This is a genomic window from Halomonas caseinilytica (assembly GCF_001662305.1).
Taxonomy (GTDB): domain Bacteria; phylum Pseudomonadota; class Gammaproteobacteria; order Pseudomonadales; family Halomonadaceae; genus Halomonas; species Halomonas caseinilytica.
On record NZ_BDEP01000004.1, the window covers coordinates 57,672 to 114,100 of the forward strand.

General features: G+C 64.8%; 53 protein-coding genes and 3 tRNA genes (2 of these 56 cut by a window edge). 29 read left to right on the top strand and 27 right to left on the bottom strand.

Features of this window, described 5'->3' with window-relative positions; all coding sequences use genetic code 11:
- The 3 genes from A9O65_RS02145 to A9O65_RS02155 form a co-directional block, all read right to left on the bottom strand.
- Positions 1-22, bottom strand: a tRNA-His gene (locus A9O65_RS02145); it reaches 53 nt to the left of the window's first position.
- Positions 23-74: 52 nt separating this feature from the next.
- Positions 75-151 (bottom strand) — tRNA-Arg (locus A9O65_RS02150).
- A 68-nt stretch (positions 152-219) separates the two neighbouring features.
- Positions 220-296: transfer RNA gene (locus tag A9O65_RS02155), tRNA-Pro, on the bottom strand.
- A 171-nt stretch (positions 297-467) separates the two neighbouring features.
- On the opposite strand from A9O65_RS02155, the gene folD reads away from it, so the two are divergent.
- From folD to mtnN, 3 genes are all read left to right on the top strand, one after another.
- Entirely contained in the window at positions 468-1,328 is an 861-nt protein-coding gene (gene folD / locus A9O65_RS02160) for a bifunctional methylenetetrahydrofolate dehydrogenase/methenyltetrahydrofolate cyclohydrolase FolD (RefSeq protein WP_064701233.1), read from the top strand.
- Between the two features lie 70 nt (positions 1,329-1,398).
- Complete coding sequence (locus A9O65_RS02165) at positions 1,399-1,872, top strand: S-ribosylhomocysteine lyase (protein ID WP_064698233.1); 474 nt, start codon at positions 1,399-1,401, stop codon at positions 1,870-1,872.
- A gap of 73 nt (positions 1,873-1,945) precedes the next feature.
- Entirely contained in the window at positions 1,946-2,686 is a 741-nt protein-coding gene (gene mtnN, locus A9O65_RS02170; protein ID WP_064698232.1) for a 5'-methylthioadenosine/S-adenosylhomocysteine nucleosidase, read from the top strand.
- Between the two features lie 59 nt (positions 2,687-2,745).
- Here mtnN and pyrC read toward each other — a convergent pair whose 3' ends face one another.
- Positions 2,746-3,780, bottom strand: a complete 1,035-nt coding sequence (gene pyrC / locus A9O65_RS02175) for a dihydroorotase (protein ID WP_064698231.1) — start codon at positions 3,778-3,780, stop codon at positions 2,746-2,748.
- Positions 3,781-3,940: 160 nt separating this feature from the next.
- Here pyrC and A9O65_RS02180 point away from each other — a divergent pair, with 160 nt between their 5' ends.
- On the top strand, positions 3,941-4,366 hold the full coding sequence (locus A9O65_RS02180; protein WP_064698230.1) for a hypothetical protein: 426 nt from the start codon (positions 3,941-3,943) through the stop codon (positions 4,364-4,366).
- A gap of 53 nt (positions 4,367-4,419) precedes the next feature.
- On the opposite strand, the gene A9O65_RS02185 is transcribed toward A9O65_RS02180, so the two are convergent.
- The 4 genes from A9O65_RS02185 to A9O65_RS02200 form a co-directional block, all read right to left on the bottom strand.
- Positions 4,420-5,661 carry an NAD(P)/FAD-dependent oxidoreductase gene (locus A9O65_RS02185; protein ID WP_064701234.1) on the bottom strand — a complete coding sequence of 414 codons (1,242 nt, stop codon included), beginning with the start codon at positions 5,659-5,661 and terminating at the stop codon, positions 4,420-4,422.
- Positions 5,662-5,761: 100 nt separating this feature from the next.
- Positions 5,762-6,229 carry a tellurite resistance TerB family protein gene (locus tag A9O65_RS02190; RefSeq protein ID WP_064698228.1) on the bottom strand — a complete coding sequence of 156 codons (468 nt, stop codon included), beginning with the start codon at positions 6,227-6,229 and terminating at the stop codon, positions 5,762-5,764.
- Positions 6,230-6,406: 177 nt separating this feature from the next.
- Positions 6,407-6,820 (bottom strand): nuclear transport factor 2 family protein, encoded by a 414-nt coding sequence (locus tag A9O65_RS02195; protein WP_064698227.1) that lies wholly within the window; start codon positions 6,818-6,820, stop codon positions 6,407-6,409.
- Positions 6,817-7,557, bottom strand: coding sequence for an SDR family NAD(P)-dependent oxidoreductase (locus A9O65_RS02200; RefSeq protein WP_064698226.1), 741 nt, complete (start codon positions 7,555-7,557; stop codon positions 6,817-6,819). Before A9O65_RS02200 ends, A9O65_RS02195 begins: the two co-directional genes overlap by 4 nt.
- A gap of 137 nt (positions 7,558-7,694) precedes the next feature.
- On the opposite strand from A9O65_RS02200, the gene A9O65_RS02205 reads away from it, so the two are divergent.
- The 3 genes from A9O65_RS02205 to A9O65_RS02215 all read left to right on the top strand — a co-directional run bounded on the left by A9O65_RS02205 (position 7,695) and on the right by A9O65_RS02215 (position 11,073).
- Positions 7,695-8,303, top strand: a complete 609-nt coding sequence (locus tag A9O65_RS02205; RefSeq protein ID WP_064698225.1) for a TetR/AcrR family transcriptional regulator — start codon at positions 7,695-7,697, stop codon at positions 8,301-8,303.
- A 183-nt stretch (positions 8,304-8,486) separates the two neighbouring features.
- Positions 8,487-9,923 carry an FAD-binding oxidoreductase gene (locus A9O65_RS02210; protein WP_064698224.1) on the top strand — a complete coding sequence of 479 codons (1,437 nt, stop codon included), beginning with the start codon at positions 8,487-8,489 and terminating at the stop codon, positions 9,921-9,923.
- 40 nt (positions 9,924-9,963) lie between these two features.
- Positions 9,964-11,073, top strand: a complete 1,110-nt coding sequence (locus tag A9O65_RS02215; RefSeq protein WP_064698223.1) for a pyridoxal phosphate-dependent aminotransferase — start codon at positions 9,964-9,966, stop codon at positions 11,071-11,073.
- Between the two features lie 130 nt (positions 11,074-11,203).
- On the opposite strand, the gene A9O65_RS02220 is transcribed toward A9O65_RS02215, so the two are convergent.
- Positions 11,204-12,544: a UDP-glucose dehydrogenase family protein gene (locus A9O65_RS02220; protein ID WP_064701235.1), complete on the bottom strand. Its 1,341-nt coding sequence runs from the start codon at positions 12,542-12,544 to the stop codon at positions 11,204-11,206.
- Between the two features lie 165 nt (positions 12,545-12,709).
- On the opposite strand from A9O65_RS02220, the gene A9O65_RS02225 reads away from it, so the two are divergent.
- Positions 12,710-13,264, top strand: a complete 555-nt coding sequence (locus A9O65_RS02225) for an aminoacyl-tRNA deacylase (RefSeq protein WP_254783100.1) — start codon at positions 12,710-12,712, stop codon at positions 13,262-13,264.
- 45 nt (positions 13,265-13,309) lie between these two features.
- Here the strand turns inward: A9O65_RS02225 and A9O65_RS02230 are convergent, their stop codons facing one another.
- Positions 13,310-14,506, bottom strand: coding sequence for a methyltransferase (locus tag A9O65_RS02230; RefSeq protein WP_064701236.1), 1,197 nt, complete (start codon positions 14,504-14,506; stop codon positions 13,310-13,312).
- A 9-nt stretch (positions 14,507-14,515) separates the two neighbouring features.
- Positions 14,516-15,487 carry a YbgA family protein gene (locus A9O65_RS02235; protein ID WP_064701237.1) on the bottom strand — a complete coding sequence of 324 codons (972 nt, stop codon included), beginning with the start codon at positions 15,485-15,487 and terminating at the stop codon, positions 14,516-14,518.
- Between the two features lie 173 nt (positions 15,488-15,660).
- Between A9O65_RS02235 and A9O65_RS02240 the strand changes: the two genes are divergently transcribed.
- Complete coding sequence (locus tag A9O65_RS02240; RefSeq protein WP_082920098.1) at positions 15,661-16,569, top strand: ChaN family lipoprotein; 909 nt, start codon at positions 15,661-15,663, stop codon at positions 16,567-16,569.
- A gap of 8 nt (positions 16,570-16,577) precedes the next feature.
- Here the strand turns inward: A9O65_RS02240 and A9O65_RS02245 are convergent, their stop codons facing one another.
- Together A9O65_RS02245 and A9O65_RS02250 are read right to left on the bottom strand one after the other, a co-directional pair.
- Positions 16,578-17,036 (bottom strand): carboxymuconolactone decarboxylase family protein, encoded by a 459-nt coding sequence (locus tag A9O65_RS02245; RefSeq protein WP_064698219.1) that lies wholly within the window; start codon positions 17,034-17,036, stop codon positions 16,578-16,580.
- Positions 17,037-17,088: 52 nt separating this feature from the next.
- Entirely contained in the window at positions 17,089-17,910 is an 822-nt protein-coding gene (locus A9O65_RS02250) for a helix-turn-helix transcriptional regulator (protein ID WP_064701238.1), read from the bottom strand.
- Positions 17,911-18,125: 215 nt separating this feature from the next.
- Here A9O65_RS02250 and nhaD point away from each other — a divergent pair, with 215 nt between their 5' ends.
- The gene (nhaD, locus tag A9O65_RS02255) at positions 18,126-19,613 is read left to right on the top strand and encodes a sodium:proton antiporter NhaD (RefSeq protein ID WP_064698217.1); all 1,488 of its coding nucleotides are present in this window, start codon (positions 18,126-18,128) and stop codon (positions 19,611-19,613) included.
- A 37-nt stretch (positions 19,614-19,650) separates the two neighbouring features.
- On the opposite strand, the gene A9O65_RS02260 is transcribed toward nhaD, so the two are convergent.
- Positions 19,651-20,124 (bottom strand): GFA family protein, encoded by a 474-nt coding sequence (locus tag A9O65_RS02260; RefSeq protein ID WP_064701239.1) that lies wholly within the window; start codon positions 20,122-20,124, stop codon positions 19,651-19,653.
- Between the two features lie 239 nt (positions 20,125-20,363).
- Here A9O65_RS02260 and A9O65_RS02265 point away from each other — a divergent pair, with 239 nt between their 5' ends.
- The 4 genes from A9O65_RS02265 (at position 20,364) to yejK (ending at position 23,961) form a co-directional block, all read left to right on the top strand.
- Positions 20,364-21,314 (top strand): ABC transporter ATP-binding protein, encoded by a 951-nt coding sequence (locus A9O65_RS02265; RefSeq protein ID WP_064698215.1) that lies wholly within the window; start codon positions 20,364-20,366, stop codon positions 21,312-21,314.
- Complete coding sequence (locus A9O65_RS02270) at positions 21,311-22,072, top strand: ABC transporter permease (protein WP_064701240.1); 762 nt, start codon at positions 21,311-21,313, stop codon at positions 22,070-22,072. The genes A9O65_RS02265 and A9O65_RS02270 overlap by 4 nt, the downstream gene beginning before the upstream one ends.
- 166 nt (positions 22,073-22,238) lie before the next feature.
- Positions 22,239-22,877, top strand: coding sequence for a hypothetical protein (locus tag A9O65_RS02275; RefSeq protein ID WP_064698213.1), 639 nt, complete (start codon positions 22,239-22,241; stop codon positions 22,875-22,877).
- An 88-nt stretch (positions 22,878-22,965) separates the two neighbouring features.
- Entirely contained in the window at positions 22,966-23,961 is a 996-nt protein-coding gene (yejK, locus tag A9O65_RS02280) for a nucleoid-associated protein YejK (RefSeq protein ID WP_064698212.1), read from the top strand.
- A gap of 317 nt (positions 23,962-24,278) precedes the next feature.
- Here the strand turns inward: yejK and A9O65_RS02285 are convergent, their stop codons facing one another.
- The gene (locus A9O65_RS02285; protein WP_064701241.1) at positions 24,279-24,917 is read right to left on the bottom strand and encodes a LysE family translocator; all 639 of its coding nucleotides are present in this window, start codon (positions 24,915-24,917) and stop codon (positions 24,279-24,281) included.
- A 489-nt stretch (positions 24,918-25,406) separates the two neighbouring features.
- Here A9O65_RS02285 and A9O65_RS02290 point away from each other — a divergent pair, with 489 nt between their 5' ends.
- The 6 genes from A9O65_RS02290 (at position 25,407) to A9O65_RS02315 (ending at position 30,880) form a co-directional block, all read left to right on the top strand.
- Positions 25,407-26,288: an NAD(P)-dependent oxidoreductase gene (locus A9O65_RS02290; protein WP_064701242.1), complete on the top strand. Its 882-nt coding sequence runs from the start codon at positions 25,407-25,409 to the stop codon at positions 26,286-26,288.
- A 138-nt stretch (positions 26,289-26,426) separates the two neighbouring features.
- Positions 26,427-27,272: an AAA family ATPase gene (locus A9O65_RS02295; RefSeq protein WP_064701243.1), complete on the top strand. Its 846-nt coding sequence runs from the start codon at positions 26,427-26,429 to the stop codon at positions 27,270-27,272.
- Between the two features lie 6 nt (positions 27,273-27,278).
- Positions 27,279-28,457, top strand: a complete 1,179-nt coding sequence (locus A9O65_RS02300; protein WP_064701244.1) for a vWA domain-containing protein — start codon at positions 27,279-27,281, stop codon at positions 28,455-28,457.
- 110 nt (positions 28,458-28,567) lie between these two features.
- A complete protein-coding gene (locus A9O65_RS02305) occupies positions 28,568-29,209 on the top strand; it encodes a hypothetical protein (RefSeq protein WP_064701245.1) in 642 nt (213 codons plus the stop codon).
- A complete protein-coding gene (locus tag A9O65_RS02310; protein WP_064698206.1) occupies positions 29,206-29,949 on the top strand; it encodes a DUF3307 domain-containing protein in 744 nt (247 codons plus the stop codon). Before A9O65_RS02305 ends, A9O65_RS02310 begins: the two co-directional genes overlap by 4 nt.
- Positions 29,950-29,953: 4 nt before the next feature.
- Complete coding sequence (locus tag A9O65_RS02315; protein ID WP_064701246.1) at positions 29,954-30,880, top strand: N-acetylmuramoyl-L-alanine amidase; 927 nt, start codon at positions 29,954-29,956, stop codon at positions 30,878-30,880.
- On the opposite strand, the gene A9O65_RS02320 is transcribed toward A9O65_RS02315, so the two are convergent.
- A complete protein-coding gene (locus A9O65_RS02320; protein WP_064701247.1) occupies positions 30,870-31,445 on the bottom strand; it encodes a helix-turn-helix domain-containing protein in 576 nt (191 codons plus the stop codon). The two genes, A9O65_RS02315 and A9O65_RS02320, sit on opposite strands and share 11 nt — an antisense overlap.
- Before the next feature lie 308 nt (positions 31,446-31,753).
- On the opposite strand from A9O65_RS02320, the gene A9O65_RS02325 reads away from it, so the two are divergent.
- The 4 genes from A9O65_RS02325 to A9O65_RS02340 all read left to right on the top strand — a co-directional run bounded on the left by A9O65_RS02325 (position 31,754) and on the right by A9O65_RS02340 (position 36,409).
- Positions 31,754-32,944, top strand: a complete 1,191-nt coding sequence (locus tag A9O65_RS02325) for a benzoate/H(+) symporter BenE family transporter (RefSeq protein WP_064701248.1) — start codon at positions 31,754-31,756, stop codon at positions 32,942-32,944.
- A gap of 134 nt (positions 32,945-33,078) precedes the next feature.
- Positions 33,079-33,675, top strand: a complete 597-nt coding sequence (locus tag A9O65_RS02330; RefSeq protein ID WP_064698202.1) for a GNAT family N-acetyltransferase — start codon at positions 33,079-33,081, stop codon at positions 33,673-33,675.
- Positions 33,672-34,574 (top strand): carbon-nitrogen hydrolase family protein, encoded by a 903-nt coding sequence (locus A9O65_RS02335; protein WP_064701249.1) that lies wholly within the window; start codon positions 33,672-33,674, stop codon positions 34,572-34,574. Before A9O65_RS02330 ends, A9O65_RS02335 begins: the two co-directional genes overlap by 4 nt.
- A 113-nt stretch (positions 34,575-34,687) precedes the next feature.
- On the top strand, positions 34,688-36,409 hold the full coding sequence (locus A9O65_RS02340) for a proline--tRNA ligase (protein WP_064701250.1): 1,722 nt from the start codon (positions 34,688-34,690) through the stop codon (positions 36,407-36,409).
- 94 nt (positions 36,410-36,503) lie between these two features.
- Here A9O65_RS02340 and A9O65_RS02345 read toward each other — a convergent pair whose 3' ends face one another.
- The 4 genes from A9O65_RS02345 to rfaH form a co-directional block, all read right to left on the bottom strand.
- Positions 36,504-36,839 carry a zinc ribbon domain-containing protein YjdM gene (locus A9O65_RS02345; protein ID WP_064698199.1) on the bottom strand — a complete coding sequence of 112 codons (336 nt, stop codon included), beginning with the start codon at positions 36,837-36,839 and terminating at the stop codon, positions 36,504-36,506.
- Between the two features lie 111 nt (positions 36,840-36,950).
- Positions 36,951-37,871 carry an alpha/beta fold hydrolase gene (locus A9O65_RS16860; protein ID WP_073292064.1) on the bottom strand — a complete coding sequence of 307 codons (921 nt, stop codon included), beginning with the start codon at positions 37,869-37,871 and terminating at the stop codon, positions 36,951-36,953.
- A gap of 297 nt (positions 37,872-38,168) precedes the next feature.
- Complete coding sequence (locus A9O65_RS02350) at positions 38,169-38,675, bottom strand: FKBP-type peptidyl-prolyl cis-trans isomerase (protein WP_064701251.1); 507 nt, start codon at positions 38,673-38,675, stop codon at positions 38,169-38,171.
- 61 nt (positions 38,676-38,736) lie between these two features.
- Positions 38,737-39,282: a transcription/translation regulatory transformer protein RfaH gene (gene rfaH, locus A9O65_RS02355; protein WP_064698197.1), complete on the bottom strand. Its 546-nt coding sequence runs from the start codon at positions 39,280-39,282 to the stop codon at positions 38,737-38,739.
- Between the two features lie 147 nt (positions 39,283-39,429).
- On the opposite strand from rfaH, the gene A9O65_RS02360 reads away from it, so the two are divergent.
- Positions 39,430-40,791, top strand: a complete 1,362-nt coding sequence (locus tag A9O65_RS02360; protein ID WP_064698196.1) for an AmpG family muropeptide MFS transporter — start codon at positions 39,430-39,432, stop codon at positions 40,789-40,791.
- A 2-nt stretch (positions 40,792-40,793) separates the two neighbouring features.
- Here the strand turns inward: A9O65_RS02360 and A9O65_RS02365 are convergent, their stop codons facing one another.
- Both A9O65_RS02365 and A9O65_RS02370 read right to left on the bottom strand, forming a co-directional pair.
- On the bottom strand, positions 40,794-42,644 hold the full coding sequence (locus A9O65_RS02365; RefSeq protein WP_064701252.1) for a YecA family protein: 1,851 nt from the start codon (positions 42,642-42,644) through the stop codon (positions 40,794-40,796).
- Between the two features lie 64 nt (positions 42,645-42,708).
- Positions 42,709-43,953: an ABC1 kinase family protein gene (locus A9O65_RS02370; RefSeq protein ID WP_064701253.1), complete on the bottom strand. Its 1,245-nt coding sequence runs from the start codon at positions 43,951-43,953 to the stop codon at positions 42,709-42,711.
- A 123-nt stretch (positions 43,954-44,076) separates the two neighbouring features.
- Here A9O65_RS02370 and A9O65_RS02375 point away from each other — a divergent pair, with 123 nt between their 5' ends.
- The 3 genes from A9O65_RS02375 (at position 44,077) to A9O65_RS02385 (ending at position 47,583) form a co-directional block, all read left to right on the top strand.
- Positions 44,077-46,011, top strand: a complete 1,935-nt coding sequence (locus A9O65_RS02375) for a DNA topoisomerase III (protein ID WP_064701254.1) — start codon at positions 44,077-44,079, stop codon at positions 46,009-46,011.
- On the top strand, positions 46,008-46,916 hold the full coding sequence (locus tag A9O65_RS02380; protein ID WP_064701255.1) for a ketopantoate reductase family protein: 909 nt from the start codon (positions 46,008-46,010) through the stop codon (positions 46,914-46,916). The genes A9O65_RS02375 and A9O65_RS02380 overlap by 4 nt, the downstream gene beginning before the upstream one ends.
- Before the next feature lie 94 nt (positions 46,917-47,010).
- The gene (locus tag A9O65_RS02385) at positions 47,011-47,583 is read left to right on the top strand and encodes a hypothetical protein (RefSeq protein ID WP_064701256.1); all 573 of its coding nucleotides are present in this window, start codon (positions 47,011-47,013) and stop codon (positions 47,581-47,583) included.
- A gap of 148 nt (positions 47,584-47,731) precedes the next feature.
- Here the strand turns inward: A9O65_RS02385 and ppc are convergent, their stop codons facing one another.
- Genes ppc through cysM form a run of 5 tightly spaced genes read right to left on the bottom strand, consistent with a single transcriptional unit; the run spans position 47,732 to position 55,840 of the window.
- Positions 47,732-50,380 (bottom strand): phosphoenolpyruvate carboxylase, encoded by a 2,649-nt coding sequence (gene ppc / locus A9O65_RS02390; RefSeq protein WP_064701257.1) that lies wholly within the window; start codon positions 50,378-50,380, stop codon positions 47,732-47,734.
- Positions 50,377-51,237, bottom strand: coding sequence for a nucleoside triphosphate pyrophosphohydrolase (gene mazG / locus A9O65_RS02395; RefSeq protein WP_064698189.1), 861 nt, complete (start codon positions 51,235-51,237; stop codon positions 50,377-50,379). The genes ppc and mazG overlap by 4 nt, the downstream gene beginning before the upstream one ends.
- Positions 51,234-53,510: a GTP diphosphokinase gene (gene relA, locus A9O65_RS02400; RefSeq protein WP_064698188.1), complete on the bottom strand. Its 2,277-nt coding sequence runs from the start codon at positions 53,508-53,510 to the stop codon at positions 51,234-51,236. The genes mazG and relA overlap by 4 nt, the downstream gene beginning before the upstream one ends.
- Entirely contained in the window at positions 53,503-54,942 is a 1,440-nt protein-coding gene (locus A9O65_RS02405; protein ID WP_064701258.1) for a methyltransferase domain-containing protein, read from the bottom strand. Before A9O65_RS02405 ends, relA begins: the two co-directional genes overlap by 8 nt.
- Position 54,943: 1 nt before the next feature.
- A complete protein-coding gene (gene cysM / locus A9O65_RS02410) occupies positions 54,944-55,840 on the bottom strand; it encodes a cysteine synthase CysM (protein WP_064698186.1) in 897 nt (298 codons plus the stop codon).
- Between the two features lie 118 nt (positions 55,841-55,958).
- Here cysM and A9O65_RS02415 point away from each other — a divergent pair, with 118 nt between their 5' ends.
- A protein-coding gene (locus A9O65_RS02415) for an ATP-binding protein (RefSeq protein WP_064701259.1) crosses the window boundary here: on the top strand, positions 55,959-56,429 show its 5' portion. The gene runs 2,256 nt beyond the window's last position; only the first 471 of its 2,727 coding nucleotides appear in the window; it begins with the start codon at positions 55,959-55,961; its stop codon lies beyond the right edge, outside the window.

The window sequence follows — 56,429 nt, forward strand, 5'->3', positions numbered from 1 at the left end:
TCTACCACTGAGCTACATCCACCATGGACGACACTGCTCGACCGGCCCGTTCCGCCAGACGGGAACCACTGACATGGCACGCCCAGCAGGACTCGAACCTGCAACCTACGGCTTAGAAGGCCGTTGCTCTATCCGGTTGAGCTATGGGCGCATTCTACGTTCCCAAGCGCCTTCCCGCAAGCCACTGACGAAAAATCTTGCTTTTCAATCAACAGCTTGTGGTCGGGGTGGAGGGATTTGAACCCCCGACATCCTGCTCCCAAAGCAGGCGCGCTACCAAACTGCGCTACACCCCGCCGGCTCTTGCACGGCCCTGACGTCGCCGCAGAGGCCTCGCCAAGCGCTGCGTATTCTACGGAACTTTCCCCCACCGTCAAGTCGATAGCCTCACCACCTTCGCTTTGCCTGGACGTCCGGTCATGCGAAAATCGCCTTTTCCACCCATCCGACCACCAGAGGGAAGCTCGATGACCGCCCAACTGATCGATGGCAAGTCCATTGCCGCCCGCGTTCGCCAGCAGGTTGCACGCCAGGTGCAGGTACGCCGCGAGGCCGGCGCGCGCACTCCCGGACTCGCCGTCGTGCTAGTGGGCGAAGACCCTGCCTCGCACGTCTATGTCCGCAACAAGCAGCGTGCCTGCGAGGAAGCCGGCATCGATTCGGTCAAGCACCGGCTGCCCGCCGACACCTCCCAGGAGGACCTCGAGGCACTGGTGGATGAACTGAACGCCGACACCAGCATTGATGGTATTCTGGTCCAGCTTCCCCTTCCCGAGCACCTCGACCCTCGCCCCATTCTCGAGCGCATCCACCCGCACAAGGACGTCGATGGCTTTCATCCCTACAATCTCGGCCGCCTCGCCCAGCGTCTGCCCCTGCTTCGCCCCTGCACACCCAAGGGCGTGATCACCCTGCTGCAGGAGAGCAATCTCAAGGTGCGCGGCATGGATGCCACCGTGGTCGGAGCCTCCAACATCGTCGGCCGCCCCATGGCCCTCGAGTTGATGCTGGCCGGCTGCACCACCACCGTCTGCCATCGCTTCACCCGCGATCTCGAGGCGCATGTGCGCCGCGCCGAACTACTGGTGGTGGCCGTGGGCATGCCTGGCCTGGTCAAGGGCGAATGGGTCCGCGACGACGCCATCGTCATCGACGTGGGGATCAATCGTCAGGAAGATGGCCGCTTGATCGGCGATGTGGAATTCGAACCTGCCGCCGCCAGGGCCAGCCACATCACGCCGGTGCCCGGCGGAGTCGGCCCCATGACCGTCGCCTCCCTGCTCGAGAACACTCTGCTAGCTGCCGAGATGCACGACGCCATGGCGTGAGTGCCGTGCAAGACCCACGAATCTCGGTTAAAATATGCCGCCTAATTTTTCCGACTCGCGAGGTGCCGCGATGAGCGACAAGATGAATGTGGAGAGCTTCAACCTCGACCACACCAAGGTGAAGGCGCCCTATGTTCGCCTGGCCGACATCAAGACCGGCCGGCACGGCGACACCATTCACAAGTACGACCTGCGCATCTGTCAGCCGAACAAGGCGCACATGGAGATGCCCGCGCTGCATTCCCTCGAGCACCTGATGGCCGAGCTGTCTCGCAACCACTCCGAGCAGGTCGTCGACATCAGCCCGATGGGATGCCAGACGGGCTTCTACATCGCCATGATCAACCATGACGACTACGACGGCGTGCTCGCGCTGATCGAAGGCACCCTGAAGGACGTGCTCGAGGCCGAGGAAGTGCCGGCCTGCAACGAGATGCAATGCGGCTGGGCCGCCAGTCACAGCCTGGAAGGCGCCAAGGATCTTGCCCGCGACCTGCTGGCACGCCGCGACGAATGGACCCAGGTCTTCGCGGAAGCCGGCTGACGGCCTGCCCCGCTCGGTATCCTGACCATCGGCCGCGCTTGCCATCCACCTTTCACAGCGGAGACCCGGATAGATGAAACGCATCGGCATCATCGGCGCCATGTCCCAGGAGGTCGCTCAACTGGCGGCGATGCTGGAGCATCGCGAGACACGCCACCATGTGGGCAGCACCTTCCATAGCGGCCGCCTCCACGGTGTCGAGGTCGTGATCCTGCAATCGGGCATCGGCAAGGTGAACGCCGCCGTCGGCACCACCCTGCTGCTCGACATGTATCAGCCCGAAGCGATCATCAACACCGGCTCCGCCGGAGGTTTCGGCGAAGGACTCGAGATAGGGGACGTGGTGGTATCCAGCGAAGTGCGCCACCACGACGTGGATGCCGTGGTCTTCGGCTACGAGCATGGCCAGGTGCCGCAGATGCCGGCTGCCTACCTGCCCGACGAACGCCTGGTACGAGTGGCGCGTGAAAGCGTCGAAACCATGAACGAGGTCAAGGTGGTCGAGGGGCTGATCGCCACCGGCGACGTCTTCATGGCCTGCCCGGAGCTGGTCGAGCAGACACGCTCTCGCTTTCCCACCATGCTGGCCGCCGAGATGGAAGCCGCAGCCATTGCCCAGACCTGCCACCTCTATGGCTGCCCCTTCGTGGTGATCCGCGCGCTCTCCGATATCGCCGGCGGCGGCGACAATCACCTGTCCTTCGAGGAATTCCTGGTGCGGGCCGCCGATCACTCGACACGCATGGTCAGCGCCATGGTCGGGCGTCTGGCAAGCGAGACGGTCGCCGTGGAAGACGCCACGACCGAGTCGTGATCCCGGATATCACGCCCCTCGCCTGAACCCGCCCGACCTGCGTGCCGGGCGGTGTCGTTTCAACGCATCCGCCACGCCAGGGTTTCGCCTCCCCGCAACGGCACGATGTCCTGCCCGTCCAGGTAAGGCAGCGTCTCCGGTATCGTCCAGGGTTCACGCACCAGGGTGACGGTCTCGGTGTTGCGTGGCAGGCCATAGAAATCCGGCCCGGCATGGCTGGCGAAGGTTTCCAGTCGCTCCAGGGCCCCGGCCTGCTCGAAGGCGGTGGCATAAAGCTCGAGAGCCACCGGCGCGGTGTAAGCACCGGCACAGCCACAGTCGCTCTCCTTGTCGCCCTTGGCGTGGGGCGCGCTGTCCGTGCCCAGGAAGAACTTGCCGCTACCGGAGGTCGCCGCTTCCACCAGCGCCTCACGATGCCGCTCGCGCTTGAGGATCGGCAGGCAGTAGTAGTGAGGGCGAATCCCGCCGACCAGCATGTGGTTACGATTGAACAGCAGGTGATGAGCGGTGATGGTGGCGGCCACGTTGTCCGGCGCGGCGGTGACGAAGGCCGCGGCATCGGCGGTGGTGATATGCTCGAACACCACGCGCAATGTCGGATGCCGATCCAGCAGAGGCTTCATGACCCGCTCGATGAACACCGCTTCGCGATCGAAGATATCAATATCAGCGTCGGTCACCTCGCCATGCACCAGCAGCGGCATGCCGAGACGGGCCATGGCAGCAATGGCACCATCGCAATGCGCAAGATCGGTCACGCCGGCATCGGAATTGGTCGTGGCACCGGCCGGATAAAGCTTGACGGCATGCACCCGCCCACTGGCATGAGCGCGCTCGATTTCCTCGGCGCTGGTGCGGTCGGTCAGGTAGAGCGTCATCAAGGGATCGAAACTCTCGCCATCCGGGACCGCCGCCAGGATGCGCTGCCGATAGTCGAGGGCCTGCTCGGTGGTCGTCACCGGCGGCTTCAGGTTGGGCATGATGATGGCACGGCCCATCTGGCGGGCACTGGCGGGCACCACCGCGGGCAGCACCGCCCCGTCACGCAGGTGAAGGTGCCAGTCATCCGGGCGGGTCAGGGTCATCGAGTTCACGGCGTATCCTGTATTGGCATGGGTGGGTGGCATGAGTCCGCGGTGCTTCAGTATACCGCAATGTCGCGCCCGCCTCAGTGGCTCCCCGAATCCCAGAAAGTCCTTCACGTCGCGAAAATTTGACGTATCATCCCCGGCTGAGCACTGCCACGAGGACATCATGCCGAAGGTACGCTATTACGCCGATCTCGTCGCCATCCTGGCCGGCCTCATGTGGCTGATGGTCTACTGGTCGGTGAGCTACTCGGTGCATATCGGCAATATCGAGCCCTTTCTCGCCGCCATGCTGCTGACCGGCAGCCTGATCCTGATCAGCTTCATGCACCGCCCCACCCGGGTGATGCTCAGGCGCTATCATGTGCGCAAGCGACGAACCGAGATGTGGATGCACATCCTCGCCCTGCCGCTGACCCTGGCCTTCCTCCTGGCCATCGGCATCGATTACCTGATCACGCCCCTGAACGGCGAACAGAAGATGCTGTTGTTCAACATCATGGCCACCGCCGGCTGGCTGGTCTTCATCTTCACGCTCGCCGTCAAGCTGCTGATTCACACCTTCATCGAACGACGCAAGGCCAAGCGTTGAGCCCGGCTCCAGATCGCCAAGGCCATCTGAAAGGACTCGGTTTCGTACAGAGCCTAGAAACGATCGAAGCGATACGGCGCCATCTCGATCTCCGTCGTCTCGCCATCCATCATCTGCGAGAGCAACCGCCCGGTGGCAGGACCGAGCGTAAAGCCCTGATGGCCATGGCCGAAGGCGCACCATAGTCCGCGTCGTCCCGGCGCAGGCCCGATGACCGGCTTCATGTCAGGCAGGCATGGCCGGGCGCCCTTCCAGGGCTTCGCCTCGAGCCGCTCGCCCAGCGGAAAGAGTTCCCGGGCACGCGTCTCGGCGGCCGCCAGCTGCTGATGATGAGGTGGCGCTTCGAGACGCTCCAGCTCGGCGCCGGTAGTCAAGCGTATGCCGGCTCGCATCGGTGCCAGCAGATAGCCGACCTCGGCATCCATCACCCAGTGATTCAGGCTCACCCCTTCGCGGCTGGCATAATGCATGTGATAGCCACGCTTGACGAACATGGGGACCGAAAGCCCCAGACGCTCGAGCCAGACGCGCGACCAGGGCCCCATGGCCAGGACCACGTCTTCAGCATGCCGGGCCTGGCCGTCGACCTCGACCCGCCATCCCTCGCCGTTTCCGGTCACGTCATTCACCTCACCGCGCAACAGACGGCCTCCCTCGGCCTCGAAGGCGCGCGCATAGGCCTGAACCAGGCCACCCGGGTCGGAGACCGACCAGGAATCCTGCCAGTGCACTGCCCCTGCCAGCTCGCCGATCAGATTCGGCTCCATGACCGCGAGCTCATCAGTCTCCAGGCGCCGATAGCGGACACCGAAACGGGTATCGTTTTCCTCGGCATCCTGAAGCCGCGCCGCCAGTTTTCCGGCGTTGCGATACACCTCCAGCCAGCCGTCGCGACGTACCAGGGACTCGGCCCCGGCGGCCTCGATCATGGGCCCGTGGGCATCGAGGCACAGACGAATGAGTGCCGCGTACTCGGGAATGAGCCGTCGATAACGGCTCGGGGCTGAATTTCGCCAATACTGCAGCAGCGGACCCGCAGCGCGCAGCATGCCGCCCGGCCGATAGCGAATATCCACTTCCCGATTGGGCAACACCCGCGCCAGGGTGGCCAAATCACGAGGAAAGGGATAGGGGCGCACTGCCTCGCGCTGGATCAGCCCGGCATTGCCGAAGGAGGTCTCGCGCCCGGGCTCGCGGCGGTCCACCAGCGTGACCCCATGACCACGCCGTGCCAGGTGCCATGCCACCGACACCCCGACCATGCCGGCCCCCAGAACGATGATGTCCCGCGCCATCCAACTCTCCTTTTTCGTCATCGTATAGGCCCTGACAATTGCGGCCCCGCCTCGACGGAGCCGCAATCGATGCTATCAGGATGATGCCAACCGCGCCGTTTCAGTCGGCCGCTGCGCCACCTTCGGCACGCTGTTGCTCCAGCAACCGGGTGCGCACGAAGTCCGAATGACTGACATGCAGGAGTTCGGCAAGGCGACGAATGCGATGTTCCTCCAGCGCATCCTTCTCTCCGTCGGCGAAGGCCAGCGCCCACATCGACCTCACCAGTTCGACCCGTGCCTCATAATCGCACTCATCACGCACCAATCGAACGAAGCGATGATGATCCACCGCCGTCTCGGTCTCGCGCTGGGCCAGATCCATCAGCTCGGCAAGCGCCTCTTCGTCGAGTTCGAAGCGTTGTCGCAGCTCATCACGGAGGGCATCCATCTCGGCTTGCTCAAGGCGATAGTCGGCTCGCATCACCTCGCACAACAATGCCGCCGTCGCCAGCGCCAGGGAGGGAGGCTCCCGCGTCTCCGACGTCGCCGTCATGTCATTGATCCAGCGCTGTAGCGACGCCAGCATGGCCAAGCTCCTCTTGCAATTCTTCGGTGACTCCCGCCGCTCCGACCGGGAAATTCATTCATGCTGGAATCGACCACAGCATCAACGGGACGTTCCCGCCGCAGAAGCGCCATGACGATGATAACCGGGAAGGCGAATGCCCGCGACATCCGCCTCCCCGGCCGCATTCGATGGCGTCTAGGCGCGCCAGGCCTTCAACCGAGCCTGATCGGCATTGCCGAAATCGGGATCGACATAGATGTGCATGCGACAGATCAAGTCGTCCTCGAAGGCAAAGACACTGCAGAAGCGCCCCTGGGAGATCTCGCCATCGGGCCATGCCGCACCATTCCGAAGGCGCCCACCCTCGGTTCCTTCCACCACGACATGGTCATCATCGACGATATAATGGAAACGCTCGATGTCGTGGACCAGCTCGGGGACCTCCCGGCGAACCCGTCTTCCGAACTCGACCAGCGCAGCCTTGCCCGATGCCGGCCCGAACTTGGGAAAATAGAAGCTGACGTCCTCGGTGAACAGCGCCGTCACCGAGGGGTCGTCGGCATCCACCCGGCGGAAGTAGGCCTTCACGATATCAAGACGTGACGTCATGCATTGGCTCCTCCATCGATGGTGAATTCCGCTCCCGTCACCGAGCGCCCCTCGGGCCCCGCCAGCCAGCGCACCAGGTTCGCCACATCGTCGGCCTCGTTGTAGCGAGGAATCGCCATGGCGCCGCGCTGTAGGTCTGACAATTCACCATCGGCGGGATTCATGTCGGTGTCGGTGGAGCCCGGATGCACGACATTGACGGTGATGCCGCGAGCCCCCAGGTCCCGGGCAGCCCCCTTGGTGAGCCCGATCAGACCGGTCTTGCTCATCGCGTAGAGACTGAGCCCCGGCCAGGGAACACGTGGCCCGAGGTTGCTGCCGATCGACACGATACGTCCCTCGTCACGCATGTGACGCGCCGCCACCTGGATGGCCACGAAGGGCGCACGCAGGTTGATCGCCAGGGTCCGGTCCAGATCGTCGCGTTCCAGCTCGGCGATATCCCCGATCAGAAAGACCCCAGCGTTGTTGACCAGGATATCGAGACCGCCGTAGCTCGACACCACGCGCTCCACGGCTGCCTCTATGGCACGGTCATCACGGCTGTCGGCCTGAATCGCCATGGCGCGACCACCCGCTTGTTCAATGTCCGCCACCACGGCCTGGGCCTTGTCCTCGCTGCCGGCATAGGTCAAGGCTACCTCGGCGCCATCATGAGCCAACCGTTTCGCCACCGCGGCACCGATGCCCCGGCTGCCTCCCGTCACCAACGCTACCTTGCCTGTCAGTTGAGTCATGTTGCGGCTCCCGTCGTTTCTTGCATTCGATGGATCAAGATATTTATGTATTGATCAATACATAAATAACCATGGCTGGACAATCTCGACCCTGTCAAGATATTTTTGTATCGAATGACACACAAAAGGAGGCCGACATGGCGACACGCGGCAGGCCACGCGGCTTCGACAGGGAAGCGGCCCTGGCTCGGGCCATGGAAGTGTTCTGGGAACGGGGCTTCGACAATGCCTCGCTGGGCGAGCTGACCCGCGCCATGGGCATCAACTCTCCCAGCCTGTATGCCGCCTTCGGCAGCAAGGAAGGGTTGTTCCAGGAGGCCATGGCCCTCTACGTGAAGACCGCCGGTGGCGGCATCTGGGAACCCGTCGACAGCCTGCCGACTGCGCGAGACGCCATCGCCCATGTCCTGTATGCCACGGCAAGGGCCTTTACCGGCCATGGCCAGTCACGGGGCTGCATGATCGTGCTCGCCTCTCCCCAGGCTCAGGGCTCCAATCCGTCGATCAGCGGCGAGTTGGAACGACATCGGCGCGGCAACCGAGAGTGCCTGGAGAAGCGTCTGCGTCGCGCCGTCGAGGAGGGTGAACTTCCCGACACCACGGACTGCCATGCCGTCGCCACCTTCTACTCGACCGTGCAGCACGGCATGTCGATCCAGGCCAGGGACGGCGCTTCCCGAGAGGAACTGCTCGGTGTCGCGGATTGCGCCATGAGCGCCTGGGAAAGCCTAACTCGCCCTGCATGACAGACTTCAGTGGTTCAGCCACTCGCGCACGAAGGCACGGGAACATGCGTCTCGAAGCTTCCCCTTGTTATGCTCCAGAACATCCGGTCAGCCCGTTCCGGGCTCCAATTGAGTCGCATGCCCCCTGCGAGCCCGCCCGACTCCCTGTCCGAGAATCGGCCCGACAAACAACACGGAATCGACATGGACACAATGCAATCCCAGCCTTCGGCATCTCTCTCCACGCTACTCGATCAACTGCGCGAGCGACTCGGCGCCGGTGCCGTACTCACCGGCGATGACGTCGCCGCCCGGTCCGTCGACTGGCTGACCGGCACACCCTGCCACGCTGCGGCCATCGTGCGCCCCGGCACGCCCGATGAGCTGGCCGAGACACTGCGCCTTTGCCACGCAGCCCGCCAGCCGGTGGTAACGCACGGCGGATTGACCGGTCTGGTACACGGCGCCGAGGCCTCGCCCGAGGAACTGGCGATCTCGCTGGAACGTCTCGATGCCATCGAGGCCATCGACCCGGTCGGCGCCACCATCACCGTCCAGGCCGGCGCGCCATTGCAGAAGGTCCAGGAGGCAGCCGAAGCGGCCGGGCTGCAGTTCGCCCTCGATCTGGGCGCGCGCGGGAGCTGCACCATCGGCGGCAACATTGCCACCAACGCCGGCGGCAATCGGGTGATCCGCTACGGCATGATGCGTCAGCAGGTACTGGGGCTGGAGGCAGTGCTGGCCGACGGTCGAATCATCAGTTCCATGAGCCCGATGCTCAAGAACAACGCCGGCTATGACCTCAAGCAACTGTTCATCGGCAGCGAAGGCACCCTGGGGATCGTCACGCGGGCGGTGCTTCGCCTACAGCCCGCCATGCCCGACACCCGCACCGCCCTGGTCGCCTGCCCCTCCTTCGATGCCATGACCGGACTGCTTGCCCACATGCGCCAGACTCTTGGCGGCGAACTCAGCGCCTTCGAAGCCATGTGGCGCAGCCATTACCGGCTGCTCACCGAGCAGAGCGGCCGTCATCCGCCCCCCGTGGGCAGCGAGTCGCCCTTCTATGTCATCATCGAGTCCCAGGCCATCGATGCCGACCGCCATGGGTCGCGTTTCGACCAGGCCCTCGAGTCGGCCTTCGAGGCCGGTCTTCTGGCGGATGCCGCGATCGCCCAGTCCGATGCCCAGCGCGACGGCTTGTGGGCCATCCGCGAGGACATCGAGGGACTGGTCCATCTCCTTTCTCCCTTGATGACCTTCGATGTCAGCCTGCCGATCAGTGACATGGAAGACTATGTGGCGCGGGTGGAAACGACGCTGCAAGAACAATGGCCGCAGGGACGCCTGTCGGTGTTCGGTCACCTGGGCGACGGGAACCTGCATCTCATGGCCAGCGTCGGCAGCGACGACGCCGACACTCGACACCGGGTGGAAAGTTGCATCTACGCACCGCTGGCCGAACTCGGCGGCTCAATCTCGGCGGAGCACGGCATCGGCCTGGAAAAGCGCAACTGGCTGCCGATCTCGCGCTCCCCGGACGAGCTCGCCCTGATGGCGACCCTCAAGCAGGCCCTGGACCCGCATGCTCTGCTCAATCGCCACAAGGTCGTCACCGGCGCCGCTCAGGACGAGCGCTGATCGTCCACCTTTGCCCTTCACCTTCACCAAGGGAGATGTCATGCCCCGCTTCGCCGACCACCTCTACCACCCGGGCCCGGACAACCCCTTCCCCGGCATCTGGGTCCTCCAGCGCCGCATCGGCCGCGAGATTCCTCATCGACTGGGATCCAACGAGGGCCTGGACATGCCGCACTCGGCCCTGCGCCGACATTTCGGCGACGCCATGGCCGAACACGCCTACTGCTATGGCGATGCCGAGGCACTGGGTATTCGCAAACGCCTGTCACGCCAGCAGGGCATCCCCGTGGAGGCCCTGCTGGTGGATGCCGGCGCCGACAGCCTGCTGGCTCTGGCATTGCGCGCTGTGGCCACGCCCGATACTTCGGTGATCGCCTCGGCAGGTACCTACCCGACCTTTGGCTATTTCGCCCGAGGCCAGGGTTGTCGTCTGGTCGAGGTCGCCTACGACGAGGGCAGCGATCGACTCGCACCCGACCTGGACGCCCTCGCCCGTGCTGCACATGCAGAAAAGGCGCGCCTGGTATATCTGGCCAATCCCGACAATCCCACCGGGCACCGGCACGACGATGACGCCGTTCGCCGCTTGCGCGACGCTCTGCCCGATGACTGCTGGCTGCTGCTCGACGAGGCCTACCACGATTTTCGCGACGATGCCGACACGCCCTTCGCCTCGGAGGTACTGCCGGGCGTGATTCGTTGTCGGACGCTCTCCAAGGCCCACGGCATGGCCGGACTGCGCATCGGCTACGCGATCGCCGAACCCGAGACTCTGGCAATGCTGATGAAGGTGCGCATCCACTATGCCGTCTCGACCCTGACCCAGGCCGCCGCCGAGGTGGTGCTCGACCACCCCGACGAGACCCGACGACACATTGCCGCGGTGCGCGAACGCCGACAGCGCCTGAGTGCTCATTTCCAGCAACTGGGCGCCGATGTGCTGCCAAGTGCCACCAATTTCATCGGCATCCGCCTGGCCAGCGCCGAACTCGCCAAGCGCGTGCATGCCGAACTGCTCGAGGAAGGCAAGCTCATCGCCCGTCCGGCGCATCCGGACCTGGGCCATGTCCTGCGCATCACCGCGGTGGAGGATGCCATGGTACCCGGGCGTCTGGCGACGCTGGAACGGGCCCTCCAAGAAAACACCTGAACAGGCACGAGGGGCGAGGCATGCTCAAGGCAGGCTGGCCCATCGGCGAGCAGGCCGGATAGGTGAAGGTGAAGGTGCCGGCAAGCGGCGACTTCGCCTGCCGCCGGCATCGCATCGATACAATGTCGCCTCAGGGGCGCTTCAGGGAGTCGCCGCGCCCCACGGCAAAGTACATCAACCCCGCCTTGCGCACCGTCTCGGGGTCATAGAGGTTGCGTCCGTCGACGACCACCGGCATGCCAAGCTGCCGCTTCAGCCAGTCGAAATCCACCATGCGGAAGACTTTCCACTCGGTGCAGATCACCAGGGCATCGGCCCCTTGAACCGCCGCTTCCCGCGAATCCACCAGCGTCAGATCGTCCCGCTCGCCATAGAGGCGACGGCACTCCCCCATCGCCTCGGGATCATAGGCCTGAACCCTGGCGCCGACGCGCCACAGGGCCTCCATCAAGGTACGGCTCGGCGCATCGCGCATGTCATCGGTGTTCGGCTTGAAGGCCAGCCCCCACAGGGCGATGGTGCGACCGGCCAGAGCGCCGTCGAAGGCACGCTCCAGCTTGTCGAACAGCGTCTGCTTCTGGCGGTGATTGACGCCTTCTACCGCGCCCAGCAACTGCGCTTCATAGTGCACGTCGCTCGCGGTGCGCGTCAGGGCTCGCACGTCCTTGGGAAAACAGGAGCCACCATAACCGCACCCCGGGTAGATGAAGTGGTAGCCGATACGGGGGTCCGAGCCGATACCGCGCCGCACCTGTTCCACGTCGGCCCCCAGCCGCTCCGCCAGGTTGGCGATCTCATTCATGAAACTGATCTTGGTGGCCAGCATGGCGTTGGCCGCATACTTGGTCAGCTCGGCGGCCCGCACGTCCATGAACATCAGCTTTTCCTGCAAGCGAATGTAGGGGGCATAACATTCGCGCATCAATTCGCGAACCCGCTCGGAACTGGTGCCGACCACGAAGCGCGCGCCATGCGTGAAGTCCTCGATCGCCGCCCCTTCCTTGAGAAATTCCGGGTTCGAGCAGACCTCGAAGTCGAGCGCTTCGCCACGCTCCTCGAGCACCCGCGCCACGACCTCTCTCACCCGATCGGCCGTCCCCACCGGGACCGTGGACTTGTCGACGATCACCTTGAACTCGCGCATGTATCGGCCAATGGTCTCGGCGACCGTCAGCACATACTGCAAATCCGCACTGCCATCCTCGTCGGGCGGCGTGCCGACGGCGATGAATTGCAGAACGCCGAAATCGACCGCCGTGGCCGCATCGGTGGTGAAGCGTAACCGCCCCGAGGCGGTATTGGCGGTCACCAGCTCCTCCAGACCGGGCTCGAAGATCGGAATCTCGCCGGCCTCGAGACGCGCCACCTTGTCGGCATCCACGTCCATGCACAACACATCGTGTCCGACATCAGCCAGGCAAGCCCCAGTGACGAGCCCCACATACCCGGTGCCGAAAATGGTGATCCTCATTCCCTATTACCTCGCCAGAATCCTTGCCCACGCAATGTCGTGACCGCGACCCGATGCAACGCCGGTCGCCCCTGTCCGCAACCGTAATCGCCGGTACGGCATGGCCGCATTGTAACAGGGCTTCGGAAAAGACCCAGGATTGCACTGCCTCCGAGCAGGCACGCTATGCTGAAGCATATGGACACCATCCACGCCACACAGGGACGCCGGCATGAGCGTTCGGCCCCGACGGCCGAAGGAGGTGACATCATGGCCATGCCGATGACGATCCGGGAGTATCTCCGCGCCTGCGATATCGATTACGAGGAGGTTTCCCATCCACGCGCGGTCTCGACCAGCCGCATCGCCCGCGTCGCGCACGTCGAGGGCGACCAGTTGGCCAAGGCCGTCATGCTGCACGGCGATGCCGGTTACCGCGTCGCCGTACTGCCCAGCGACCGTGACGCCGATCTGGAACGGCTCACGCAACTCTTCCATGAAGATCTGGAACTGGCCACGGAGGACGAAGTACGTCACGAGTTCGATGACTGCGACCCCGGGGCAGCCATTCCGGTGGGTCAGGCTTACGGCCTGCAGGTCTATCTCGATGATCACCTGCGCCACCGGCCGGATGTCTACTTCGAAGCGGGCGACCATGAAACCCTGGTGCACATGAGCGGCGGTGAATTCGACCGCTTGATGGCCGGCAGCCAGCACGGCGACTTCAGCCGCCCCCGTTGACACCGTAACGACACGAAGGCCGGGACGGACGTGTCTCGGCCTTCCTCAACCAGCCGGCGTTGCCTCGATCAGCAGGTTGCGAGGGGTCACGTCACGCTCGCAGAAGGTGCCGAGACGCACCTGGAAGCCAGCCTCCTCCATCAGCCTGACACGGTCCAGCGCCAGCCAGATCTCGAGCGGGCGCCGAAACAGATGGCGCACGAGCTCGAGCCGGGTGACCTCGCCCAGACGCTGGAACCCTTCGGCTTCGTAACGCGGCCAGTCGACACGGGCTGGCAATGACAGCGATTTGCGCTCAGCCGCCCAGCGGCAGAAGTCGTCGAAAGTACCGGGCATTCGTCCATAAGCCAGGCTCGGCACCGGCAGGTAAATATCCCGCCCCGAGAGGTCGCGCTGCAGAGCATCGAAGCCCAGGCGCCAGGCATTGGCCACCTGGCGCTGGCGCCGCACTCCGGCCGGCGCGGTGACGGTCTCCTGCACCGACATCGCCAGGTCATCGCGACACAGCCGCCAGCCACGCTCGGCCATCTCCCGGCGCCCCTGCTCGGAGAAGGGATGGTAGTTCGCCGCCTCGGTTCGCTGATAGCAGCACGGCGCCAGGGTCACCGCCGCGCCGCGACTGGCCGCCAGCTCGAGCAGCCGGCCATGCAGGTCACCGCAGGCGTGCAGTGCCATTACCCGAGTGCCCGGTACCAACCAGCGCCCGGCGTCCTCGGCCATCACGTCCTGCTGGTGCAGGCGCACCGCCACCGCCTGGCGCTGCGCGAGTGCGTTTCCGGCACGACACAGCCCAGCCTGCCACTCCAGGGCCTCGATACCGACGCCATGCCAGCGCCCCAAGGCGCGTGCCAGATGGCCCTTGCCGGCGCACCACTCCACCAGATCGGCATCCGGTGCCACCAGCGGGGCGAAGGCCTGAATCTGGCGCCACTTTCGGCCACCGACGAAGGTACCCCAGGCATCGGGCAGTGTCGGTCCTTGCGGGGCCATATCGGGCAGATCCACCAGCGAGGCCAGCTCATCCACGGGCAGCCACGCCGACAAGGGAGACGCCGTGAAGGGACTCGCCTGCAAGCGGGCCGCCTCGTCGTCGGACAGCTCTCTCAACGCCTGGGCCATCGCCGGATACCGGGCTTCCCAGGGTAGGCGGCGGTGCTGGAAGGGCAAGGGCTGCCATACCGGTTGCCACTCGGCCAGCACGGCACCCAGGTGCCGAAAGCGGTGTTCATGACTCGGCGTCATTCCAGCCTCTCAGACGGCATTGCGCAGCCCGAGCTCGTAAGGGTGGGGATCGAGGTAGGACTGGCCACAGATATAGTCCGAGCCGTGACGCTTCAGGTGATGATTGAGCAAGCGCATCGGTACCGCCAGGGGCACCTGCTCCAGACGATATTCTTCCACTGACTGGAGCAGGTCGCGACGCGTCTCGCCATCCAGGGACCGCTTGAGATAGCCCAGCACGTGCAGCAAGGCGTTGGCATGCGTCTTGCGCGACGCGGGTTTCGACAGCGCCTCCATGAAAGTCGGCAGGTAATACGCCAGCGTCTCGTCCAGGGGACGTCGATGCGCCTCGGCCAGATAGCGCCCCAGCTCGCGATAAGCCTCCACCCGATGCGCCATCAGCAGAAGCTTCTGACGGCTATGGAACTGCAGCAGGGCATGATGGCTGGGTGCCTCCTCGACATTGCGCTTCCAGTCGTCGAGAGCATAGACGCGCGTCATGAAGTTCTCGCGCAAGGCCGGGTCATTGAGCCTTGCCTCCTCTTCCAGAGGGAGCTCGGGAAAATGATGGCGCAGGACGCGCACGAAGACGCCGGAATCGACGTGGCTGGGCATGCCGTTCTCATGATAGACCTTGACCCGCTCGAGCCCGCAGCTGGGCGAGCCCTTCATCAGGATAAAGCCGCGCAGGTGACGATGCGCCTCGACGAAGGACTCGCCGACCCGCTCGATGCGCTCGGTCACATCCCGATCGGTCGTTTTCGTGCCCCTGGCGCGAGGCGTCTCCCCAGGCCGCCCCACCAGGCGGATCGGTTCGCGCGGCACGCCAAGCCCCGCTGCTAGCTCGGGACAGAAGGTCTCGAAACGCAGACAATCCGCCAGCACATTCAGGCAATAGCGAGACCGCTTGTGACCGCCGTTGTAACGCACCTCCTCGCCGGTCAGGCAAGCACTGATGCCGACCGGGATACCGGTATTCGCTGCAGAGGCGTGTGTTGCCATATGGCGCTCCTGTGGCGACGCTTTTCTTGGTTACAGGATAACGCCGGGATCCGTATATCGCGATTCCCGACTGGCCGCCGAGCACCATCGTTCAGCGATCCTGCCCCTGCCGCTTTGCCCCGACCGGCTGGCTCGATAGGCTGTCATGGTCCCCCTTGCTTCAGGAATCATGCATGCCTCCTCGTCGCCATACCCTCCCTCTTGCCCGCCGCGTCGCACCACTGCTCGTCGGTTTCACTTGGTTATCCGACGCCCAGGCGGCCACCTGCCATGCCCCCGGGCAGTGGCTGGACAAGGCGGGAGCCCCCATTGCAACCGATGTCATGATGCGCGATCTGGCCGAGCAACAGGTGGTGATGCTGGGTGAACGGCATGATCAGCGTGCCCATCATCGCTGGCAACTGCAGACGCTGGCTGGACTCCACGCCCTCCGCCCCGACATGGTGATCGGCCTGGAAATGCTGCCACGCAAGGCTCAGCCGGTGCTGGACGATTGGGTCGCCGGGGCATTGAGCGAAGCGGCCTTCCTCGAGGCGAGCGATTGGTTCGAGACCTGGGGCTACGACCCAGAGCTGTACTGGCCGATCCTGCACTTCGCCCGCATGCAGGACGTGCCGTTGAAGGCCCTGAATGTCACGCCCGAGCTGCAGCGACGGCTGGTGAGGGATGGCTGGGACGCCGTACCGTCGGACGACAGGTTCGGCATGACCGCACCGGCTCCGGCATCGCCGGCCTACCGCGCCGATCTCGCCGATGTCTTTGCCGCCCACGACCATGCCGCCAACGCTGGCGACGAGGGCCTCGAGCACTTCATCGACGCTCAACTGGTCTGGGACCGCGCCATGGCCAGCGGCCTGGCCGAGGCCTCGGCGGAAGGCAAGCTGGTGGTGGGCCTGATGGGGCTACGCCACCTCAGCGATGGACACGGCGTGCCCCATCAGCTCGACGACCTGGGGGTAGCCGAGCACCTCAGCCTGCTGCCTCGGCGACTCGACGCTGCCTGCCGACCACCTCCCGCCGGTCGGGCGGATGGTTTCTTCATCCTCGATCAGCGCCGGGAAGAGGCGCCAGCCGCCCCCTGAAGGGGCCCTTACCCCTCGCCGATGTCGGGCCGGAACCCGCAGGACAATACTATCCGGTTCCAGCTATTGATGATCACCACCAGAGAGGTGAGACTCAGTTGTTCCTCCAGGCTGAAGCTCGCCCTCACCTGGTCGCGGAGCGCCTGTTCGATCTCGCTCTCGGCCAGCAGAGTCAGCGCCTCCGTCCAGGCCAACGCTGCCCGTTCACGCTCGCTGAAGCCCGGTGACTCCCGCCAGGCCGGCAGAACGTCGAGACGGGCCTGGCGTTCGCCATCGCCACGCGCCTCCTCGGAATGCATCCGCTGGCAGAAGGCACAGCCATTGAGCTGGGAGGCACGCAGGAAGATCAGGTGGATCAGGCCGGGCTCGATGCCTGAGGCTTCCACGGCCTCCTGGGTCGACTTGAGGCCCTGCACCAGTTCGGGCTGCAGGCGATAGAAATCGGCACGGGAAACATGCTCTTGCATGATGCACTCCTGATCTGGGACATGGAGTGCCCAGCATGCGCGCGGCGCACGGTCACGCCTTGTAGATTTGCGCCAACTTGCGCTGCCGATACTCGCCCGGGGTTTCCCCGGCATGGCGACGGAAACGGTGGGTGAAGTGCGCCTGATCGTGGAAGCCACACGCCAGAGCGACCTGACTGAGCGACGACTCGGCTCGCGCCAACAGGGCTCTGGCATGCTTGAGGCGTTGCAACAGATCCATCTGCGCGGGCGCCAGACCAACCTGATGGCGAAAGGTCCGTTCCAGCGTGCGGCGGCTCAGGCCATGGTGCGCCACGACCCGGTCGATCGTGAAGCGTCCGCTGTCGATCAGCGGCAGCAACCGCTGGACATGGCCGATCCTGGGCCCGTTCGCCTCCGCTCTGGCCAGCAGCCAGGCATCGAGTCGTGCCAGGCGCTCCTCCAGCGGCAGGGCCGGTAGTTCGTCCCGCAACGCCAACCAGTCATCGGGAGCGAACCTCTCCCATAGATCGTCATCACTCAAGGCCTCCAGCGACATGCCGAACAGCTGGAAAGCCCCGCCGGGACGGAATCGAATGCCCAGGCTGGCCCCTACCGTGGTGGTATACGCCGCTACCGGTCGGCAGGTGATGTCCCAGCCAGCCGTCGGCGAAGTGGTATCGAGACGCCTGAAGGTCAGGGTGGTGCCGCCATCGGGATAGAGCTTGTTACGGGTCGGTGCGTCCGGCGGAGGCCCCTGGACGAACCAGTAATGATCTACCCAGGGGCGCAGCGCTGCCGTCGGCAGCAGACGCCGGATGACCAGCCGCGGCAACACCAGCGGCGCCAGGTCGGCTCGGGGGCCAGGGGTATCGACGGGGTCTCGGAAGGACATTCGGCCTCCGCAATGTCGGTGATTCGACGGCGCAGGACAGTATAGCCCAGCGACCCACCCGTCCTCGCTGGACAAGACCTTGGTTGCACTGCAGCAAGAAAATCGCAAAAAAGGGTTGATTAGCCGACTCAGCAAATGGCGAACACTGTTTCTTTCATGTAGAATGCGCCTCGTTTTATCGACCCTCCGCCCTCCCGTCTCAGGATGCTTTCGTCATGCTGACAAACCATCGTTCTCCACACTGGCTCCGGCACAGCGCCCGGTGGCCAGGCTTTCTCGTGCTCGCGCTTCCGATTTTGCTGTTCAGTCCCCTCGCCCAGGCCGCTTCCGCCGGCGAGCTGGACCTGACCTACACCCTGCCCGGTTTCATTGCCGTCACGCTCTTTCTGGCCGCCTATGCCCTGGTGATGGCCGAAGAAAAGCTGCACATGCGCAAGTCCAAGCCGGTGCTGGTGGCCGCTGGCCTGATCTGGGCGATGATCGGTTGGGTCTATGTGCATTCCGGCCTGCCCAACGCCGCCGAGGAAGCCTTCAGCGACACCCTGCTGGAATACAGCGAGCTGCTGCTTTTCCTGCTGGTGGCCATGACCTACATCAACGCCATGGAAGAGCGTCGCGTCTTCGACAAGTTGCGCGCCTGGCTGGTGGAGACGGGCTTCAGTTACCGGTCGCTGTTCTGGATCACCGGCATCCTTGCCTTCTGGATCTCGACCATCGCCAACAACCTCACCACCGCCATGCTGATGTGCGCCGTGGTCCTCAAGGTTGCCGAAGGCGACAAGCGCTTCATCAATATCTGCTGTATCAACATCGTGGTCGCTTCCAACGCCGGCGGCGCCTTCAGCCCCTTCGGCGACATCACGACCCTGATGGTCTGGCAGGCCAAGCTGGTCGAGTTCCAGGAATTCTTCGAGCTGCTCGGTCCTTCGCTGGTGAACTACCTGGTACCGGCCCTCTTGATGAGTCTGTTCATCAAGAACCGCAAGCCTGCCGCCCTCGAGGAAGACATCTGGCTCAAGCGCGGCGCACGCCGCATCGTCCTTTTGTTCCTGCTGACGATCGTCATCTCGGTACTGTGCCACACCATGCTGAACCTGCCCCCGGCGCTCGGCATGATGACCGGTCTCGGCTTCCTGCAGTTCTTCGGCTATTACCTGCGCCGGAGCCTGCCACGCTCCCTGGAGCGCAAGCGCACCCGCTACAGCCAGCGTGGTGACTGGCGCAAGCTGGAATCCCTGGGCAGCGTGGTGCCCTTCGATGTCTTCACCCGAATCGCTCGCTCCGAGTGGGATACCCTGCTGTTCTTCTACGGTGTGGTGATGTCCGTGGGCGGCCTGGGCTTCATGGGCTATCTGAGCCTGCTCTCCGAGACCCTTTACACCGGCTGGGATCCCGTCTGGGCAAACATCGTGCTGGGCCTGGTCTCGTCAGTGGTCGACAACATCCCGGTGATGTTCGCCGTCATCTCCATGGAGCCCGACATGTCCATGGGCAACTGGCTGCTGATCACCCTGACCGCCGGTGTGGGCGGTAGCCTGCTGTCGGTGGGCTCCGCTGCCGGCGTGGCGCTGATGGGTCAGGCACGCGGCATCTACACCTTCGCCAGTCATTTGCGCTGGGCACCGGTCATCGCCCTGGGCTATGCGGCCAGCGTGGCGGTGCACATGCTGCTCAATGCCGACAGCTTCGCCATCTTCCACTAAACTGGCCCTCTCCTGCCCGGCTCCGCCGGGCGGGAGCTCACAGCTCTTCTAGCCCGAGCCGGGCGTGCCATTCGGCGATGCTCTCGTCCGGATAGCCGGCGAAGCAACGATCCTGCTGCCGCGACTCGACTTCCACCCAGTCCGGCTTGTTCTCCAGCATGAGGTGCACCCGCTCGGGAGGCCTTGGCAGCTCGCTGTCGATGGCCGAAGCGAAGGGATGCACGAGTTCCGGCCAGCGCGGATCGAATACCCAGAGCGCGCTGGCACACCGGGCACAAAAGTGCCGCTCCCCAGGACTCTTCCGGCCATCGATCTCGGCCTGATAGATCGACGTGTGCTCGGCGCCATGAATCACCAGGGTGTCCGCCTCGCCACTCAGATTGATGGCATAGCCGCCTCCGCCGGCCGTCTTGCGGCAGATCGAGCAATAGCAACGATTGAACGGATAGGGATGCGATGACATGACGCGAAACCGCTCCGCACCACAGTGGCAGGATCCCTCGAGCAACATGGTGGCGTCTCCCCGACGGTCGCTTGATTGACTTAAGCCTAGAAAGCCAAGGTCATTCCGGCCAGGCAGGCTCTCGTCCCAAGCGGCGTCTCGAGAGATGTCCTCCGTCGCATCTCGCGCTAGGATGAAGTGGGTCGCCATTCACTCCATGAAGGAATACCGATGTACAGGACAGTCAGACCAGCGTGGAGATCCTCCGTGACACTCCTGCATGGCACAAGCGATGCGGGAGGTGGTCGGTGAGCGATGCCACGGTGATCCACGTCCAAGGCCTGTCGAAGGTTTATGACAGCGGCTTCCAGGCACTCAAGGGCATCGATCTCGAGATCCGGCGAGGCGAGATCTTCGCCCTGCTCGGCCCCAACGGGGCCGGCAAGACCACCCTGATCAGCGTGATCTGCGGACTGGTCAATGCCAGTGGCGGCACGGTCCTGGTGGATGGCCACGACAATGTCCATGCCTATCGCGAGGCACGTTCGCGCATCGGCTTGGTGCCACAGGAATTGACCGGCGAGGCCTTCTCCACGGTCTGGGACACGGTGAGCTTCAGTCGCGGCCTGTTCGGCAAGCCGGCCTCGCCAAGCCATATCGAGAAGATCCTGCGCTCGCTGAGCCTCTGGGAAAAGCGCCGCAACAAGCTGATCACGCTTTCCGGCGGCATGAAACGCCGCGTGCTGATCGCCAAGGCGCTGGCCCACGAGCCACAGATTCTCTTTCTCGACGAGCCCACCGCCGGCGTCGATGTCGAGCTGCGCCGCGACATGTGGGACGTCGTGCGCAGCCTGCGCGAGAATGGCGTGACCATCATCCTCACCACGCACTACATCGAAGAAGCCGAGGAGATGGCCGACCGCATCGGCGTGATCCGTGCCGGCGAGCTGGTTTTAGTGGAGGAGAAGCGCGAACTGATGCGCAAGCTCGGCAGCAAGGCGCTGACGCTGCACCTCAGCGAGCCGCTGGCCCGCATCCCCGAATCCCTCGCCGGCCATGATCTGGCCCTCGAGGAAGACGGCCACGCCCTGGTCTATACCTATGACGCCGCACGCCAGGACGATGGCGGAGAGGAACCCGCGGGCATCGCCGAGTTGCTGGCCGACCTGGAAGCCGCCGGCATTCACTTCAAGGATCTCCACACTCGCCAGAGTTCCCTCGAGGAGATCTTCGTCAGCCTGGTGCGGGAGGACGCATGAACCTGAGATCCGTGAAGACCATCTACGTCGCCGAGATGGCACGCAGCCTGCGCACCGTGCTCCAGAGCATCGTCTCGCCGGTGATCTCGACGTCACTCTATTTCGTGGTGTTCGGTGCAGCCATCGGCACCCGCATCAGCGAAGTGGATGGCGTCAGCTACGGCGCCTTCATCGTGCCCGGCCTGATCATGTTGATGCTGCTCACCCAGAGCGTCTCCAACGCCTCCTTCGGCATTTTCTTCCCCCGCTTCACCGGCACCATCTACGAGATCCTCTCGGCGCCCATTTCCTATTTCGAGGTGGTGCTCGGCTTCGTCGGTGCCGCGGCCACCAAATCGGTGATCCTGGGCTTGATCGTGCTGGCCACGGCCAGCCTGTTCGTGCCCTTCACCATCGCCCATCCGTTGATGATGCTGCTGTTTCTGGTGCTCACCTCCCTGACCTTCAGCCTGCTGGGCTTCATCATCGGCATCTGGGCCGACGGTTTCGAAAAGCTCCAGCTGGTGCCGTTGCTGGTGATCACGCCTCTGACGTTTCTTGGCGGCACCTTCTATTCCATCGACATGCTGCCCCCCGCCTGGCAGGTCGTCACCCTGGCCAATCCGGTGGTGTATCTGGTCAGCGGTTTTCGCTGGAGCTTCTATGGCATGGGCGATGTCAGCATCTGGGCCAGCCTCGGGATGATCGCGCTCTTCCTGGCGGTATCCCTGGCCGTGGTGAACTGGATCTTTCGCAGCGGCTATCGACTCAAGCCCTGACGCCTGCCTCGCCGCATTCCGTCGTCGTGCCTCGCCCACCACCGGGGTGCGGTGAAAGGGCGCACCCAAGGCCTCGCCGGTTGCCCCGGCGCACATGTCACCGCATGCTGTGCGGGCGCCCTTCCCGAAACCCGTCGGCCATGGGAAGGCGTTACAGGAGACAAACATGATGTTGAGCATCGCCACCTTCGTGCTGATCTATCTCGGTGTCTGCATCGCCATCTATCAGTTGTACGATATCTACTGCGCTCAGAGCTTCGGCGACGCGCGACGGCTCTCCGGAATCGAGGACGAGGCACTGCGCGATCTTTCCCGTCAGGCCCGACAATACGCGCGGACGGGCGAATCCGCCGGCTTCGCGGCTTCGGTCGCCGCGCTCTTCGGCAAGGATCTCGATCCTCGGGTGGTGCTGGCGGCCTTCTCCGAGGGCAAGGCAGACCTCGACGCCGCGCCGCTGCTGCGCCGCCGGCACAACATCGTCTGCAACGGCGCGATCAGCATCCGCCACCTGCCCTTCTGGAAAACCGCCCCGCCCGGCAAGAGCCTGCGCGGCCCTCTCCTGGTCCTGATCATCGTCAACACATTGCTCGCCATCTTCCTGGGAGGCCTGAGCGTCTACACCATCGGCTACGAGATCTCCTGGCCCACGCTGGCATGGGCGAACAGCGCGCCGCTTTTGATGCTGCTGGTCTATGCACTGATCCTGGTCACGCATCTCATTGCCCGGCTCGACACCTATCTGCACGACATCTACCGGATCGGGCAGTTGAACGCGCACTTTCCGCCGACGTTGAATCGCCTATGAGCATGGCCCTCGAGCGTCATCGGGGCAGCCGAGCCAGGGGCTCTTGCGGTATCATCGCCGCCCGTCATCCGCGAGCCGCGAGGTCCCCATGCCGATCCTGCACAGCATCATCCACCGCATCGACAAGCAAGACGGCGAAAGCCCCGCACGGGTCGTGCCCGCCCCGGGGGAGCTCGAAGCGTCTGCCGCCCTGGACGACCTGCTGGCCGGCCTCAACAGCGCCTATCATGCCAAGGCCAAGGGTTGGGGGCGTTTCAGCGACGACACCGAGGCCAGCCTGCCCGGCGCCCTGGCGCGCTACCTGGCAGATGAACTCGATTTCACCGAGCTGACGCGAGAACTGGCCCATGCCATTGCGCCCCTGGTCGACGCCCACCTGCCGCTGGGCGGCCACCTGCTGGTCGTCGACCATCGCCAGGGCGAGGCCCGCTACCTGATCATGGCCCTGCTCCACCACCGCGAGGGGTTCGGTATCGGCGAACACCTGGAGATCGTTCCCAGCCGGCAACTCAACCTCTCCCAGATGACCCTCGGCGCGCGCCTCGATATCGGTCAATGGCGCGATGGCAGCGCCTCCCATCCCTACCTGTCCTATACGCGCGACCGTGGCGGTCGCAAACTCGCCGACGCCTTCGCCGAGGTGCTCGGTGCTAGCGAGCCGCTCGATGCTAGCCAGGAAACGCGTACCCTGCTCAAGGCCTTCAGCGATTACGTGGAAAGCGAGGACTTGCCGGAGGAAACCAGCCGCGAGAAGACCGATACGCTGATCGACTACGCCAGCGACCAGGCCAGCCGAGGCGAGCCGATGACGCTGGAAGAGCTCTCCGAGCTGGTCGACGAGCAGCAGCCGAAGGCCTTTTACGAGCATATCCGCAACAGCGACTACGGCCTGGCGCCGGAGATCCCCCCGGACAAGCGGACCCTCAAGGCCTTCAAGCGCTTCACGGGGCGCGCGGCCGGCGTGTCGATCAGCTTCGACTCCCACCTGCTCGGCGCCGCCGTGGAGTACGACGAGGAAAATGACCGGCTGATCATCAAGCAGGTGCCCACCGGACTGCGCAAGCAACTACGGAAAGAGGAATAAAGGGCAAGACATAAGAGGGAAGAAGGAAGACAGCTGAGCGCAGCAATAAATCAGCACTTCCCCCTAGGCCTTGTCTGAAAAGTCGACGAGCGATAGGCCCGTTTCCGACGGGCCATCGCATTTCCCACATCCATGTGGATCACAAGGCGAAAATTTGCGACAAATCGCCAGGATTGGCGATTTGGGCAGCTCTGCTGCTCGAAGCGCGAGTGACAGGGATGTCACGAGTCAAAATGCGGAGTTTACAAGGAGTAAATGAGCATTTGAGCGGATTTTCAACGTCGTATAACCGAGCGTAGGCACTTTTCGGACAGTGCCTAGCGCTCGCTCAGCGCCAGCTTCACTCCCAGCGTGACGAACAGGCCCCCCAGGGCCTTCTCCAGCCAGGTGCCGAGACGGCGATGATCGCTCAGGGCACGCGCCAGTCGGTCGCCGATGAACACCAGCGGTGGCTCGATCAGTGCCGCCACCAGGATGATCAGGCCGCCGTGCAAGGCCAGCTGCAAGGCGGCCGGCCCGGCGCCGGGCACCACGAACTGGGGCAGAAAGGCCAGGAAGAACACCGCCACCTTGGGGTTGAGCGCCGACACCAGCATGCCCTGACGGAAAATGGCACCCGGGCGTGGTGTGCTCGGCACGGCGACGCCGGAAGCTTCCCCGGTTCCTCGGCGCAACAGGATCTGCAACCCCAGCCACACCAGGTAGGCTGCCCCGATCCATTTCACCAGCGAGAACGCCAGCGCCGAGGTAGCCAGTACCGCCGAGAGCCCCAGTGCCGCCATGGTCACATGCAGCGCGGCACCACTCCAGACACCAAACATGGCGGCAATACCGCCTCGCCGGCCATGTCTGGCGGTCTGCCCGAGAATGAATGCCATGTCGGGCCCCGGCGACAGATTCAACAGGATCGCGGTAGAGAGAAAGGCCATCCAGTGGGCCAATGAATAGGTCAGCATGATGACGGGGCTCCTTTATTCCTGTCGCGACTCAAGGAGAGGATACGACCTTATCCCGGCAAACGACATGCCGGCTCGCCTGCCCTGTCTCGACTGCCCTGAAATGAGGCATGCAGGCACTCGATGGTGATGGAGTGGTGCATCACGACATGAAAACGGCGGCCCAAGAGATGGACCGCCGCATGGTGAAGCTTTCAACTTGTTGTTCTTGTTCGAATTTTCCTATCCAGGCATGATTTTCGGATAGCAAGCGGGTGAGCTGGCGTGCTCCTCTTGTCCCCTTCGGGGGACATTTTTTTTTGTCAGGTCGCCGAATCCGCCGGCGCACCCGCCATGATCTCATTGTTTGCGTTAATGAAACGCCATCCACGCTACCGCGACAATCCGACCTTCGTTGCACATGCCCGCCGCAAGCACGACGCCATTTGATGGAAACCGTTTCCATGACGCATGCTATAGCGCCAACGCCATTGCAATGGAGACTTGCCCATGCCCCGCCCCCGTCTCGGTTTCATCGGTATCGGCCTGATGGGCGATCCCATGTCACGCCGCCTGATCGCCGCCGGCTTCGATGTCACGCTCTGGAACCGCACGCCCGAGAAGGCCGCCTCCGTGGCCACCGAGAGCGGCGCGCAACTTGCCGACGACGTCGCCTCCCTGATCGACGGGGTCGATGTGATCATGCTGTGCCTGGCCAACACAGCGGTCGTTCAGGAACTGGTGTTCGGCCCCGGCGGCCTGGCCGAGCATGGGCACCCAGGGCAACTTGTGATCGACCTGTCCAGCAGCGATCCCGACGCCACCCGGCACATGGCCAAGACACTCGCCGAGCGCCGCGGCATACGCTGGGTGGACGCCCCGGTGTCCGGTGGCGTGGTCGGTGCCGAGACCGGCGAACTCGCCATCATGTGCGGCGGCAACAGCGAGGACATCGACGCGGCCCGCCCTCTGCTGGAACCGCTTGCCGCGCGCATCACGCACATGGGGCCGGTGGGCAGCGGTCAGGTGACCAAGGTCTGCAACCAGATGATCGTCGGCTGTCAGGCGGCGGTGATCGCCGAGGCGGTGGCCCTGGCCGAGACCAGCGGCGTCGATGCCTCGCGTCTCACCGAGGCTCTGGCCGGCGGTTTCGCCGACTCCACGCCGCTGCGCATCCTTGCCCCGCGCATGGCCGCCAGCGATTTCGACTCTCCGGCCTGGCACCTGCGTACGCTGCTCAAGGATCTGGACATGGCCGTGGCCCAGGGTGGCCGAACCCTCAGCGCCACCCCCATGAGCGGCCTGGCTGCCCAGTTGATGCGTGCCCATGCGGCGCACGGGCATGATGAGAGCGACCCGGCCACCCTGGTCGAGACCTATCGTCGGTCCTGACGTCGTCCTCCACGATTGTCGGCGCCGGCAGCCTTACGTACACTCGTTTGAATTTCGACACCCCTTCAGGAAGCACGGGATGAATTGCCGGGCATCGCGCAGGCATCTGGACAGTGCTTCCCTCATGCGAGGCGATTCATGGCGTTCGACAGTAGCTCAACCTATGTGGCCACCGAGGCCCTGAAACAGGCGGTCAACGCCGCCGTCACCCTGCAACGGCCCCTGCTGATCAAGGGCGAACCCGGCACCGGCAAGACGCTGCTGGCCGAAGAACTGGCGGCGTCGCTGGACACACGCCTGATCACCTGGCACATCAAGTCGACCACCAAGGCAGCCCAGGGGCTCTATGAATACGACGCCGTCAGCCGGTTGCGGGATTCGCAACTGGGTATCGAGGGCGTGGAGAACGTGGCCAACTACCTGCGTCCCGGCAAGCTGTGGGAGGCCTTCACCAGTGACGAGCGGGTGGTTCTGCTGATCGACGAGATTGACAAGGCCGACATCGAGTTTCCCAACGATCTGCTCCAGGAACTCGACCGCATGGAATTCCATGTCTATGAAACCGGCGAGACCATTCGTGCCCGTCATCGCCCAGTGGTCGTGATCACCTCCAACAACGAGAAGGAACTGCCCGACGCCTTCCTGCGTCGCTGCTTTTTCCATTACATCGACTTTCCCGACAAGCAGACGATGCAGGCCATCGTCGACGTGCACTTCCCCAAGATCGCGCCACGCCTCGTCAGCCAGGCCCTGGAGGTGTTCTTCGAGCTGCGCGAGGCGCCGGGCCTCAAGAAGAAGCCCTCCACCTCCGAGCTGGTCGACTGGCTGAAGCTGCTGATGGCCGACGAACTGGCCCAGGAAGCGCTCTATCAGCGCGACCCGGCACGTGCCCTTCCCCCGTTGGCCGGCGCCCTGGTCAAGAACGAGCAGGATACCCAGCTACTGGAACGGCTGGCCTTCATGATGCGCCGGCAAGGACGCTGATCCGCCATGTTCATCGGCCTGTTCGAGACCCTGCGGCGCTTCGAGGTGCCGGTGTCGCTGCGCGAGCTGCTCGATCTGCACGCGGCGGTCGAGCACGGCATGGTCTTCGCCGACCTCCAGGCGTTCTACCACCTCGCCCGCACCGTGCTGATCAAGGACGAACGTCACTTCGATCGCTTCGACCAGGCATTTTCCGCCTGGTACGAAGGGCTGGAAGACCTGGAAGCGGGCATCGAGGCGCTGATTCCCGATGACTGGCTGCGTCGCGAATTCGAGAAACAGCTCAGCGAGGAAGAGAAGGCGCGGATCGAATCGCTGGGCGGTCTCGAGTCATTGATCGAGACCTTCAAGCGCCGCCTCGAGGAACAGCACAAGCGGCACGCCGGCGGCAACAAGTGGATCGGCACCGGCGGCACCAGCCCCTTCGGCGCCTACGGCTACAACCCCGAGGGCATTCGCATCGGCCAGGACGGCTCACGCCATCGACGGGCAGCGAAGGTCTGGGACGAACGTCGCTTTCGCGACTACGATGCCAACCGCGAGCTGGGCACGCGCAACATCAAGATGGCCTTGCGCCGCCTGCGGCGCTTCGCCCGCCAGGGTGCGGCGGAAGAGTTCGATGTCGACGCCACCATCCGCGCCACCGCCCGCGACGCCGGACTGCTCAACGTCCAAATGCGCCCCGAGCGCCGCAATGCCGTGAAAGTCCTGCTGCTGCTCGATGTCGGCGGCTCCATGGACGACCACATCCGCACCTGCGAAGCGCTCTTCTCCGCCGCCCGCGCCGAGTTCAAGCACCTCGAACACTTCTATTTCCATAATTGCCCCTACGAGGGCCTGTGGCGAAATAACGCCCGGCGGAGGCACGAACGCACGCCGACCCGGGACGTGCTCAACACCTATGGCGCCGACTATCAGGTGGTGATCGTCGGCGACGCTGCCATGTCGCCCTACGAGATCACCCATCCGGGCGGCAGTGTCGAGCACTTCAACGACGAGGCCGGGGCAGTATGGCTATCGCGGCTGACCCACGCCTTTCCCAATCTCGTCTGGCTCAACCCCATGCCCCAGCGCTTCTGGGAGTTCACCCACTCCACCCAGCTGATCCGCGAATTGATCGACGACCGCATGTACCCCATGACGCTGGGTGGACTGGAAGACGCCATGACGGAACTGGCACGCTAACCGATACCCCATGAGGGCTATAAAGACAAAATATAGCCTCTATTGGTTATAAAGTGAAAAAATAACGCTTTATGGCTATACTGTGGATGTGAAGGCCACGGAATCAGACCATGACCCAGCACATCGCCGTCCTCACGGGCGATATCATCGACTCACGCCGCATCGCTGACAGTCGGCGCCTGCATGGTGTGCTCGACGAAACCCTGGAACACCTGGCCTCGCATCACGATGGCCGCTACGAGCGCTTTCGCGGCGACGGCTTCCAGCTTGCCATGCCGAACGCCGCCACCGCCCTGGACGTTGCCGTGGCACTGCGCGCGGCCCTGGTCATGCACGGCGAAACGCAACGCTGGGACGCCCGAGTGGCCGTCGCGGTCGGCGCCGATACCTGGCAGCCCGACGCGCCCCTGGCCGCCGCCGACGGGCCGGTCTTCGTGGCCTCGGGCCAGGGTCTCGACGCCATGGGCGATGAGGCCCACCTCACCCTCGCGCTGGTCGACGCGCCCGAAGATCCCGGCCTCGCCCTGCTGATTCGCTATGTCGACGAGCTGATCGATGGCTGGTCCCGACACGCCGCCGAGATCACCCATCTGCGACTCTGGCATGACGCGTCCCAGCAGGCACTGGCCGACCACCTGGGCATCCGTCAGCCCAGCGTCCACAAGCGGCTGCGTACCGCGCGCTGGGCATTGCTGGCCGACACCCTGGCCTTCTTCCGTTCACGCCTGGCCATGGAGGGCCCGTCATCATGACCGCCGCGACCACCGCCACCCTGCTCGGCCTGCTGCTGGTTCACCTGGCCGGCGATTTCCTGCTCCAGCCTCGTCGCTGGGTAGAATCGCGCCAGCAGCGCAAGGCTCGCTCGGCGGCGCTCTCTCTGCATGCCGGCCTGCATGGCGTACTGGTGCTGCTGGTCCTGCTGCTGGCCGGGGCCAGCACCGCCTTCGCCGCAATCGGCGCCCTGTCGGTGGCAGCAAGCCACTGGTTGATCGATCTCGGCAAGTCGCACCTGGACCCCGGCAAGCTGCACTGGTTCCTGCTCGACCAGGCCCTGCACCTGCTGGTGCTGCTCGGCCTGTGGCTGGCCTGGGTCGACGGCATGGCCCCACTGACGGCGGCACTGGCGTGGCTCACCCACCCCGAGACCCTGGGCCTGGCGTTGTCCTACCTGTTGGTTACCCGCCCCATGTCGCTGGCCATCGCGCTTGCCCTGCGACCCTGGAGCCAGGACGTCGTCGATCCCGGCACCCTGGTAGCCGCCGGCGCCCGCATCGGCATGCTCGAGCGTCTGATGGTGCTGACCCTGGTGCTGCAGGACGAACTCGCCGCCGTGGGGTTTCTGCTCACCGCCAAGTCGGTGCTGCGCTATGGCGACCTGCGCGAACGCAAGGACCGCAAGCTCACCGAATACGTTCTGCTGGGCACGCTGCTGAGCATTTCCCTGACCCTGCTGCTCGGCCTGCTGACGCGTTCGCTGTTCTGGGGTGGGTGACGGCATGATGACCAGGAGCCTTCTTCTGACTCTTTTGCCAGGCGCTCTACTCCTGAGTGCGCTGCTGGCGGGCTGTTCCCATGGCGGCTCGGTGCCTCGCGACGGCTATCGCATCGACCATGGGCATTCATCATCCGCCCACGACAGCCGGGTTCGCCACCTGATCCTCCATTACACCGACGAGGATGAGGCCACCTCACTGTCGATCCTGACCGGCCCTCGGGTCAGCAGCCATTACCTGCTGCCGGTACCGCCAGCGCAAGGCGAGCCTCGCGTCTATCAACTGGTCGACGAATCACGCCGGGCCTGGCATGCCGGCGCCAGTGCGTGGCGCGGCCAGCGTGGCCTCAACGCCACCTCCATTGGCATCGAGATCGTCAATGACGGCCCCGAACTCAGCGGCGACTCACTGCGCCACGCGCTGGAAGCCCGGGAGGCTGGCCAGCTGCGCTGGGCCCCCTACCCCGACACCCAAATTGAGACGTTGATCTACCTGATGCGGGACATCATCGAGCGACACGATATCGCGCCCGAGGACATTCTGGGTCACGCCGACATCGCTCCCGAGCGCAAGATCGACCCAGGACCGGCCTTTCCCTGGCAACGGCTTCACGAGGCGGGCATCGGCGCCTGGCCCGATGCCGACAGGGTGGCACATTATCGCCGTCGTTTCGCCGAGCGGCCGCCCGATCTGGCGACCCTGCAGGCGGCCCTGGCCGCATGGGGCTATGCGCTCGCCCCGAGCGGACGACTCGACGAACGCACCCGGGCCGTGCTGCGCGCCTTCCAGATGCATTTCCGCCCGAGCGATTACCGCGGGCTGCCGGACGCCGAGAGCGCCGCACGACTCTGGGCGCTGCTGGCACAGTACCGCCCCGAAGCCCTGGCCCGGCTGGATACGCCGACGCAGGCGAACGACATCACTCCGTGAGGGTGGCGCTATCACGCGGGTAGTGAATCACGTTGTGAAACCGGGTCGGCGTCGCGACAGCATTGCGATAGGCGTGAGGGCGGTCAGCCGCGAAGCGTAGCCCTTCTCCCGGTACGAGACGCCGCCAGTCATCACCCAAGCGTATCTCGAGCTCGCCTTCGATCACCACCACATGCTCCACCACCCCCGGCGCATGAGGCGCCGACTCGCTGACCGCGCCCCGTGCCAAGGTGATCACGAACAGCTCGAAGCCCAGCCACGGATCGAAGGGAAACAGCGGCTCCACCTGCATGCCCGCGGCGTCTTCCCCCCAGACGGCCTCGGCGCCATGACGCACCGTGTCCGACGCCACCACACCGCCGCCCAACAAGCTGGAGAAGGATACCCGGAACCCGCTGGCGAGCTTCCACAAGGTGGCCACGGTGGGGCTGGATTCTCCGCGCTCGATCTGCCCCAGCATGGCCTTGCTGACGCCAGTCTCCCGCGCGGTACGATCCAGGCTCCAGCCACGTTGTCCACGCAGCGTCCGGATTGTCGTGGCGATGTGTTGCGCTATTTCCTCCATGCGACGCCGATTCCTCCTCGCGACATACCGTGCCTCGATTCGCTCGCGATGATGATCGCAAGCTCTGCCGCGAATTGTACGCGATAACGCACGATGCTATCTTGCCAAGACTGTGCGCTATAACGCACAACCATTCAGGAGACGCTGAATAAGTCGCCGAGCATAGTGAAGCGCACGGAGCACAGAAAGCGAGACATAACTGATAGCTAGGCGAGACTGATAGTTAGGCGAGCTTTCGAGTACCGCGCGACACAGCAATTTGCATGCGCAGGCATTTATTCAGCGTCTTCTTCACGGGAACTCGCACCATGTCCAGCAAACCCTCAACCAGCCGGCTCGCGACGCTCGGCGATACCACGCTTTCCACCCTCACGGCGGGGTTCATCGCCGTGCTGATCGGCTATACCAGTTCAGCGGTGATCATCTTCCAGGCCGCCGAGGCGGCCGGCGCCAGCCAGGCGCAGATCGGCTCCTGGATGTGGGCGCTGGGCATCGGCTCGGGGCTGACCACCATCATCTTCTCGTGGCGCTACCGCATGCCGCTGCTCACCGCCTGGTCAACGCCCGGCGCGGCCCTGCTGGCCACCAACCTGCCCGGTGTGAGCATGAGCGAGGCCATCGGCGCCTTTCTCTTCTCGGCACTGTTGATCACCCTGTGTGGCGTGACCGGCCTGTTCGAACGCCTGATGCACCGCCTGCCCCGTGCGCTGGCCTCGGCGCTGCTGGCCGGCGTGTTGCTGCGCTTCGGACTCGATCTGTTCATGGCCATGGAGCACGACCTGCTCCTGCCGCTGGCCATGTGTCTTGCCTATCTGGCGGGCAAGCGCCTCTGGCCACGCTATGCCATCCCGATGGTGCTGGCCGTCGGCATCGCCATGGCGCTGTTCGAGGGTTCGCTGCATCTGGGCGAGGTCACGCCCGCCCTGGCCAGCCCGGACTTCATCATGCCGAGCTTTTCGCTCACCGCCATGGTGGGTGTGGGCGTGCCGCTGTTCGTGGTCACCATGGCCTCCCAGAATCTGCCCGGCATCGCCGCCATCCGCGCCGCCGGCTATGCCCCGCCGATCTCGCCGCTGATCGGCGGCACTGGTGTCGCTACCCTGGCGCTGGCCCCGTTTGGCGGTTTCGCGCTCAACCTGGCGGCGATCAGCGCGGCGGTCTGCCAGGGGCCCGAGGCCCACGCCGATCCCGCGCGCCGCTACACCGCCGGTATCGCCGCCGGTGGCTTCTATCTGTTGCTCGGCCTGTTCGGTGCCACCGTCACCTCGCTGTTCGCCGCCTTTCCGGCCGAGCTGGTGATGGCCGTCGCCGGCCTCGCCCTGCTGCCGACCCTCGGCGGCGGTCTCGCCGATGCCCTGGGTGACACCGGCCATCGCGATGCCGCCCTGGTCACCTTCCTCATCACCGCCTCGGGCATCGGCCTGGGTGGTATCGGTGCGGCCTTCTGGGGCCTGGTGGGCGGCCTCGTCACGCTCTGGGTGCTGCGCCGCCGAGCCTGACAGATGTCGCCGGCTCGGCAGGAGACGTCGCCACGGCGATGGGCAGCTCGACACAGGCCTGATAGGGTCATGACAGCAACCAAGCGCTTGCCTGCAAGCCTGATCAACTTCCGACATCGTCGACGAGCAACGCCATGCCGAAACCGCGACTGACGACTTGCCAAGGGACGGACATTGCCCCTTACCTTGAAGCGCTGGCGGATCTGCGCATCCGCGTCTTCCGTGACTACCCCTACCTGTACGATGGCGACCCGGCCTACGAGGCCGACTATCTCCAGCGTTACGCCGACAACCCGCGCAGTCTCTTCGTGCTGGCCCTGGACGGCGAACGCCTGGTCGGAGCCTCCACCGCCCAGCCCCTGGTCGACGAGCTGGACGAATTCCGCGCGCCCTTCGAGCGAGCCGGCTACCGGATCGAGGATGTCTTCTACTATGGCGAGTCGGTCCTGCTGCCCGACTATCGCGGCGGCGGCCTCGGCCATGCCTTCATGGATGCCCGGGAGCGCCATGCCGCCGAGGCCGGCTTCGCCTGGGTGGCCTTCTGCGCCGTGGAACGACCGGATGACCATCCGCGTCGCCCGGCCGATTATCGCCCCCTGCACGACTTCTGGCAGGGCCGGGGCTACCGGCGGATACCGGAACTCGCCACGACCTTCGCCTGGAAGGATCTCGACGACACCGAGGAGACCGCCAAGCCCATGGTGTTCTGGCTGCGGGAGACCCCGGCATGAGCGATGCCATCCTCAGCGTGGCCACGGCCCAGTATCCCATCGAGGCCTTCGAGGATATCGCGGCCTTCCGCGCCAAGGCCGCCCGCTGGGTGCATGACGCCGCAAGTCGGGGCGCCGAGCTGCTGGTGTTCCCGGAATACGGCGGCATGGAGCTGACCTCGCTGCTGCCCGCGGCCGAGCGTGACGACCTCCAGGCCCAGCTGCACGGCCTGCAACCCTGGCGCGAGGCCTTTCATGACACCTGGCGGGAACTCGCCATCGCTCATGGCGTGACCCTGCTCGCGCCCTCCCTACCCTGGCAACGCGAGGACGGTCGCTTCGCCAATCGCGCCTGGCTGTTTACCCCCGACGGCGACGCCGACTTCCAGGACAAGCAGCTCATGACGCGGTTCGAGGCCAATGAATGGGGCATCTCGCCGGGCAATGGCCTGCGCGTGTTCGATACCCCGGCGGGACGTCTCGGTATCCTGATCTGCTACGACAGCGAGTTCCCGCTGCTCGCGAGGGCGCAGATCGAGGCCGGGGCCGACCTGCTGCTGGTGCCCAGCTGCACCGACACTCAGGCCGGCTACCAGCGGGTCAGGCTCAGCGCCCAGGCCAGGGCCATCGAGCAACAAGTGGCGGTGATTCACTCGCCCACCGTGGGCGAGGCACTGTGGTCACCAGCGGTGGATATCAACATCGGCCATGCCGCCGTCTACACGCCTTGCGATCGCGGCTTCCCACCAGACGGCATCCTGGTGAAGAGCCACGACGCCACCCCAGGCTGGCAATTCGCCACGCTCGACCTCGGCGCCATCGCCGCCCTGCGCGAGCGCGGCCAGGTCGACAACCACGCCGACTGGACGCGTCAGCTCGAACGGCTCGAGTCAGGCGTCGAGACGCGTCGACCGGCCTGAGCCAAGGGCTTTTGCCGCCGATCCCGCCACACCGTACAATGCCACGATACCCCGCCTTGCGCGGCTTCATTCATGCTCACGACAAGCCCCAGACTCGAGGTGACCCAGGACCCATGCGCGCCAGTCAACTTCTGATAGCCACCCTGAAGGAAACCCCTGCCGACGCCGATATCGTCAGCCATCAGCTGATGCTGCGTGCCGGCATGATCCGCCGTCTCAACTCGGGACTCTATACCTGGCTGCCTCTGGGGCTGCGCACGCTCCGCAAGGTCGAGAACATCATCCGCGAAGAGATGAACCGTGCCGGCGCCCAGGAAGTTCTGATGCCCGCGATCCAGCCAGCGGAACTCTGGCAGGAGTCCGGCCGCTGGGACCAGTACGGCAACCTGCTGCTGCGTATCCGCGACCGTCATGATCGCGACTTCTGCTATGGCCCGACCCACGAAGAGGTCATCACCGACCTGGTGCGCAACGAACTGCGCTCCTACAAACAGGTGCCGTCCAACTTCTACCAGATCCAGACCAAGTTCCGCGACGAGACCCGCCCGCGCTTCGGGGTGATGCGCGCCCGCGAGTTCATCATGAAGGACGCCTACTCCTTCGATGTCGACCAGGCCGGCCTGCAGCGTTCCTACGACGCCATGTACGACGCCTATGTGCGCATTTTCACGCGCCTTGGACTGGACTTCCGCGCCGTCGAGGCCGACAACGGCGACATCGGCGGCAGCGGCTCCCACGAATTCCAGGTGCTGGCCGACTCCGGCGAGGACGCGGTCATCTTCTCCACCGGCTCCGACTACGCCGCCAACATCGAGAAGGCCGAGGCACTACCCGCGCCCTTGGGCGAGACACCCGAACGCCCCGCTCCTCAGGAAGAACTGCGACTGGTCGACACCCCGAATACGCGTACCATCGCCACCCTGGTCGAGCAGCACGGCCTGCCCATCGAGAAGACTATCAAGACGCTGATGGTGCACGGCACCGAGGGTGGACTGGTCGCCCTGTTGGTGCGCGGCGACCACGAGCTCAACGAGGTCAAGGCCGAGAACCTCCCCGAGGTCGCCGCTCCCCTGACCATGGCCAGCGAGGAGGAAATTCGCGCGGCGGTGGGTGCCGGCCCCGGCTCACTCGGCCCGGTGAACCTCGATATGCCGCTGATCATCGACCGCAGCGTGGCGCTGATGAGCGACTTCGGCGCCGGCGCCAACGTCGACGGCAAGCACTACTTCGGCATCAACTGGGAGCGCGACGTCGCCCTGCCCAAGGTTGCCGACCTGCGCAACGTGGTCGAGGGCGACCCTTCGCCAGACGGCAAGGGCACGCTCTCCATCGCCCGCGGCATCGAGGTCGGCCACGTCTTCCAGCTCGGCACCAAGTACTCCACGGCGATGAACGCCACCGTGCTCGACGACAACGGCCAGGCCGTGCCCCTGCTGATGGGCTGCTACGGCATCGGCGTGACCCGGGTCGTCGCCGCCGCCATCGAGCAGAACCACGACGACGCCGGCATCATCTGGCCCGACGCCATCGCGCCCTTCAACGTCGCCCTGGTGCCGATGAACGCCCACAAGTCGCAGCGCGTGCGCGACGAGAGCGAACGCCTCTACCAGGCGCTCTCCGACGCCGGACTCGACGTCCTGATCGACGACCGCGACCTGCGCCCCGGCGTGCGCTTCGCCGACCAGGAACTGATGGGCATTCCTCACCGCATCGTCATCGGCGACCGCAGCCTCGACAAGGGCGAACTGGAGTACAAAGGCCGCCGCGACAGCGAAGCCACCATGATCCCCATCGACGACGTCATCGACTTCCTGCGCGAGAAGATCGGCGGCTGATCGGATAACGCCGCTATCCCGTAAAACGGCTCAAAAAAATCCCGCCAGGCCTCGAGCAACACTCGAGACTGGCGGGGTTTCTGGTGAGCGCTATTCAGGCTTTCTTGACGAAACTGGCGGTCACCATCATGTCACCCGCCCCATCGACCTTGCAGTCCAACTGGTGATCCTTGCTGTCCTTGATACGCCGGATCACCGCCTTGGTACCAATCTTGAGCACCAGCGAGCTGCTCTTGACCTTGAGGTCCTTGACCAGCGTGACCTTGTCACCTTCGGTCAAGAGCGTCCCATTGGCATCCTTGACCGCCACGACATCTTCGGCCTCTACTTCGGCGGGATTCCACTCGTGCGCACACTCGGGACACACGAGATGGCTCTGATCCTGGTACACGAACTCTGACTGGCAACGCGGGCAAGGCGGTAACGACATGACAGAAAGCTTCCCTAGTGTAATCGGCTGCACAGGATACTGCGCCTTCACGACATTGGCGAGGCCGACATGCCTCAAGCGCATCGTCGACTGTCTATGACGTCGACGCCTTCAAGCCGGCGAGATGTAAGCATCACCTGCATGGCTTCGTTCCACATGATGTTCTATTTCCTCGGCCAACCGGGGAAGTAGCACTTTGGGGAGACAATGACCCAAGCCATCAATTTCCACTAAACGGCTATTTGGCAGCAGATCTGCGATGTGTTTCCCATGAGGCGGTGGATCGAGAGGATCCTCAGAACCTTGTATCACCAAAGTCTGGACATTCACCTTCCCTAGCTCCTCTCCTCGAGAAAGCGATACGGGTGTTGCCATGGCGTGATTTCCCGGCTGCTTCCAAGTCCCTGCATGCTCTATGCATTGCTGCTCGCGCAGTCGAAAATCGGACTCATCGAATTCTATCTTGTCTCCTGACAGGAGTCTCCACTCCCTGACACGGCGATCGAGTTCTTCCTCTATACTCCCGGAAGGATTCGAGCGTTCGGAAAGGGCTTCCAATACTTTCTTATCCGGAAGAGGAAGCCCATTCGACGACGTCTTTCCTGAAAAAGCACGCGTTATATTTCCAACAAAATCCACATCAAGTGCCGCACCGCACATGAGCGTCAGGCTATGAAGCCGTTCTCGATAATCCAGCGCCATCACCTGCCCTAATGTTGCCCCCATCGACAAGCCTACAACATGGGCTTTTCTCACTTCCCACGCATCAAGAACTGATATGGCATCCGCCGCCAGGTCCTCCACGGCATAGGGAGCTTGACCAAACTCCATGAAGGTCGAGCGGCCCGTGTCACGATGATCATACCGGATAACGCGATACCCCTTGGAAACGAGCATATCGACAAACTCACCCGGCCACATCAAGGCCGATGCATTGGCACCAGCAATCAAAAGGATAGTACCTTTTCGTTCCGATCCGACTGACTCACTCCAGAGTGATCTTCCACCCACCGTTACCAATCTTTCTGGCATTTCCATCTCCGATGAAACCCACTTAAAGTTTCCTTACCCAACACCGGTCGCCCCACCCAAGTTACGAAGAAACCACACTCCTTTTCCTGATTATACTGGCGAATCGAGCACTCAGATTTTGGCGTCAGATTGGAGTTGCATGTTGTGTTGTCGTTATGCTGACAATCTGGCTTGCATTGCGTTCTTGAATTCAAGACTAAATGCCCCTTTGCGAGAGTGCAAAATAAACAAGGCGGGATGCTGTCGGCATCCCGCCTTGTGGTTTGATCAAGTATTCGTTGTTCTGCAGCAGCGGCTTCAGACCATTTTCTTGTCTTCCACTTCGTCCGGGGTGGTGCCAGGCGGCAGTGGATGCCCCTTGGCCAGTTCGGCGCGGGTGGCGTCGCGGATATCGAGCACTTCGACCCGGTAGGTGAGCGATTGCCCCGCCAGCGGGTGGTTGGTATCGATCAGTACGCTGTCGTCACGCGTCTCCAGCACGGTGACGATCTCGGGGCCGTCGTCGCCGGGGGTCTGGAAGCGCATGCCGGGTTCCAGGTCGCTCACCGGGAAGGCGTCACGGCCGACCTCGCGCACCAAGGCTTCGTCGCGCTCGCCGTAGGCCTCGGCCGGCGAGAGGGTGACGCTCGATTGGTCGCCTACCGCCCGTTCCGCCAGGGCGTCCTCGAGGCCGGCCAGGATGTTGCCGTGGCCATGCAGGTATTCCAGTGGCTTGTGTCGAGCACGGGAGTCGTCGAGTACTCGGCCTTCGGCGTCGCTGAGAACATAATGCAGGGTCACGACCCGCTGTGGCGCGATGGTCATCGCAGTCTCCTGGAAGTCGGGAAAGTCTGTCGAGAAGGAAAGAGGAAATGTCGATGGCTGCCTATTCGCGGCGCCGCAGCTGGCTGACGGGCATCTCCAGACGCTGCCGCTGGTGCAGCATGTTGAGCAGCACGATGGCACGTTCATCGCCCTTGTGGGTGTCGAAGATCGCCTGAAGGTCCTTGAAGGGCCCCTCGGTGATCTCCACCGGTTCGCCCGCGCGGAAGTAGACGTTGGCGGGTTCGCCCGGCTCACGGCGGCCATGTTCGCGCAGCGACTCGACCAGTTCGTCGTCCACGGGCACCGGGCTGCTCTCGACGCCGAAGGTCACGATCTTCAATACGCCGCGGGTGGAGCGGATCGGACGCCAGTTGCTGTCCAGCCGGTCGAGACGGATGAACAGGTAATACGGGAACAACGGTTCGACGGCCCACGCTAGCTTGCCGCGGCGTTTCTTCTGGACCTGCAGCACCGGATGAAAGATCTCGTAGCCCTGGTTGCCGAGATGTTCGACGGCACGGAAGGACTCGCCGCCCTTGCACTGGATGACGTACCAGCGCGGCACGGCATCATCACTCTCCGTCGGGCACATGCTGTCATCGTTCATGTCGCTCCTGGCGTTCTGGCTGGTATCACCCTCGGTGCTCTGCAACAATCGGGATCGCTCAAGACCCCGACCTTTGCAAGTATTCTAACATCGTTGGCCTCCCCCGCGAGGGACTGGCCAGGCCTGCCGCAAGGAGAGCTCGCACCCATGCCGACACCAACCGCGCGCCGTAGCTGGGGAGATGCCCTGGCGATCTATCTCAAGGCTCCGGTGCTGACCATGCTGTTTCTCGGCTTCTCGGCGGGTCTGCCTTTCCTGCTGGTGTTCTCCACGCTCACCGCCTGGCTGCGCAGCGATGGCGTCGAGGTCGCGGCCATCGGCTTCTTCGCCTGGATCGGCATTCTCTATTCGATCAAGTTCTTCTGGGCACCGGTGGTCGATCGCCTGGCGCTGCCCGGCCTGACCCGCTGGTTCGGCCAGCGTCGAGGCTGGATGCTGCTGGCCCAGTTGACGATTGCCACTGGCCTGGCGAGTCTGGCGCACCTCGACCCCGTCGGCCATCTGCCGCTGGTGGCGATGTTCTCGCTACTGGTGGCCTTCGGTTCGGCGACCCAGGATATCGCCATCGACGCCTTCCGCATCGAATCGGCACCCGACGACATGCAGGCCGCCATGGCATCGACCTATATCGTCGGCTATCGCGGCGGGCTGATTGCTGCCGGCGCCGGTGCGCTCTACGTGGCCTCCATGGTGTCCTGGAAGGCCGCCTACCTGTGCATGGCGGCGCTGGTGCTGGTCGGTGTCGTGACGGTCCTGCTGCGCCCGGAGCCGGAGCGCTTGTCGCTCTCCACGCAACTGATCCACGAGCCCCGGGTGCGCGCCTTCCTGCGCGCCAGCCGCGGGCGCCCCGACTGGCTACGGCGCCTGGGCGCCTGGATCATCGGCGCCATCGTCTGCCCGTTCACCGACTTCTTCACTCGATATCGACGTCAGGCGCTCTGGCTGCTGGTGTTCGTGGCGGTCTTTCGCATCAGCGATCTGGCCATGGCGTCCATGGCCCACCCGCTCTACATCGACCTGGGCTTCTCGCTGGCCACCATCGCCAACGTGACCAATGTCTTCGGCATCGCCATGAGTATCCTCGGAGGCATTCTCGGCGGCCTGCTGGTAGCCCGCTACGGCATCGGACCATTGCTGGTGTTCGGGGCAACGGCCACGGCACTGACCAACCTGCTGTTCGTGGTGCTGGCCTCGACCGGCGACAACCTGGCGATGCTGGTCACCACCATCATCGGCGACAACCTGTCCAACGGACTGGCCAGTGCGGTCTTCATTGCCTTTCTGTCGAGTCTGACGTCGCGGGCCTACACGGCGACCCAGTACGCGCTCTTCTCGTCGCTGATGACCCTGCCGGGCAAGTTCCTCAGCGGCTTTGGCGGACTGGTAGTGGATGCCCAGGGCTATGCCGGTTTCTTCCTGCTGGCCTCGCTCCTGGGCATCCCGGCAATCCTTCTGGCGCTATGGGTCAGCCGCGGCACACTGCTGCGCCCGGCCGCCAACGAGGCCTGACCTCACGTCCCGGGCGAGGTTTTCCGGTCGGGCGCCTGTGCGCACAGCCACTCCAGCGCGCCCGGCGTGACTCGCCACTGGTCGCGCATCAGGGTGCGATATTGCCAAGCCTCGGCACGCGAGCCGGGAGCCGCCACGCCGCCACCGGCGGTCGGGGCCGGGCGTGGCGATTCGGTGCACAACAGGCTTAACGCATAGGGGTTGTGGCGGTGCGCCTGCGCCAGCGCATGGCCTGCCTCGTCGGCACGGTCGAGCCGATAGAGCGCCAGGACCCGGCCCATCAGCATGCCCAGCAGCGAGCTAGGATCGGCCCGCTCGTCTGCTACTGCTCGTTCGCTCAACGCCAGGGCCTCGTCGTCGCGCCCTTCCCTCAGCAACTGATCGAGCACCAGCTCGCGCAGGCCAAGGCTGTCCTGATCGTCCAGCGTGAGCAGTGTCTCGGCGAGTTCTCTCGAATGCTGGCGGGCGCCGCGCTCCATGCCCACCACCAGCGCCAGGCCGGCGCGCAGCAGCGCGGCATTGTCGGCGGCTTCCCAGATCAATGGCGCCTTGCCCGCTTCGGCGACCTGCGCCAGCCAGCGTTCCAGCCGACGCGCCAGGGGCTCGAACAGGCTCGGTGCCATCCACGGCAGGCTCCCGAAGCGGCTGGTCAACGCCAGCGCCAGAGACTGCACCACGGCCGGCGAATCGAGCCATTCGGGATGCGCGCACAGGGCCGGCAGCCAGTCGCCTGCCTGAGGCCAGGGATCCGTGTCGAAGCCCATCAGCGTCTCGCCTTCGACCTGCGACGGGAAGACGGCCTGAAACGCGGCGAACAGCGTGTCCTCACGAGCACTGCTGTGATAGGCCAGGACGCCGTCCTCGTGGCGGACATCCAGGCGCGGCGCCTCCGGCAGCGCTTCGAACAGGGCCTGCAGCGACACCAGCGGTTCGGCCAGGTCCGCCTCGGCATTGAGCAGTTGCTCGGCCAGGGTGGCGCCGGGGTTGTCGGCCAGGTCGGCGAGAAACTGCAGTTGCTCGGGTTCGAGATCTCCCTGGCGAGCCAGGCGGCGATACCAGAAGCGGGAGCGCTCGGCGGCTTCCTCCTCATGACCCTCGTGCAATAGCAGCATGGCCTCGATATAGGCCAGGGTCGGCGAATCGGGCAAGGTCTGCTGGGCACGCACGAAGGCCGACCGGGCGCTGTCCAGATCGTCGTTGTCGAGATGCAGCAGGCACAGTCGCTCCAGGGCCACGCCGCGCAGGAACAAGGGGCCGCGATCGAGCACTGCGTCGAGCAAGGCTTCGCGCTTGCGGTGGAAGCCGCGCTCCTGGTAGAGGTCGACAAGGATCTCGAAGGCCGGCTCGGCCTGCTCGGGCAGCCGCGACCAGTCGGCATTCTCGAACAGCGACTCGAGGATCTGCTGGGCGCGGCCACGCTGCCCGGATTCGGCGGCGATCAGCCCGGCCTCGAGCAATGCCTGGGCCGGCGCACGACCACTGGCCAGGGCGGCCTTGAGAGTCTCGCCCTTCCATTCGCGCAGGGAGAGCATCCACATCAGGTGGGTGGGCACGTGGCCAGGCAGGGAGACGGCACCGCAGCACTGCTTGGTCTTGCGACCCGAATCACACCAGCAGGGTTCGTTGCGTCCAGGGCGGGCCAGGGGTTCGCAGGCGAAGTCCAGCCGCTCCAGGGGTGTTTGCGACCACAGCTCAGGCGCCAGTGCCTGAGCCAGTGCCAGGTCACCATCGACCAGCTCGGGCCCCTCACGACGCGCCCAGGCCATCAGTGTCGGGTAGCGCTCGTCCTCGCGAATCGCCGAAAGCGCTCCGGACGCGAACCCCAGCAATTGCTCAACCCATACCGCCAGCATCGACGTCTCCACCGCTCTCGGAAAACCGCATAGTCTATCAGTCGAGTGCCGGACTGGCAGCCGTTCAGGAAGACGCCCATGCCAGCAAGGGTCGTACCCGCCTCGCCATGTCGAGGCGGGCACCGAGACGCACCAGGTTCCAGTAATGCCCATTGAGGGTGCGCGACAACAGCAGGGTATCCGCCGGCGGCTGCAGGCGATCCATGGCCGCCCACACCCGGGGACTCAGATCCCGCAGCCGTCGGTGCACCCGGACATCGCCGAAATCCTGCGGGCCGGGTTGGAACAGTGGCGCCACCGCCTCGGCGGATTCGCGATAGAGCGCCAGGGGCGCCCCTTGGCCCTGCCGGCCACCCAGTGCCATCAGGGCCTCGTCCATGGCCATGGGATCACCGGCGAGCGTCGCGTCCAGCAGACGCATCATGGCCTTCAGGCGCGACGCCGGCACCTCGATCACCGCACCCAGGTCGTAGATCACCAGCCGCCCCTCGGCATCGGCGGCGAAATTGCCGGCATGGGGGTCGGCATGCAGCTCCCCGTGGGTGAACAACTCCTCGGTGAGCCAATCGGCCAGCGTCGTGCCGAGACGCTGTCGCGTGGCGTCATCGGCGCCTTCCAGCTCGCGCAGTGGCGTACCGGCCACATGGCGCATGGCCAGCACGCCCGGCCCGCACAGTGACGGCAAGGGTTCGGGAATCACCAGGTCGTCGCGATGGGCATAACGGGCCCGGTAGCGGGCCAGCGCCTCAGCTTCGGCACGGTAGTCCAGCTCTCCCCGCAGGCTGGCCGCCAGTTCCTCGAACAGCGCGTCCAGGCGCGCCTGCGGCATGCGCAGCCAACGGCCCAGGCGCATCAGGCGCCGTACCTGACGCAGATCGTCCTCGAGCACCTCGGCAAGTCCCGGGTACTGTACCTTGAGGACCACCGTCTCGCCCGTATGCGTCCTGGCCCGATGCACCTGCCCCATGGAGGCACTGGCGAAGGGCCGGGGCTCGATAGTGGTAAAATGCGTCGCCGTGTCGCCATAGCAGGCCCCCAGGGTGCGTCGGATGTCCTCCCAGGGCATGGGCTCAGCCTGGCGCTGCAGGCGCGCCAGCTCATCGGCCAGATCCGCGGGCAGCAGGTCATCCCACTGGGCCATGATCTGGGCCAGTTTCATGGCCGGCCCCTTGAGCTCCGACAGCCCGTCGAATAGTGCCTCGCCGAGCGCTCGCCAGTCGGCCTGCCCACCAAGACGATGCTTGAGCACCGCACCGCCGGTACGCGACCCCAGCCCCAGCAGACGCCGACGGCGACCTCGTTCTCGCATCGTCTACCCCTTCAATGCTGACTTCACCCCGATACCTGGCGTTCAACCTGCCAGCCCGCCCCTGGCGGTTATCATGAAATACTGTAAGAATTCCCATGTTCTCTCATTGCCCCACGAGATGCCATGCGCCTGATCATCGCCGAGAAGCCCAGTCTGGCCCGCGCCATCGCCAACGCCCTACCCGCCTCGCCGCGTCAGGAGGAAGGCGCATTGGTGGCCGGGGATACCGTCGTCACCTGGTGCCTCGGCCACCTGCTGGAGCAGGCGCCGCCGGATGCCTACGACCCGGCCCTCAAGACCTGGCGGCTCGACAGCCTGCCGATCCTCCCGGAGCGCTGGAAGCTCATGCCTCGCCCCAAGGCGCGCAGTCAGCTCGCGGTGATCCGTCGTCTGCTGAAGCGTGCCGATCAGGTCGTCCACGCCGGCGACCCTGACCGCGAAGGCCAGTTGCTGGTCCAGGAAGTGATCGAGCACCTGGGCTGGAAGCGCGACGTGGCGCGCCTGCTGGTCAGTGACCTCAATCCGCCGGCGGTCAAGCGCGCTCTCGAGCGTCTCGAGGACAATCGACGCTATGAGCCGCTCTACCGCGCCGCCCAGGCCCGCGCCAGAGCGGATTGGCTGTACGGCATCAACCTGACCCGGGCCTGGACACTGGTCGGGCGCCAGGCCGGGCACGACGGCGTGCTCTCGGTGGGTCGTGTGCAGACGCCGGTGCTCGGCCTGGTGGTCCGGCGCGATGCCGAGATCCGTGACTTCGAGCCACGCCCTTTCTTCGTGCTCTGGGTCGATCTGGCGATCTCCCGAGGCCAGTTACGCGCCTGGTGGATGCCAGGTGACACCCACCGGCTGGATGACCAGGGGCGCCTGCTCGACCGCGCCCCAGCCGCCGCCCTGGCCGACCGCCTGCCCGGCGCCGAAGGCCGCCTGGACAGCCTGGCCAGTCGCGACAAGCGCCAGGCGGCCCCGCTGCCCTACTCCTTGTCGGCCCTGCAGGTAGACGCCGCACGCCGCCACGGCCTCTCGGCCAAGACGGTGCTGGATGTCTGCCAGCGCCTCTACGAGCGCCACCAGTTGATCACTTATCCGCGCTCGGATTGCCGCTACCTGCCCGAGGAACACTTCGCCAATGCGCAGCGCACCCTGAACGGCGCCTGCCGCCACGACGAGACCCTGAGCCGCTGGCTGGCCGGCGCCGACTTTTCCCGGCGCTCCAAGGCCTGGGACGACAAGAAGGTCGGCGCCCACCACGCCCTGGCTCCCACCGGCAAGCCTGCCGATCTCGACCGGCTGTCGCGCCAGGAAGCCGACGTCTTCCGACTGATCGCGCGCAACGTGCTGGCTCAATTCTATCCTGCTCTGCAGACCCGGGAGGTCAAGGCCGAGTTCCTGATCGCCGGGGAACGCTTCCGCGCCCGCGGCCAGGAGATCCTCGAGCCCGGCTGGAAGCCCTTGTTCACAACGCGCGACGAGGCGCCGCCCTTGCCGCCACTCAGCGAGGGCGAAGCCTGCCACGTCGAACAGGCCGGCGTGGAGGACCGCGAGACCCGGCCGCCCGAGCACTTCACCGACGCCAGCCTGATCAAGGCGATGATGAACATCGCCCGCTACGTGGATGACCCGGCGATCCGCCGCACATTGCGCGACTCCGATGGCCTCGGCACCGAGGCGACCCGCGCCGGCATCATCGAGACGCTGCTGGAACGCGGTTATCTGGTACGCGAGAGCAAAAGCCTCAAGGCCACTCGGCTCGGCAGCGCCCTGATCGCCTCCCTGCCGGAGGCCGCGGGGCGCCCGGAACGTACCGCTCAATGGGAGCAACGTCTGGCGAACATCGCTGAACGAGACGATGCGCCGGCGCCTTTTCTCGACGGCCTGATCGACGACTTGCGCGGCCTGCTGGACCATGCCGATGCCGAGCGGATACGACGCGCCCTGGGCGAGGCCAGAGGGCCGGATGCCAAGGCGCGAAAACCCGCTCGAGGACGAGGCACGAAACGCGGTGGCCAGCGCCGACAAGGCACGGGCAAGGGACGTGCCGCAGGAGGCAAGCGCCCATGAGCCACCTGATCGTAGGGCCGGGCGCCATGGGTCGCCTCCTGGCGCTGCATCTGGCCGAACGGCACCGGGTGGTCTTGCTCGGCCGCCGTTGCCTGCCCCGATATCAGATACTGACGACCCCCGAAGGCGAACGCCGACGTCGCTGTCTCGAGTGCCTGACGCCGGCCTCACTGGAGGAACTCGACACCGCCGACCTGACCGCCGTGCACCTGGTCACCAAGGCCTACGCTGCCGAAGCCGCCCTGGCAACGCTCGCCCCGCATCTACCGAACGACACTCCGCTGATCCTGTGGCAGAACGGCTTCGACGTTCAACCGCGCCTGACGCGGCACCGACGCGGCCCCACCCTCTGCGCCACCACCACCGAAGGTGCTTATTCCAGCGGCGACGAGGTGGTCGTGCATGCCGGCCGTGGCCGAACCTGGATCGGCCATCTCGACGGCCAGTATTCGGCACTGACCGCTACCCTCGCGTCCACCCTGACGGCCGTCGGCATCGACACCCTGGCGGTCGACGACATTCGTGTGCGCCTATGGCACAAGCTGGCGGTGAATGCTGCCATCAATCCGCTCGTGGCACGCTTTCGTATCCGCAACGGCCAGTTGCGCGATCGTGCCTTTCGGCCCATGGTCGACGCCATTATCGAGGAAGTGGCAGCGATCATGGCGGCCGAAGCCATCCCGCCACCGGTACAAGGTTTTCCGGCGCTTGTCTGGGACGTCGTGGCCGCCACGGCCGACAACCGCGCCTCGATGCTGCAGGACGTCCTGGCCTACCGCCCCACCGAACACGATGCCATCCTGATGCCCTTGTTGCGCGCAGCCCGCGAGAAGGGGCTGGACGCACCGCACCTGTCGGCACTCCACCAGCAACTCGACGCGCGGCAATTTCCTGGCAAGGAGTGAAGCCTGGTGCTATTTTTCGACAGATAAACGAAAAGCGTTGGAAAAGGTTCGACACAACGCGGTCGCAAGGCGGCCATACCCAGGATCAGGGGACATGACGTTTCGTGCTGGAAAAAGAGTGTTGGCCACACTGGTGCTGATCGTCGCCGGTGCCTATACCGCATTGTCGGTCGCCGCCGACACACCTTCCTACACCGGCCAGTCCACCGAACTCACACGTCTCGACAACGGCCTGCTGATCCAGGGTGGCGACCTCCATAGCCCCGACCGATACACCTCGGGCTTCCGTCTCACCGCCGGCTTCACGCCCGCGGGCCTGCCCTCACTGGACCTTGGCGCCGAACTCAGCTACCGCGAGAGCGACGACGTTCCCTTCTCTGGCGGCCGGCAGATGCTCATCGACACCACCAGCCTGGGCGGCAGTCTGATCGCCGGCGTGCGCCTGGGCGATGTCGGCCTGTACGCCAAGTCCGGCCTGGCGGGCTGGGAAGACGAAACGGTCACCGGCAATGCCGCCACATCGGACGGCGGCACCACGCAGGTCGAAGGGTTCGGCGCCCGTTGGCAGTTCTCGCGCCTGATCAGCCAGATCGAGTACGAACGCTTCGATGACCCGACGCTTTCGCATCTCAACCTGGTCACCGCCTCGGTGCATATGCCTTTCTAAGAAGGAAGAAGGAAGAAGGAAGAAGGAAGAAGGAAGAAGGAAGAAGGAAGAAGGAAGAAGGAAGAAGCCAGGCTAGCCCCAGGGCTTGGGGCGTCAAGGAGGTTCTTCCCTCTTCCAGTCGCGAAGCGCCGGCCGCGTTCTTCGCGCTTTAGCCCGTGTTGCGCAACCCGGCGGCGATGCCGGCCATGGTGACCATCAAGGCCCGTGACAGGTCGGCGCTGATGGCGCCATCCGCGTCCCGGTTACGCTGCAGCAGCTCTGCCTGTAGGCCATGCAGCGGATCGATATAGGGATTGCGCACTTCCACGGCCTGACGGATCAAGGGCGTGTTCTCGAGCAGTTCCCGCTGATCGAGGATTTCCAGCACCACCTGATGCAACCGGCGGAAGCGTTCCCGCAGCCGTTCGCCAAGCGCTTCCAGCGCCGGTTCGTCGACCAATCGATGCTCGTAATAGGCAGCAATGCTGACATCGGCCTTGGCCAGCAGCATCTCCAGCATTTCCAGGTAAGTGCCGAAGAAGGGCCAGCGATCCCGCATGTCGCGCAGGATCTCCAGGCCCCCCTCATCCTCCAGGCGTTTGGCAAAGGCCTCGCCGCTGCCAAGCCAGGCTGGCAGCATCAGACGGGTCTGGGTCCAGGCAAAGATCCAGGGAATCGCCCGTAGTGTCTCCACGCCGCCTTCCTGACGCCGCTTGGCCGGCCGCGAGCCGAGCGGCAGCCGCCCCAGGGCACTCTCGGGCGTCACTGAACGGAAATAGGGAACGAAGTCGGGGTCCTCGCGCACCACGCCCACATAGGCGCCGTGCGCCACCTCCGCCAGACGATCCATCTCTTCGCGCCAGGCCGGCTCCGGCGTGGGCGGCGGCAGCAACGTGGCTTCAAGAACGGCGCAGGCATAGATCTCCATGGAGCGCAGGGCAATCTCGGGCTGGCCGAACTTGAAACGGATCATTTCGCCCTGCTCGGTTACCCTCAGGCTACCGTTCACCGATCCCGGCGGCTGCGAGAGAATGGCCGCATGAGCCGGACCGCCGCCACGCCCCACCGTGCCGCCTCGGCCATGGAACAGCGTCAGATCGACATCGTGGCGCCGGCACACCTCGACCAGCGCCTCCTGAGCGCGATACTGGGCCCAGGCAGCCGCCAGTTGGCCGGCATCCTTGGCCGAGTCCGAGTAGCCGATCATCACTTCCTGACGGTCTCCCGTCAGTTCGCGATAGCCGGGCAAGGCCAGCAGACGGTCGATGACGTCGCCCGCCCGATTGAGATCATCGAGAGTCTCGAACAGCGGCGCGATGGGCAGTCGGGCATCGCCGCCGACTTCCTTCATCAACAGCGCCACGGCGAGCACGTCCGAAGGCTGTGCAGCCATCGAGATGATATAGGTACCGAGCGCTTCGGCATGCTCGCCGGCCGCGACCCGGAAGGTATCGAGCACTTCACGGCTTTCGGCGGAGCACTCCCAGCGCCGCGGAATCAGGGGGCGACGCGAGGACAGTTCGGCAAGCAGGAATTCCTGGCGCTGCTCCTCGTCCCAGTCACGGTAGTGGCCAAGTCCCAGGCCGTCGGTAAGTTCTTCCAGGACCTGCTCATGTCGACTGGCTTCCTGGCGCAGATCGAGCTTGGTCAGCGTCACGCCGAATACCGCCACCCGGCGCAGGGTATCGAGCAGCACGCCGTTGGCGATGGTGTCCAGCCCCACGTCGCACAATGAGCGATAGCAGGTCAGCAGCGGTGCATAAAGCTGATCCCGGGTCTCGATGATCGGACCGCCGTCGTAGCTCTTGCCGTCGAGCTGGGCCTTGGCCCAGTCTCGGGTGGCCTCGACCCGCGCCAGCAAGCGCTTGAGCAGCTCGCGGTAGGGCTCGGCGACATCGCCGACCTCGGCCTTGAGCGCACTGTTGGCCTTCCACATCGAAAGCTCGGTCTTGAGCTGGTCGAGATCGCGCAGATAGAGATCGGCCGCCATCCAGCGACCCAGCAGCAGCACTTCGCGGGTGACCTTGGAGGTGACATTGGGATTGCCGTCGCGGTCCCCTCCCATCCAGGAGGCAAAACGAATCGGTGCCGCATCCAGCGGCAACCGCTCGCCGGCCGTGTCGAGCAACAGGTTGTCCAGGTCGCGATGAAAATCCGGCACCGCCTGCCACAGGGAGTTCTCGATCACCGCGAAGCCCCACTTGGCCTCATCGACCGGCGTGGGACGCTCGTGGCGGATCTCGTCGGTGTGCCAGGCCTGGCCGATCAATTCTTCCAGCCGCCCCTGGGCGCGGGCGCCGCGCTCGGGGTAGTCCGCCGAGGACTCGATGGCGGTCAGGCAGTCATCGATGGCGTCGTACTTCTGGATCAGGGTGCGCCGGATAACCTCGGTAGGGTGCGCGGTCAGCACCAGCTCCACGCGCATGTTGGCCAGGCTTTCCACCAGCTTGCGCGGCGAGTGCCCCTCGCCGCGGGCACGCTCGAGCAGCTCGCCCAGGACCGGCTGGCTGCCCGGCTTGTAGTCCTCGACCCGGCGGAAGCGCGCGCGATAGTGCTGCTCGGCGATATTGGCCAGGTTGAGAAACTGGTTGAAGGCCCGCGTCACCGGCAGAAGCTCCCTATCGGGAAGCTGTCGGAGGTATTCGATCAGTTCACGACGCCCATCGACCTCGCCCTGGCGTCCCCGCTTGGCGAGGCCGCGAATCGTCTCGATGCGGTCGACGAACCCCTGCCCGAGGTCATCGGCGATGGTGCGCCCCAGGCTGTCCCCCAGGATTCTGACATTGTCGCGCAGTGATTCGTGCAGGTCGTGACTCATGATCGAGACTCTCCTTCCGACGATGACGTTGGCGTGGTTTCTTGTTGCTTGGCGGCTTGCCAGTGATGCTCCATCCGGGCCAGTCCAGCGTCGTCGAGCGGCACACCCTCCTCGGCCAGCGCCGACTCCACATGACGAAACCGCCGTTCGAACTTGGCATTGGTGGCGCGTAGACAACGTTCCGGGTCGACACCGAGAGTACGCGCCAGGTTGACGGTGGCAAACAGCAGGTCTCCGACTTCCTCCCTGACATGCTCGTGATCCCCTGCGTCCAGCGCCTCGGCGACCTCATCGAGTTCCTCACGCAGCTTGTCGATCACACCGCGCGAGTCGGGCCAGTCGAAACCGACCCGCGCGGCGCGCTTGGACAGCTTGGCGGCCCGCGACAGCGCCGGCAGATTCAGCGGTACATCATCGAGCACCGAGCGGGCCTCGCGGGCATCTCGCTCCTCGGCCTTCAACGCTTCCCAGCGGGCTTTGACCTGCCGGGTCTGTACCTCGGCGGCGCTGACGCCCTGACGACGCGATGCCAGGGTGCCATCCGGGAAGACATGAGGGTGGCGCTGGAGCATCTTGGCGGTCAGAACATGCACCACGTCGTGGAAATCGAACCGCGCTTCTTCGGCGCCGAACTGGCTATAGTAGATCACCTGGAACAACAGGTCGCCCAGCTCGCCCGGCAATTCGTCGAAGGCGCGGCGCTCGATGGCATCGGCCACCTCGTAGGCCTCCTCCAGCGTATGCGGCACGATGCTGTCCCAGTCCTGCTCGACGTCCCAGGGGCAGCCCTGTTCGGGATCGCGCAGCACCGCCATCAGCGTCAGCAGGTCGTCGAGTTCGTAGCGTTGCCGGCTCATGAGCGCTTGCCTCCGCGTCTGGCCTTGCCCTTGCCTCCCGAACGCAGGCGGCGCACCTCGATGACATTGGGCAACTGCTGAATCCGCGAAAACAGCCGTCCCAGGGTTTCCAGACCATCGACCTCGACGGTGATGGCCATGCGTGCAATGCCATCGTCGGTATCGGTCAGGGTATTGACCGAGAGCACATTGACCCGGTCATTGCTGAGCACGGCCGTCACATCGCGCAGCAGCCCGGAGCGATCCCAGGCCTGTACCTCGATATCTACCGGATACTGGGTGCGTGCCCGCTCGCCCCATTCCACCTCGATCACTCGCTGCGGCTCCTCGAGGCGCAGTTGCAGGATGTTCGGGCAATCCTGGCGATGCACGGTGACACCACGCCCCTGGGTAATGAAGCCGACGATGGATTCGCCGGGCACCGGATGGCAGCAGTTGGCCATGCTGGTCTTGAGATTGCCGACACCAAGCACGGTGATATCGCCGCCGCTCCCCTTGTCCGATGCGCGACGCGGCTTGGCCAGCAGCTTGTCGAGCTCCTCCTGGCCGTCGCTCTCGCCGAACAACTGCTGGGCCTGGTGCAATACCTGGCCGATGCGCAGGTCGCCGGCGCCCAGGGCGGCATACATGTCATCGGGGCCTTGGTAATTGACCTTGTTGGCCAGCCGGGTGAGGTCCATGTCCTCCACGTCGAGACGCTTCATCTCACGCTCGAACAGTGCCCGCCCCTCCTCGAGGTTGCGATCACGGGCCTGATGCTTGAACCAAGACTGGATCTTGGCCCGCGCCCGAGAGGTGCAGACGTAGCCGAGACTCGGATTGAGCCAGTCGCGACTGGGGCCTCCCTTGCTGGCGGTGAGGATCTCGACCTGCTGGCCGGTGCTCAACTGATAGGTCAACGGCACGATGCGCCCGTTGACCTTGGCGCCACGGCAGCGATGCCCCACCTCGGTATGCACTCGGTAGGCAAAATCGATGGGGGTTGCGACCCGAGGCAGATCGATGACATGACCATCCGGCGTGAAGACGTAGATGCGATCCGGCGCCACATCGCTGGAAAGCCCCTCGCGCAGGTCGCCGAAGTCGCCGACCTCTTCCTGCCATTCCAGCACCTGGCGCAGCCAGGCGATCTTTTCCTCGTAGCTGGCACTGCGCGCGCTGGTATCGTGGCCCTTGTAACGCCAGTGGGCACATACCCCGAGTTCGGCTTCCTCATGCATGGCAAAGGTGCGTATCTGGATTTCCAGCACCTTGCCTTCCGGGCCGAAGACCGCTGTGTGCAGCGACTGATAGCCATTCTTCTTGGGATTGGCGATGTAGTCGTCGAATTCGTTGGGCACGTGATGCCACCGCGAATGCACGATGCCGAGCACCGCATAGCAATCGCTGACCTCGGGCACCAGGATGCGCACCGCGCGGATATCGTGAACCTGGGAGAAGTCGATCCGCTTGCGCTTCATCTTCCGCCAGATCGAATAGATATGCTTGGCGCGACCATCCACCTGATGACGAATGCCCTGGGCATCCATCAGCGACTTCAAGGTCTCTACCACGTCATGGATGTAGCGATCGCGATCCAGACGCTTCTCGGCCAGTTGGCGGGCGATGGCCTTGTAGTCGTCCTCGTGCAGGTAGCGGAACGATAGATCCTCGAGTTCCCACTTGAGATGGCCGATGCCCAGCCGGTGCGCCAGTGGCGCATAGATATCGAAGACCTCGCGGGCCACCTGAAGGCGTTTTTCCCGTGGCGCGTCGCGTACCTGCCGCAACGCACAGGTGCGCTCGGCGATCTTGATCAACGCCACCCGCACGTCGTCGATCATGTTGACCAGCATCTTGCGCAGGTTGTCCTGCTGATCGTGCTGGCTGAGGCCCTGGGTCGGCATCTGGGTGGGACTGATGGCGGCCATCTGCAGCACGCCATCGATCAGCCCGGCGACCTCGTTGCCGAAGCGTTTTTCGACTTCTTCCAGGCCGATCAGCCGCTCGCGCACGGCACGGTACAGCACCGCTGCCTCCAGCGCCGGCTGGTCGAGACGCAACTCCCCCAGGATATCGGCCATCTCGAGCCCCATGCGAAAGCTCGAGCCATCCTTGAGCCAAGCCTTGTGGGGACGTTCGGATTCCAGCTCCAGCCGCTGGGCGATATCACAGGCCGCGCGCATCTCGTCGACAGCACGCAGCTTGACGTCTTCCTCGAGGCGTTCGATCCAGCGTTCGATATCGACCCGTCCATCAGGGCCTAACGGCTGGTCTTCCCGCACTTTAACCATCGGTTGACGCTCCTTGCCACCGCCGCGCCGAGTCCGGATGCTCGAGCAGCAGCATGGATTCGAGATGTGAGGTGTGAGCGAACATGTCGGCCACCGCGCCACGCCGGACGACGTAACCGGCAGACACGAGCCGAGCCGCATCCCGGGCCAGGGTTGCCGGATCACAGGAAATATAGAGCACCCTGGGCACCGGCCTTGCCGCCAGTTGACGGCTCAGCGTCTCGGCGCCGCTACGTGGCGGATCCAGAACCAGCACCTCGGGCGAGGCCGCCTCCAGCAATTGCCGGCAGGCCTCGGCATCATTGAGATCCGCCTGGCGCGCCGTCACCGCCAAGTCGTTGCGGGCGGCATTGCTCGCCAGGCGCTCGACCATTGCCGCCTTGCCCTCCACCGCTGTGACCTCGGCTCCCTGAGTCGCCAGCGGTAGACTGAAGTTACCGATACCGGCAAATAGATCAAGTACCCGGCTGCCCGGCGCCAATGGCGCCAGCCAGTCCAGGGCAGTGTCGACCATGCGCTGGTTGACGGCCTCGTTGGCCTGCAGGAAATCGCTCGGCTCGAACGCCAGGGTGAGCGCCTGCTCGCCCGACAAAAGGCGACAGTGCAGCATCGGCGGAGCCGTCAGCCATTCGAAGCGCGGCGACTCCCGCCCCAGCCAGGCCCCCAGATTCAGGCGATGCAACTCGGCGAACGCTCGCCAGCGGCGTTGATCGGCGACATGCTCGCGCAATTGCCGCACCACCAGGGTCACGCCATCATCACTGGCCAGCAACTCCAGGTGGCCGACATGACGCGGAGCCTCGAGGCTCTCGACCTGTTCTCGGAGCGGACGCAGCAACGCGGAAAGCACCGGCAACAGCACCGGGCAGTCATCCAGATCCACCAGCCGGTGGCTGTGCCGGGCCCGGAAGCCCAGGCGCACGCGCCCGGCGGCATCGACGCGCACACCGATTCGGGCACGGCGCCGATACCCCTCACCGGTATCGCTCAGCAGGGATATCGTGCCGGGCAGCTCGATGCCCTGACGGGCCAGCAGTTCCCGCAGCACCTCACGCTTGTGATCACGTTGCGACTCGAGCGAGAGATGCTGCAGATCGCATCCGCCGCAACTGCCGTAATGTCGACAGGGTGGCGTGGCACGCGCCGGCGAGGCCTCGACGACCTCACGCACATGGGCTTCATCGAACCGCTTGCGACGGTGATGCACACTAGCCAGGACCCGCTCGCCGGGCAAGGCGCCCTCGACGAAGACGGTCTTTCCGCTGGCATCACGCGCCACGCCACGGCCATCATGGGCCAGCCCCTGAATCTCGAGCTCATGGGAGCCTTCCGGGCCGGCGGAACGGTCGACGTTCGCTGGCTGTCGACGCTCCTGCAGACCGGAAACACCGGAGCGCGACCGAGCAGGTCGCCGCTTGCCGAGCCCTGTCACCTCAGATCTCCGGGGCGAACAAGCCGGTGGACAGGTAGCGATCCCCGCGATCGCAGACGATAAAGACGATCACGGCATTCTCGACCGTCTCGGCGACACGCAGCGCGCCGGCCAGGGCACCTCCCGAGGAGACGCCGGCAAAAATGCCCTCTTCTCGCGCCAGACGACGCATGTGCTCCTCCGCTTCGTACTGGCCGATATCCAGCACCTTGTCGACCCGCGAAGCATCGAAGATGCCGGGCAGGTACGCTTGTGGCCAACGCCGGATACCGGCGATGCTGGCACCATCCTCGGGTTGCAGGCCGACGATTTCCACCTCGGGATTGTATTCCTTGAGGCGCTGCGATACGCCCATGATGGTGCCGGTAGTGCCCATCGAACTGACGAAGTGGGTAATGGTGCCGCCGGTCTGCTCCCAAAGCTCCGGCGCCGTGGTTCGATAGTGCGCCAGGGGGTTGTCGGGATTGGAAAACTGGTCGAGCGGCTTGCCTTCGCCGCGAGCGATCATCGCCTCGGCCAGGTCTCGGGCTTCTTCCATCCCCCCTTCCTTGCTGACCTCGATGAGCTTGGCGCCATAGGCCGCCATGGCCTGCTTGCGTTCACTCGAGGCACTTTCCGGCATGATCAGGACCATCCGGTAGCCCTTGATGGCGGCAGCCATCGCCAGGGCGATGCCGGTATTGCCGGACGTGGCCTCGATGAGGGTGTCCCCGGGCGCGATGGTGCCACGCTGCTCGGCCTGGTCGAGCATCGACAGCGCCGGTCGATCCTTCACCGAGCCGGCGGGGTTGTTGCCCTCGAGCTTCGCCAGCAACGTGTTGTTGCGTCCGGCGGTGATGCGCTTGAGGCGAACCAGCGGCGTATGGCCGATGGTGTCCTCCAGGGTGGGGAATTGCATGCAGCCTTCCTTATGGAAAAGTCTGTAACGCATTATATCCTTGGCCGACCGGACTGGACAGGCATCCGCCCCGGCTGTGGCATACTGGGTCACGACATTCCCTTCGCGAGTCGCGCCGATGTCCTTCAAGACCCGCCTGATGCTCTGCATTCTCGTCCTGCCGCTGACCCTGCTCGGGCTGTTCGTCTTCGCGGCGGCCGAACTGGAAGACCGGCATCACCATCGGCAACTCGCCAGCCACTTGACCGAAACCGCCCGGATGCTGACCCCCGAGCTCGCCGAGGCACTGAACGAAGGCCATGCGGACCGCCTGTCCTCCATCGCCTCCCGGTTGCTCGAACTCGACGACGTCAGAGCCCTGGCCATCCGGGATGCCCAGGGGCATGTCCCCCTGGAGCTGGGCCGTCTGCGCGACATGCCCGCCGAGCTTCTCGCTGCCGACACTCCCCTGGTGCAGGATGGGGCCCAATGGCGACTGCGCTTGTCGCTGCCGGCGACCGACGCCCGTCTGCTCCTCGATATCGACGCCTCGCCACTGCCGCTGGCCTATTATCGCCAATTGGCCAGCGGAGGGCTGTTGCTGCTGCTC

Coding starts and splice junctions, on each gene's coding strand:
- A9O65_RS02360 (WP_064698196.1), top strand. CDS start 39,430: ATGCCGACACCAACCGCGCGCCGTAGCTGGGGAGATGCCCTGGCGATC.
- A9O65_RS02230 (WP_064701236.1), bottom strand. CDS start 14,506: ATGACGCCGAGTCATGAACACCGCTTTCGGCACCTGGGTGCCGTGCTG.
- A9O65_RS02345 (WP_064698199.1), bottom strand. CDS start 36,839: ATGTCGTTACCGCCTTGCCCGCGTTGCCAGTCAGAGTTCGTGTACCAG.
- A9O65_RS02220 (WP_064701235.1), bottom strand. CDS start 12,544: ATGAGGATCACCATTTTCGGCACCGGGTATGTGGGGCTCGTCACTGGG.
- A9O65_RS02290 (WP_064701242.1), top strand. CDS start 25,407: ATGCCCCGCCCCCGTCTCGGTTTCATCGGTATCGGCCTGATGGGCGAT.
- rfaH (WP_064698197.1), bottom strand. CDS start 39,282: ATGAACGATGACAGCATGTGCCCGACGGAGAGTGATGATGCCGTGCCG.
- A9O65_RS02335 (WP_064701249.1), top strand. CDS start 33,672: ATGAGCGATGCCATCCTCAGCGTGGCCACGGCCCAGTATCCCATCGAG.
- A9O65_RS02330 (WP_064698202.1), top strand. CDS start 33,079: ATGCCGAAACCGCGACTGACGACTTGCCAAGGGACGGACATTGCCCCT.
- A9O65_RS02300 (WP_064701244.1), top strand. CDS start 27,279: ATGTTCATCGGCCTGTTCGAGACCCTGCGGCGCTTCGAGGTGCCGGTG.
- A9O65_RS02275 (WP_064698213.1), top strand. CDS start 22,239: ATGATGTTGAGCATCGCCACCTTCGTGCTGATCTATCTCGGTGTCTGC.
- A9O65_RS02200 (WP_064698226.1), bottom strand. CDS start 7,557: ATGACTCAACTGACAGGCAAGGTAGCGTTGGTGACGGGAGGCAGCCGG.
- A9O65_RS02295 (WP_064701243.1), top strand. CDS start 26,427: ATGGCGTTCGACAGTAGCTCAACCTATGTGGCCACCGAGGCCCTGAAA.
- ppc (WP_064701257.1), bottom strand. CDS start 50,380: ATGAGTCACGACCTGCACGAATCACTGCGCGACAATGTCAGAATCCTG.
- folD (WP_064701233.1), top strand. CDS start 468: ATGACCGCCCAACTGATCGATGGCAAGTCCATTGCCGCCCGCGTTCGC.
- A9O65_RS02180 (WP_064698230.1), top strand. CDS start 3,941: ATGCCGAAGGTACGCTATTACGCCGATCTCGTCGCCATCCTGGCCGGC.
- A9O65_RS02315 (WP_064701246.1), top strand. CDS start 29,954: ATGATGACCAGGAGCCTTCTTCTGACTCTTTTGCCAGGCGCTCTACTC.
- relA (WP_064698188.1), bottom strand. CDS start 53,510: ATGGTTAAAGTGCGGGAAGACCAGCCGTTAGGCCCTGATGGACGGGTC.
- A9O65_RS02210 (WP_064698224.1), top strand. CDS start 8,487: ATGGACACAATGCAATCCCAGCCTTCGGCATCTCTCTCCACGCTACTC.
- A9O65_RS02365 (WP_064701252.1), bottom strand. CDS start 42,644: ATGCTGGCGGTATGGGTTGAGCAATTGCTGGGGTTCGCGTCCGGAGCG.
- A9O65_RS02245 (WP_064698219.1), bottom strand. CDS start 17,036: ATGCAAGAGCATGTTTCCCGTGCCGATTTCTATCGCCTGCAGCCCGAA.
- nhaD (WP_064698217.1), top strand. CDS start 18,126: ATGCTGACAAACCATCGTTCTCCACACTGGCTCCGGCACAGCGCCCGG.
- A9O65_RS02260 (WP_064701239.1), bottom strand. CDS start 20,124: ATGTTGCTCGAGGGATCCTGCCACTGTGGTGCGGAGCGGTTTCGCGTC.
- A9O65_RS02240 (WP_082920098.1), top strand. CDS start 15,661: ATGCCTCCTCGTCGCCATACCCTCCCTCTTGCCCGCCGCGTCGCACCA.
- A9O65_RS02370 (WP_064701253.1), bottom strand. CDS start 43,953: ATGCGAGAACGAGGTCGCCGTCGGCGTCTGCTGGGGCTGGGGTCGCGT.
- A9O65_RS02250 (WP_064701238.1), bottom strand. CDS start 17,910: ATGTCCTTCCGAGACCCCGTCGATACCCCTGGCCCCCGAGCCGACCTG.
- yejK (WP_064698212.1), top strand. CDS start 22,966: ATGCCGATCCTGCACAGCATCATCCACCGCATCGACAAGCAAGACGGC.
- A9O65_RS02375 (WP_064701254.1), top strand. CDS start 44,077: ATGCGCCTGATCATCGCCGAGAAGCCCAGTCTGGCCCGCGCCATCGCC.
- A9O65_RS02270 (WP_064701240.1), top strand. CDS start 21,311: ATGAACCTGAGATCCGTGAAGACCATCTACGTCGCCGAGATGGCACGC.
- A9O65_RS02185 (WP_064701234.1), bottom strand. CDS start 5,661: ATGGCGCGGGACATCATCGTTCTGGGGGCCGGCATGGTCGGGGTGTCG.
- A9O65_RS02195 (WP_064698227.1), bottom strand. CDS start 6,820: ATGACGTCACGTCTTGATATCGTGAAGGCCTACTTCCGCCGGGTGGAT.
- A9O65_RS16860 (WP_073292064.1), bottom strand. CDS start 37,871: ATGCCAGAAAGATTGGTAACGGTGGGTGGAAGATCACTCTGGAGTGAG.
- mazG (WP_064698189.1), bottom strand. CDS start 51,237: ATGAGCCGGCAACGCTACGAACTCGACGACCTGCTGACGCTGATGGCG.
- A9O65_RS02205 (WP_064698225.1), top strand. CDS start 7,695: ATGGCGACACGCGGCAGGCCACGCGGCTTCGACAGGGAAGCGGCCCTG.
- cysM (WP_064698186.1), bottom strand. CDS start 55,840: ATGCAATTCCCCACCCTGGAGGACACCATCGGCCATACGCCGCTGGTT.
- A9O65_RS02380 (WP_064701255.1), top strand. CDS start 46,008: ATGAGCCACCTGATCGTAGGGCCGGGCGCCATGGGTCGCCTCCTGGCG.
- A9O65_RS02225 (WP_254783100.1), top strand. CDS start 12,710: ATGCTGAAGCATATGGACACCATCCACGCCACACAGGGACGCCGGCAT.
- mtnN (WP_064698232.1), top strand. CDS start 1,946: ATGAAACGCATCGGCATCATCGGCGCCATGTCCCAGGAGGTCGCTCAA.
- A9O65_RS02305 (WP_064701245.1), top strand. CDS start 28,568: ATGACCCAGCACATCGCCGTCCTCACGGGCGATATCATCGACTCACGC.
- A9O65_RS02325 (WP_064701248.1), top strand. CDS start 31,754: ATGTCCAGCAAACCCTCAACCAGCCGGCTCGCGACGCTCGGCGATACC.
- A9O65_RS02215 (WP_064698223.1), top strand. CDS start 9,964: ATGCCCCGCTTCGCCGACCACCTCTACCACCCGGGCCCGGACAACCCC.
- A9O65_RS02285 (WP_064701241.1), bottom strand. CDS start 24,917: ATGCTGACCTATTCATTGGCCCACTGGATGGCCTTTCTCTCTACCGCG.
- A9O65_RS02385 (WP_064701256.1), top strand. CDS start 47,011: ATGACGTTTCGTGCTGGAAAAAGAGTGTTGGCCACACTGGTGCTGATC.
- A9O65_RS02235 (WP_064701237.1), bottom strand. CDS start 15,487: ATGGCAACACACGCCTCTGCAGCGAATACCGGTATCCCGGTCGGCATC.
- A9O65_RS02310 (WP_064698206.1), top strand. CDS start 29,206: ATGACCGCCGCGACCACCGCCACCCTGCTCGGCCTGCTGCTGGTTCAC.
- A9O65_RS02320 (WP_064701247.1), bottom strand. CDS start 31,445: ATGGAGGAAATAGCGCAACACATCGCCACGACAATCCGGACGCTGCGT.
- A9O65_RS02165 (WP_064698233.1), top strand. CDS start 1,399: ATGAGCGACAAGATGAATGTGGAGAGCTTCAACCTCGACCACACCAAG.
- A9O65_RS02350 (WP_064701251.1), bottom strand. CDS start 38,675: ATGACCATCGCGCCACAGCGGGTCGTGACCCTGCATTATGTTCTCAGC.
- A9O65_RS02190 (WP_064698228.1), bottom strand. CDS start 6,229: ATGCTGGCGTCGCTACAGCGCTGGATCAATGACATGACGGCGACGTCG.
- A9O65_RS02340 (WP_064701250.1), top strand. CDS start 34,688: ATGCGCGCCAGTCAACTTCTGATAGCCACCCTGAAGGAAACCCCTGCC.